We start from the raw sequence: 56,191 nt of genomic DNA on the forward strand, positions 1-56,191 counted from the left end.
TTCCTCGCAGGCACGGACCGTGGCGGCCAGGCGATCGGCGAAGCGGTCGCCCGCTGCATCGGCGTACACCCGGTTCAGCTTGTCCACGTATGCGTAGGGGACGCCCTCGGTGCCCGCGCCGCGTGCCGGGGCGATCCACAGCTCGCCCCGGTTGCTTGGGTTGTACCCGGACCGGGTCACGATCTCAAGGCCGTCCGCGTTGCCGAGCGTCGACTCCACCAGATGGTCCACCACGCCGTGCTTGCCCAGAGTGCCGCCCGCGAGCAGCAGCGGGCCCACACCGGGCGACTCCAAGTCGAGGTCGACGACCAGCACGACCAGACCCTGGTCGGCCAGCTTCCGCGCGAGCACCGCGGTCGCCGTCGTACGGCCCACGCCGCCCTTGAACCCGTACAGAGCCGTACGGCGGGGGCGCTGCGCACCGTCCTCGTCCGTGGCGGGCGGAGTGGAGACGTGGGACCACTCCCCGCCGACGACCGTGTTGTCGAGGAAGCGGACTGTGCCCACCTCGTCGGCGGCCGCCTTGACCACCCGGGTCCGGGGCGAGGCCGTCAGCGAGGCCGGCAGCCGCAGGATCGAGGCCAGGACAAGCGGACGCTCTCCGCAGTAGTGGCCCAGCCGGCCCGTGAAGGCATCCTTCCAGCGGTCGGCCTGTTCGCCGCTCGCCGCGCGGCCTTCCCCTCCGTCCTCCACCACCAGGGAAAACCTGCCGAGCACGTCCCTGATGAGGAGGACGTCGAAGCCTTCGGCGGCGATCTCGTCGGCGAGGGTGAAAGCGGCCGGACCCGCCGTGTCGAAGCGGATCGGTTCGTCGTAGAAGGTCATGACAGCTTTCCGGTGAATTGGACGTGCAGGTGCAGCTCGTGGGCGAGGGCCGCCGCCTCCTGGCGGCGGGACAGGAGTGGCTGGGCTAGGTGGGTTCCGTCGGCGTAACGGTCATCGACGCGCCACTCCTCGAAGTCGTCGGAGACCCTGGTCAGCGCTTCTTGGAGATCGGGGCCTGGGCGTCCGCTGAGCAGCAGAGGGAGCGCATCGCGGATTTCGTTGATGTGCCCCAGGGGCTGGCGCTTCTTGTTCGGGTTCGGGGCGTTGGGGTCGTCCCACCAGAGCCGGTCACTGTCGGAGCCCCCTCTGCCCCGCATGGATACCCCATCGGATCCACCGAACCGCAGCAGTAGAGCCTTCATCAGGCACTCCACCGCAAGCCCGAACAAGTGGTCCGCGTTCAGCAGCCGGCCGTCGCCGTGCAGGAAAGAAGCGTCCTCGTAATGCCGGTCCCCCGCACAGGCGTAATCCGTCTGGGCCTTCTGCTGTTCCGTGTCGTTCCCCACGACGCAGATCCTATGACCTCGCGCCGCCACGGCGGCAGGCTTCAGCCCGTTGGCAGCAGGCCCTGCAACTCCTTCATGAACAGCCCCTCCAGCACCACCCATTCGCTCACCCGGTCCACCACGTCGACCGTGCGGCCGTCCAACGCCGGGGTGGACTGCGGGTCGTCCATAGGGACCAGCAGCCAGAGGCCGTTCGGCACCGCGGCCGGGCGGCGGGCCGCCTCTTGGAGGGACACCAGCAGTTCACGGCCCCCCACGTCCCAGTACCGGGACACCAGGGAGGCCCGGTGCGCGAGGAGCACCGTCCGCGGGCCCGACTGTTCGGCGAGCGCCATGCAGCGGGCGGCGACCCGCTCCGCCGCGAGCCGGGTGTACGACGCCAGCGCCGGTCCGATCCTGCCGGTCTCGGCGAACTTGGCGTCCGCCTTCAGCAGCGCCCCCCACCGCACCTGCTGCTCGTCGGCCAGGGCCCGCAGGGCAGCCAGGAAGAGCCCGTCCACGTCGACCGGCACCACGTCGAAGCGGGAGGCGAGGCGCTCGGCCGTACCGGGCAGCTGCGCGGCCCGGACGGTCATGGCGAGGAAGCCGCCTCGGCGTACGGCCTCCTGCAGCCTCAGCTCCATCACCCGCCGCGGGTCGCGCCCCTCCGCCAACTGGCCCTGAGCGGCTGCGTACAGCGTGCCCGTGCTGGTCAGCACCGAGCCGGAGAAGGCCGGACGGTTCTGCTCCGCACCCCGGGTGGGCGGGAAGAAGCGCTTGCGGTCGCGGTCGTATTCCAGCGGGAAGTGCGCCTTGGCCAGGGCCTCCTCCCACTCCACGTACGTGACGCCGATGAGCGCGGTCAGCCCGGGGAAGCGGGAGCGCATACGGCTCAGCAGCTCGTCGGCGCCGATCCCGATGCCGGGGCGCGCGCCGGCCGCGGCCTGCGAGATCCGCAGCGCCCGGTCCAGGCTCAGGTTCAGCGGGAACAGCTCGAAGCGCGGGGTGACGCCGACACTGCCCGCCATAGCGGCGGACAGCGTCAGCAGCCGGGTGTCAGCGAGTGGGGCCATCCCCTCCGGGGCGGGCACTGTGCGCAGCTCCCGCAGCACGGAGCCGCCGCCGGGCAGCGGATCACGAGCCGCCACGTCCTCGGCGGTTCGGCCAAGGAGCGTCGCGTACTCGGCCAGCTCCACCGGCGTCGGGTCGTCGCTGCCGGGCTGGTCCACCAGGGCCAGCAGCACGGTGCTCCCGCGCCGCAGGACAGCGAGCCGGGAGGCGCCCTCCTCGTCGTTCCCGTCGTCGGCGGCGCCGTCGCGCCGGATCTCCACCTCGACGGCTGCACGTACGACGGCCAGCGCGTGGGTCTGCAGGTCGGCCCGGTCCTCCGCGCCGTCCTTGTCCTGCGGTGTGTGCCGCACCCGCAGCTCGGTGGCGAGTTCCGCGGCCGTCATCATCCTGCCCTGCTCGGACAGTATGGTGACCAGCTCGTCGCGGATGGTCCCCAGCCAGTCGAGCGCCGCCCACCGCTCGGTCGCGGCAGTGAGGTTTCCGGACACGGTCGGCTGGCTGACACCGAGCGCGACGGCGATCGCCGACTGGGCGGGCCACGCGGGCAGCTCGCCGGTCTGTCCGGCGCCCGGCAGCCTCAGCGCCGCGAGGACGATGTCGCGGCGGGGACGTGTGCGGGGGCCGCCCTCGGCCGGGACCAGCCGGGCCGCGAGCGTCTCCACGGACTCCAGGGGCTCGACGGGGGCGTCGGGCAGCACCCGCACGGGCTTCCTCGCCGTGGCGCGCTTACGGAGGGACTGCGTCCACTGGCGGTGGCGCCGGTTGAGCTCCTTGCGGATCACGTTGCCCGCGCCGCGCGCGCGGGAGATCGTGTGCGGTGGGACGTCCAGCAGCCGGCCCACCGTCTCGGCACCCAGGCCGGCCGCCACCGACACCGCGCGCGGCGACAGCCCTGCGGCATGCAGGGGTGTCATGAGCTCGGCGGCGGCGGCGGCCTGCTCGCGGGCGTCCTCCACGTCCGCCGCCTGCGTGTCGACCGTCGCGGGCGTCGTGGGCGGGCGTGCCGAATCCGCGCGGCGGAACAGCTCGCGCCAGGCCTCCTGCATGTCGTGGAGGCTGTCGAAGCGCTGCTCCACGTCACGGTGCAGGGCCTTGCCGAAGAACGCGGTGAGTCCGTCCGCCAGCGCGGGCTCGAACAGCTCGCGGGCCACGTACAGCTCCGCCTCGAGGACGGTTCGCGGATCGCTCTGGCTGTCGCCCCACACCGGCCGCTCGCCGGAGGCCATCTCGTGGAGTGTGACCGCCGCCGCATACCACTCGGCGTAGTCGTCGTAGCGGGCGCGGCGGCTGTCACCCAGGAAGGGGTCGAGGTAGCCGCGGGTGCCGGCCTGGAGGTCCTGGTCGAGGGCGTCCGCCAGGGAGAAGTCGAACAGCATCAGCTGCCAGGAGCCGTCACTGCGCTTGAACAGGCCCAGATTGTCCGGCTTGATGTCGCGGTGGCGCACTCCCCGGGCGGCCAGGCTGTCCATGGCCTCGAAGAGGTCGTTGCCGAACCGCTCCAGCTGGGCGTACCCCAGCCGCCCCTCGCCGCGCAGCCGGGAGCCGAGGCTCACCGCCTCGCGGTCGTCCGCCGACCGGAACCCGCCCGCGTACTCGATCTCCAGAACGGTGTGCCCGCCCAGCTCACGCGGGGCGGCCAGCAGCTTCACGATGCGGTTGCCGCCCACCTCGCGCAGGGCCTTCGCCTCCGCGTAGAGCCGGCTGTCCTTCTCCCGGTCGAGCGCCACCTTGAAGACACGCAGCGACGCCGGGTCCGGCACCCCGTCCTCCGCACGGCGCACCAGCAGGGCGCGGGCGGTCGCGCCCGTCCCCAGGACCCGCACGACCTCCCACTCGGCGTCAAGACGGCTGCCGGCCTTGGCCGTGAGCGGGTCCGTCACCTCGACACTGCCGCGCCGGGCCGCGGCGTCCTCGGCCTCTGCCGCGTCGAGCAGCCGCAGGAACTCGTCGGCGGACGACAGCCTGTTCTGCACGTCGGAGGCGGTGGCCCGGAAGACCAGGTCGTCCAGGGCCACCGAGACGCTGTCGGACACCGCGTACGGGTGCAGTCCGCCGTCCGCAGCGAGCCGGTCCACCAGGGGCCCCCGGGCATCCGCGGGGGGCTTGCCGGTCAGCAACAGGTAGGAGAGCGCGCCGATGCCGAAGACATCGAGGTCCACCGGGTCGGCGAATTCCCTCGCGGTCTCCGGGGCCAGGTACACCTGGGCGATGTCGGCGACCAGCCCCGAGTCCAGCGGCGTCTGCCCGAGGGTGAGATGGGAGGTCGTGTCGAAGTCCCGGGCGGCGGTCTGCCAGTCGGCGATCCGCAGCACCGGCTCCGTGCCGTCCTCCTGCGTGGACACGTACACCGAGCGCGCCGACAGGGCCCGGTGGTACAGCGACCGGTTGTGGGCGTACCGGACGGCCTCGGCGAGCTGGCGCACCAGGTCCAGGCGGACGACAGGCGCGAGTCGCCGTACGCGTTCAGGAACGCGTCGAGGCGCAGATCTGACTCGTGATGCCGGAAGAGGATCGCCGGGCCGCCCTGGTGTTCACGGATCTGCACGGCCTGGACGATGCCGCGATGGTTGATGCCCTGGAGTACCTGGTACTCGCGTAGGGCGGCCCGGTCGACCCGGCCGCGCTGTTCGGCCGCCGCGGCCTGACCCGAGAGATAGATCCGGACCCGGCCGCTCTCCTTGACCAGGCCGTCGTCGCGCCGGGTCAGCCGGTCCTCCCAGCCGGGGCCGGCGTCCATTGCGCGCGGCTCGAGCTGCCAGTCGTCCCCGAATCGGAGGTGGCTGGTGGAGTGGCTGATCCCGATGCGCTTCATCAGCATTTCGAGCCGCTGGCTGTCCTGTGGGGTGACGCGCCAGCTCTCCCGCTCCGGCGGCAGCCCGAGCAGCCCGTCCCAGATGCCCGGCAGATCGCTGGTGCCGCCGTTGCGGCCGTACACCGACGCGCGCTGAAACTGGTCCAGCTCGCTCACCAGGTCGGGGTCGTGCAGGAATACCGCCGGCTTGATGAAGGGCATCTTCGCCTCGGGAATCCCCGCCGCGTGTGCGGCCCGCTCCAGCTGCGCCTTCAGCTCTTTGGCCTTGAGGTCAGTGAGATAGAGCGGGTTGCGCAGTGTGCGGACCCGGTCACCATGGAACTGCCAGGTGTCCCCATGGTTCACCACCCGGCCCGGGTGCCCCTTGAGCTCCAGCAGATAGACACCGCCGGGTACGGCGATCAGCAGATCGCACTCGTTGACCCGGCCCGTGACACCGGTGAACCGGAACGTGGCCCACGCCCGGTACGGCTCGGCGTTCGGCATCAGCTGCCGGACGTGCTCAAGGCCCTCCTGCTCCCACCGGAAGCCGGACCGGCGCGGTTGGAACCAGTGCTCGCGACGCGCCGGGAGGCCGGGCTTGGCGGCGGTCGGCGTCACGGGAGTCCTCCGGATCATGGGCAGCGTCGTGGCAGGGCAAGCCTAGCGATGTCGAGCGAGGAGTCAGAGGCCCCTTCCGGTGGCTGCGCCCGGCCTGCGATAGCAGGTCACGGCCTCGGCCGGAATGGCGGACCAGCTGGCGCAGTGCGCTGCACAGCCGTTGGGCCGTGATGCTTCGGTCTGCCTCTCTCGTGGACGCCGCCGCCATGCGATCGGCGGTAGCACGTGGGGTCCCGGATGTCTGCGAGAAGACGCGCAAGTCAACGGCCATCCGACGCGTAATCCATACGGAGTGGATCTCCAGCTGGGTGGTGCTGGGAAGAAACTCCCGTGCTGGGATTGTGCTGGGATGCCCTCTGCAGAACCCGCGTTTCCGCAGGTGGGAGCCCTGCACTGCATATTCCGCTTCAACGTCTGAGCGGATGAAGCAGCGCCGCTGTACTGACCGAGAAACATGCAGGTCAGTAGGGGTCCGACTCTCCGGGGTCGGACCCCTGCTTTTTCCCGTACGGCAAGTCGCGGGGACGTGCTGACCGCTTGGCCGCTGTGAGTGGTTGTGGTGGAGTCCCGTAAGGCTCCCCTGCCGCGGGGTGCGGCGAGGGGAGCCTCGGAGAGCCGACCGTCTACCGGATCAGACTCGGTCCTCGTCCCGGGTGCGAGGTTCGGCGGGCTGGTGCGGGCTGTGCGAGGGGTCCCAGAGGTGGTGGGACGTCGTGGCTTCCCCGTCCGTCTGCCACGGGCCTCCGGACCTTTCGGTTGAGCCGCCCTCCGCCGTCCAGGGTGTGAACGTCTCCCCGCCTTCGTCGGCGTCCGTATCGGTGAATGACGGGCCCTCAGGGGCGGGGGAGCGGGGCGGCCAGGGCCCCGTGCTGTTCCCCTCGTTCGGAGGCTCGTCTTCCGGTGCCTCGTCGGGGGCGAGGCCGAAGGACCGCCTGATCTCGTCGGCGGCCTCGTCCAGCCCCTCTGCCTTCAGAAACCGCATCACCCGGTGTACGAGCACCGTGTGCCCGTCCATGTCCGGCTTGAGGCCCGCAGCCGTCAGCAACAGGCGCAGCCGATCCGCGACCCCCACTTCCTCCTCGCGGTCGAACATCTCGTCTCCCGCGCCCCCCTCGTCCCACAGCTGCCCGCCCACGGGCGGAACGAGCAGGTGGCGGAAGAGTTCAGGCACCTCCTCGTCGTTGGCCGCCGCCGCGATCTGGGCGAGCGGGCCGATCATGTGGACCGCCTTCTCGATCTCGTTCTCATGACGGGCCAGCCACCACACCACCGCGCTGCCCGCACTCTTGAGTACGTCTTCCCCGAGGTAGCGCCGCTTGTTGCGTTCGTGTTCGCGCTCGTACTCCCAGATCTCCTCGTCCTTGCGGAGATCGTTCAGCTTCCGCAGACGGTCGCGGTCCGCGGGGGCGAGGGTCAGCTTCACATCGGCCGCCAGGGCTCGCACTCGTTCGTTCCGATCCGGGAGCAGGACGCCCAACTCCCCGTCCAGGAGGTATTGCGCGAAGTTCGCCCGGCCGGGTTCCTCGTGGCGTACGACCTCGCGGGCCCGGCTGACGACCGAGGAGACGGCGAGGGCCGAGGAGGCGTCGTCGGACCGGCCGGCGTGATCCGGAACCGGCTTCCACCACACGGTGGCCGAGAAGAGGAAGTCGTAGCCGTCCAGCGCGCTCGGCAGCGCCGCGTCGATCACCTGTGTCTCCTGGTACGGCTGCTCCACCGGTGGCGCGGGCGGCTCGGGTTCCCCGGGCTCGTACGGGCCGGCCGACGGGCGGCCACCGCTGAGTACCGTCATCACGAGCAGCAGGGAGCCCGAGGTCGTGACCATGGACATGAAGCCCCACAGCCACGCCGACCAGTGCAGGACGTTGCCGAGCACAGCCGGCGTGAGGCCGCAGAGAGCGACGAACAACAAGCTGGAAAAGCGGTGTCTCATCGTGCCTCTTCCGTGGTCCTTGGTCCGGTTGCCGTACGCTCCGTACGGCCGTACTGCACATGGTCGATGTGCTGCCAGAAGAGGGCGGCGACCGCCGCCCGGGACGGGTGGTGCGTGGACCCTGCCCAGTCGCAGGCGATGGCGTAGAGGCGGTGGAGGGCGGCCGCACGGCCGCGCGTCGCCCCGACCATCACCTCCAGCGCCATCTCCTGGGCGCTGTCGTCCGCCACGGTGTCCAGCCAACTGCTCACCAGCGGGTTCCAGAGCGTCGTCGGCGGTTGGGAGAACACCGCCTCCCAGCCCAGGAACAGGTCCGGCCACGGCGGCGGGTCCGGTGCGCGATCGTTTCTCAACAGCTCTGTGAGCAACTGAAGATGAGGATCCGCCTCACGCGGCTCCCGACGCGCCCGGTCCCGTAGGCGGTCGATCAGGAGCCGGTAGAGCCGCCGGTCTCGACCGACGAGGCCGAGAAGCGCCTCCCGGGCCTCGCGCCCCGCCTCCCCCTGCCGTACGGCGAGGTAGTGGAGCCGTACCACCGCCTGATCCGGGTGCGTCGTGCTGAGGCTCTGCACGCATGCCGTGGTCAGGACGCGGGCGAGGCCGTCCGGCAAGGAGCCGGATCTCGCGACGCACTCGTACATCCGCTTGCGGAACCATCCCCCGGATCTCTCGTGGCCGAGACCGAGTTCGAGGGCCGCCACGGCTCGCGGATCGCAGGGCGCTCCTGTCGTGCGGTCCGCCCAGCGCGCCACGAGGTCGAAGAGGTGGTCGGGCCGCCCGACGGCCAGGGCCCGCTCGCCGAAGCGGACGACGACGTTCACCCGGTCGTCCGTGGTCAGACCGCGCAGCCCGGCGGCGTGGCCGATCCAGTCCCGGAGGTCATCGCGTACCCCGGGGAAGTTCGCCCAGAAGTACGTGCGTACCGCGTCGGCGTAGGCAAGCCGGTCGAAGCGGAGCCGTCCATCCGGATCCCGTTCGATCCCGAGTCCTGCCAACCGCTCTCCGAAGTCCTTCCGCGCGAGCTCGGTCGTCACTTCCTCCTCGTGCCTCACCGTCTTCATCAGACCGTGCCACGCCTCGTAGACGGTGTCGGCGGGGGCTTCCTCGAACATCGCCGTCGCGAGCAGCAGAGCCCGCTCGGGCGCGGTGCGGACGGCGGCCACCTGGCGGCCCACCTCGCCGGCACGGTCGGTCACCGCGTGCATCGCCTGGTCGAGCCATCCGGCGAAGTCGGTGCCGAACCGGCCGCTGTCGCGAGCGGCCCTCACCAGTCCCGCGAGTCGCGCCAGTTCCCACATGGGGGACCGGTCGCACAGGTGCTGGAGGTCGGCGCTCCCCAGATCCGCGGGGCGGAAGGGCATCCCGTCCATGCGGAGGTACCGGGTGACGACGGCGACGCCCCTGGGGCGTCCCAGTCTCACCGTGTGCGGGTCGAGGTCCGGCGGGTGGGCGTGCTCCATGCCCGACGGCAGGACGACGACCATGTGGGCCCCCGCCTCCTGGACCTGTGACCGGCGCACGGCCAGGCGGCGCTGGGCGTGGTCGTACGTCTCCTCGTCGACGATTCCGGAGAGGTCGAGGAGGAAACGGTCTCCCGTCCCGGGAACGAGAGGGCTCTCGTCCGTGCCCGTGGCAGGAAGCTCCTCGAACCGGATCCCCTCGTCGTCGATACCCTCGTCCTCGCCGAACCCGTGCAGCAGCATGATCGCCGCGGCGCGGCGGCCACAGCCGGGCGGCCCTTCCAGCAGCACCACGGATCCGGGCTTCTCCAACCGGTCGGCGGCCACGCGGTAGCCCATCGGCGGAGCGAACCGGTCGGCCAGCCGCACCCTGTCCTCGCGGGTGATCCGGAGAGACGCGACGCCTTTGCGGATCATCCAGTCCGTGCCGGCCCCGTAGAAGACGTACTGGTGCCCGTCACCGTTGTTCACCGGGCCGCGCGGATCGTTGACGGTGACGCGGTCCTGCTCGGTCATCGTCCGTCGTCCGAGGGGCGGTGCTCGCGCTCGAAGCGCTGGTGGACCGTACCGCTGTTGTCGCCCGCCGTGAACTGGACCCCGGTGTTGTCGCCCTCGAAGTGAGGTGCGTTGTACTGATGGCCTCCGCCGGTGTTCACCGGCCCCTGCGGCTCGTTGACGAAGGTGCCGGACAGGTCTCCGTTGAGGTTGCCGATGCCGCCGCGCACGCGCTGCTCGACATCGCGCGTCCGCATCCTGGCGGGTCCGGTGTCCCGGGCCGGCTTCTTACGGGATTTCGCCTCCGCCCGCTCCCGCACCGCGCGGGCGTCCCGGTCCACCGCGCCCAGCTCGGGCAGGAGCCGGGCGAGGGTGTCGCCGAGTGCCGTCAGGTCCGACCCGGCGTTGCGGTGGTCGAACCGCCTGTACTGGCAGTCCGCCAGCTCCAGCAGATCGTCCGGAAGGACGGCGCGGTCGATCCTTGTGGCCTTTCCGACGAGCACGGGGATCACCAGAACCCCGCGGTCGAGCGCGGTCTGGATCTCGCGGCGGGTCCAGTCCTGCTCGGCTTCGAGGGCGGGGCGGCCGTCGGCCCCCCGCACCTCCGCCCAGCGCGGGCCGATCACGGCGAGGAGAGCCTCGCACTCCTCCACCGCCCTGACCAGTTCCACCGGGAAACGGTGTCCGGGCTCGATCGAGTTGCTGGCGAAGAAGATCCGCTCGTCGCCGAACCGACGGGCGAGTTCCCGAGCGATCATGGTCGCTGCGGACTCCTCGTCGCCTGTGCGGTAGTTGACGAAGACGTCGGGCATGAAGGTTCCCTTCGTGAATGATGACGGGTGAATGGGCGCGGGGCTGTGGGCCGGGGTTCCGGTCCGCCCGAGCCATGGGGTTCTGACCGTGTGGATGGCATGGCGCATCCACGCGAGGGCGTGCGGAGGGAGAGCTGCCGCCGATACCTCACCGGTCGGGGGCAGCCCGAAGAAGCAGGGCGCCCGGTGCGACGCGTCGAGCGGTGGTCAGAGGGGTGTGCCGAGGACCGTGGGATCCGGAGGGACCGGGGGTCCGGCGGGCCGGGCGGCTCGGATCCGCGTCGGCCGTGGAGCGCCTGTCAGTCGTGCGCGGGGGCGAGTACGCGTGCCAGCGCGGGCTGCAGGTCACGTACGGCGCGGCTGCTCCGGAACCGGGAGAGTTCCCGTGCCAGACGCCGGACGTCGCTGTTCACCGTCGCCGAGGGCACGGCCGGCATCACGCCCAGGAGATCCCCGGCGATCTCGCACGCGTGCTCGACCTCCCCGGAAGCGGCATGGGCCAGGGACCGGCGGAAGCCGTACCGGGCGCGGGTGCGCAGCGCATGCGGCGGGAGGCGGCGGTACTCCCGGTCGAGCACCTCGGCGGCGGCCTTGGGGCGGCCGAGGTCGTGCAGGCACCAGCCGGTCGACATCGCAGCCGGGTCGCTCACATGGGAGGTACCGATCACCGGCTCGGCACCGTTGCGCGCGTCGTCGCCGGCGAGCAGTTCCCGCGCCCTGTCGAGACTGCGGAGGCAGCTGACTTCGTTGCCCACCAGAGCGTGCCCCTGGGCCTCCCGCTGGGCCGCGAGCCCCCGGATGCGCGGCGGGAGTTCGCTGCTCTGAGCGCGGCGGGCCAGGGCGACGGTGCCGGCCGCGTCCCCGCCGTACATCGTGACCAGGGCGCGTCGCACCAGTGCGTAGGAACCGAGGTACGGGTCGCCCCCGGCGCGCGCCAGTTCGGCGGCCTCGCCCGTCCAGCCCAGTGCCGCGTCGCCGTCCCCGGCCTCCTGGGCCATCCAGCCGGTGAACTCCGCGAACCGCGAGGCGAGCAGCAGCGCGGGGGCGCGGGATACGTGCCGGGCGTCGGCGGCCAGCCCGGTGATCATGCGGGTCTGCGTCTCCAGCAGAGGCAGCAGGGCCTTGGGCGCGGTGGACTGGCCGAGTATCCGCAGCTGGTCGAACTGCATGCGGAAGGAGAGCAGGAGGGGAGTGTCGGTGGAGGACACCTCCCGGCTGCCGAGATTCAGGCCGAGATCGATCAGCGCTCCCGTACCCGCCGAGAGGACCGCCCGGCGCCCGACGCGCCAGCGGCTCGGACCTGCGGGAGGTTCGGTGGTGCCCGAGTCCGGGTCCGCCTCGGAACGCGGGACCAGGCGCTGCAGCTCGCCGTCCGCGCCGAGGAAGGCATCGCACCGCCGGGCCAGTTCGGGGGACGCGGAACGCTCCCCGCGCTCGACCTTGCTGAGGTGCCCCTTGTCGTAGGTGAGCGCAACGGAGAACTCGGTCAGAGTCAGCCCTGCCTCTACTCGTAATCGGCGAAGTTCCGGGCCGAAACGTAAGTTCGTGCTCATCATCAACCTCCTCTTGAACGGTGACCGCGAGAGTCGTCCGCCCTCACGGGAGCCGTCGTCCGACGATCACCGGTCGGCACGAAGCCCGACGGTGAACACTGGGTGTGACGGCGTGGTTCCGATCTGCATCCGAAAGTGAGTCTGGCACGACGCGGGCCTGGAGAATCAGGGTTCGACGGTGTTGCCCGTTGCCTCTTTCGCTCCCCGTTGTTCCGCGTCCGCGTCCGCGGATCCGGCCCCGCTGGCGGCAGTTGGGGTGCAGGCGGATCCGGTCGCCGGAGAGGTGCGGGAATGTGCGCGGACGGTGCGTGGGCCGGTCGACGCCTCGCTAGCCCGCCAGTGCCTTCGCCGTCGCGCGGGCGAACGCCTCCGGGTTGTCCAGCATGATGTTGTGCCCGCAGTCCGGGATCGGCACCACCGTCACGCCTGCCGCCTCCAGCAGCTCCGCTCCGTGGAGCGGGCCGTCGTTCTCGGGCAGCACATATGTGCGCGGGATCTTCAGTTCCGTGAGCTGTGTTCGCAGGGGCGGAGCGGTGTCGCGTACGAGGTGTACCGCGCTGCGGTGCAGTGCCTCCAGGCCGGCCAGGCGCATCGTGGACCACCAGTGGGCGCCGGCGGCGTCGCGTACCTTCTGCCAGCCGCCCGCCAGGAACTCCTCCTCCGTGAAGGCGGCGATGCCCGCGCTTCCCGGGCCGGGGGTGGGGACCAGCGGGTCGAGGTTGGCGTCCACCAGGACGAGTCGGGAGACCAGGTGCGGGTGCCGGGTCGCCAGGACGATGGCCACCGAGCCGCCCATGCTGTGCGCGATCAGCTCGGCTCCCGCCACGCCGGCCGCCTCCATCGCCGTGGCGAGCGCGTCGGCGTGCGCCTCCAGTGTGTAGGTGAAGTCGACCGGGCGGTCGCTGATGCCGAAGCCGAGCATGTCGATCAGCAGGGAGCGGCGCCCCGCCAGCAGAGGGCGGACCGCGCTCTCCGCGAAGTAGGCGGGCGATGTGGCGCCGAGCCCGTGCACATAGACGCGGGAAGGGTCCGCGCCCGGCAGTTCGACCCACCGAATCCGGTCACCACCGGGTGTCACACTCGCGCTGCGCACAGCCTTGACCTCCGTACTCGAAGCTCGTCGGAAAGCCGAGGCTACTCGCCGCGTGGTCGGCTACCGTTCGATCCGTACCGGTGGACCTTCCAACACATTCCGTTCTCCTAGGAGTTGCCTGCCATGCCGCAGATCACCGTCGACTACTCCGGCGCGCTCGACGCGGCCTTCGACCGGCAGGCCTTCGCGCTCGCCCTGCACCCGCTCGTCGTCTCCACCGTCGACGCCCGGCTGGAGGCCTGCAAGACCCGCTTCCGCCGGGTGGATGACTTCGTCGTCGGCGCTGTGACCGAGGGCCGCGCCGTGCTGCACATCGAGATAGGCCTGCTCCACGGGCGTACCGACGCGAACAAGATCCGCCTCGCGGACGCCGTACTCGCCCTGATCGCCGCCCACGTCAAGCCGGTCGACGGCGTCACCCTGCACTCCTCCGTCGAGATTCCCAACCTGGATGTGGCCTACCGGTCGCGCTGACCCCACGGGCCGTCCCCACGCGCTCCCTCAGGTCACCGGGCATCCGTGCCGAGCCGCCGAAGCGGTGGTGAACGCTGTCAGCAGCCTTCGGCCGTCCTCGCTGCGGACCGTGCGCCGAACGTCCTTCCCGGCATCCTGCAGCGGCAGCTCCTCGAACTTGAAGTACGCCGTGCCCAGCGCCCCCTTGCACGGGTGCGACCGCATGACCGCGCCCTTCACGCTGCCGGGGTAGCGCTTGTCCAGGTAGATCTCCTGCTGGGCGGACGGGCCGTAGTACGCGGTCAGGCGGATGCTGTGGTTCTTGGCCGGCAGTTCCAGGGAACACTCCTCGGTGAGCGCGCGGCCGGCCGGCATCTCCGAAGCCGTCGTGAGCCGGAGCCCGGCCGTGTCCCGCTCACTGACGACTCCGCGGCAGGTGCCCTCCGCCTCCGCGACGGGGCGCTCCTGCTGTTCGGTGCGGTCCACGGTCGAGGGGCGCTTTCCCAGGGCGCCTTCGCAACCGAAGCGCTCTGCCGCGCCGCGCGCCGACTCCGTGGTGAAGCGGGCCAGGGCGAGGGCCTGTTCGGCGGAGAGGTTCCTGCTGTCCCTACCGGATACGTCGGCCAGGACGAGGAGTCCGTCGCCGGGAACAGGCGAGCAGTCGACGAGCACCGCGGCCTGCGAAAGGTAGCCCGGCTGGATGGAGCCGTTCCAGCCGTGTCCGATCGGTGCCGCCGAGGTCTCCTCCGCCGCATGGCTGGAGCGGTGGGCCGCCGAGGGGCGGAGGCTCAGTTCGAGTCGTACGCCGAATTCCTGGCCACGGACCTGTGCCGTGCAGCGTTCGGTCTCGTAGTCCATCCATTGCCCGGTGGTGCCGCGGAACTCCAGTTCCGCTCCGCCGAAGAACGTCCCGGCCTCCTCGGCCGCCAGCGCTCCCCGGCAGGTATCGGCCGGGTCCTGCCCCGCGCCGTTGCCCCAGGGGCCGAAACCCCAGATCAGCCCGCCCGCCGTGAGTGCGGCGACCACACCGCCCGCCACCGCACAGGGAAGCCCTGCGCGCTGCCCCCGTATCCAACGCATTGCGTTCCGTTTCCCCCGACGTTCCGACGTTCTGACAATTCGGTGTTCCGGTGTTCCGGTGTTTCACCGTGCTTCGGGCATGCACCGGAGTGATCCACGCGCCCCGATCGTAGATCGGGCGGGACAAACGGTTCCGTGCGGGGTCTGAAGGGGTAGGTAGGTGAATAAGTCCCCTTGGGGAGGCTGATGAGATGCCGTGGTTTGCATGGTTGCTCGCCGCCGCGGCGCTCGGCACCGCGGAGTTCTTCACTCTGACGCTGGTTTTCGGGTTGCTGGCCGGAGCGGCGCTGGTCACTGCCGTTGTGGCCGGTGTGGGTGTCGGGCTGCTCGGACAGCTCGTGGCGCTCGGTCTGGCGTCGGCAGCGGGCCTCGCTCTCGTACGCCCTGTCGCCCTGCGGTACCTGGACCGGACGCCCCTGACGCGTGAGGGCAGCGACGCGCTCATAGGCAAGCGTGCCGAGGTCATGCAGGAGGTCACCGCGACCCATGGGCTGATCAAGCTCTCCGGTGAGGAATGGACCGCTCGCGCCCTCGACGAAAGCCATGTGATCCCGGTCGGAACGCTGGTGGACGTCATGGAGATCGAAGGCGCCACAGCGGTCGTGTATCCCCGCGAGCTCCTTCCGTGAACGGCGGGACACGTCTTCCGTGAGCGGCTGAGCACCTCTCCGTGAACGACCGAACACGTAGCGGGCAGCGAAGGAGGAAGCATGGATCCGGTGGTCATCCCGATTCTCGTGGCGGCGCTCGTCGTGGTGTTTCTCGTGGCCGCGACCGTGCGGATCGTTCCGCAGGCGCGCCGTTACAACATCGAGCGGTTCGGCCGGTATCGCCGGACGCTGCAGCCGGGCCTGAATTTCGTCCTGCCGGTGGCGGACCGGGTCAACACCAAGCTCGATGTGCGTGAGCAGGTGTATTCGTCCGACCCCAAGCCGGTGATCACCGAGGACAACCTCGTGGTCAACATCGACACCGTGCTCTATTACCAGATCACCGACCCGAGGGCGGCGGCCTACGAGGTCGCCGACTATCTGCAGGCCATCGACCAGCTCACCGTGACCACCCTGCGTAACGTCATCGGCTCCATGGACCTGGAGGGGACGCTCACCTCGCGTGAGGAGATCAACGCCCGGCTCCGTGCCGTACTCGACGACGCCACCGGGAAGTGGGGCATCCGGGTCAACCGGGTCGAGATCAAGGCGATCGATCCGCCGAACACCATCAAAGAGGCGATGGAGAAGCAGATGCGGGCCGAGCGTGACAAGCGCGCGGCCATCCTGCACGCCGAGGGTGAGCGGCAGGCCAAGATCCTCACCGCGGAGGGCACGAAGCAGAAGGACATCCTGGAGGCACAGGGCACGCAGCAGGCCATGATCCTGCGGGCCGACGGTGAGTCCAAGGCGGTGGAGCTCGTCTTCCAGGCCGTCCATCGCAACAACGCCGACGCGAAGGTGCTGGCCTACAAGTATCTGGAGACGCTGCCGCATCTGGCGCAGAGCGACAACAACACGTTCTGGGTCATTCCGGGTGAGCTGACCGAGGCGATCCGTACGGTCACCACCGCGTTCGGCGACCAGTCGTCGGCCGCGGGGCCGCCGGTGGCCGGGCAGCAGGACTCCGCCGCCGACGTCGCGGACAGCGACAAGGACAACGTCGGCGTTCCGGAGATCGAGCCGAACTCGACGCTCGCGCTGGATGCCGTCGCCGCAGCCGACGAGGCCGCGAAGCAGGCCGCCGCCGCGGTGAGCGACGCGAAGGCCGAGGCCGAGGCGGCGGGAGAGACGCGGCTGCCGGGGCGGTAGAACCTCCGGCCCGGATGAGGCCCGGACGAGCGGACCGTCGGTGGACGGCGGGTGAGTGGACAATGCGCGCATGGATGTTGTCCGGATACTCGAAGCCGCGTCGCTGCTGGTGCCGGAGAGCGTCGCCACCGACAACGACGTGACCGCCTCCGATGTCTGGGACCACCTCGCGCACGACGAGTGGGAGGTGGCGCTCGACCTGATCCAGGAGCTGGGCGACGCGTGGACCGCGCCCGTGGGCTTCTGGGATGAACTGGAGCGCGCGGCCGAGGCGTTGGGGTTCGAGCGGAGCCGGGAGTGGTGCCGGTGGCGGGCGACGGAGACGCGGTCCGGTGTCATCCGGGCCGACCTCGCCCTCCTGCCCGCCGGCGAAGGGCCCCGGAGCACCCCGATCCCCGGTGGCGGGGTGCTGCGCCCGATGTGGGACACCGGCGAGCGGAAGGGCGGCGGTGTGCCCGCGCTGGACATCGCCCGGGTGTGGGTCGAGTTCGCGCGGGAGCTGGCGCCCGGCGCCCGGGCCCCGGTGCGGCTGCTGCCCCTGGACCCGGCGCGGTGGACGCACCTCGTGCCGGGTGACCGGATCACGCTGTACGAGACCGCTCTCCCCGGCGGCACGGCGACGATCCTGGAGGTGCCGCCACCACGCGCCTGATCGCACCGCCGGGCGGGTCCGGCCACCGCCGGTAAAGCCCTTGGTGACGCGGGGACGGTAGGTCAGACTTGAAGCCACAGTTTCCTTGCGCGTACGGGCAATTCGGGGGAGTACGACGGTGAATCGTCGCCTGCCCATGGCGCTTGCCGCCTACGGGGTGTGGAACCAGGCGCTCCTTCTGTTCCTGATCGAACCGTTGAAGAAGCAGGTCTCCGAAGCCCTCCAGCCCGAACTGACCGTGGGCGACCTCCGGTTACTGGGACTCTCGCTCGACGGCTTCGCGGTGCGCGATCCGCACCATGTCGGGGGATGGCTGCCGCAGATCGTCTTTCTGACGGTGAGCGGTCTGCTCACCTACGGGGTACTCCGCGGGAGCACCGGAATCAGGCCGAGGCTCAGGACCGTTCTCGCCCTGGCCGGAGCCATGCTGCTTGCCGCGGGGGTGGCGATCCTGATCGGTCCGGCCCTGGACCCGGACGCCCCCACCGCCATGCCCACCTACGGTGAATGGGTGGTGCGGGCTCAGATCGGTGAAGTGCCCGCCGCGGCCGCCCAGTTCGTCCTGCTCACGCTGTGGCTGCCGCTCGTGCCCTGGCTCCTGGTGTGGCGGTACCGGGAATGGCCGCCCCTGCGGACCCACCTCGGGACCGCGGAGGACGCCGAAAGCGGCAAGGAACCCGGTCCGGCTCCGATCACCGCCCGGGAGCGACGCCATCTGGTGTGTGCGGGGCTGATTCCGGCCGTACTACTGGCCGTGGCGGGAGGACCGGTCCTCCGCCACATCCGGGTGCGGCATCTGTCGCAGGGAGCTCCGGGGGCTCCGGGAACCTCGATCACCTTCGACCCGGAGCTGTGGGACTCCTACACGCCGCCGCCGCTGATCGACGAGTGGAGCGGCGTCCTCTACCCGGCACTGCGCCTGCGCCCGCTCAGGACCGAGCTGGTCGGCGGCTGGATCGTCACGCTCGTGGTCTGCGTCGTCTTTCTCGGGGCCCTGGCGCTGGCGCTCCGCTCGGTGGCCGCGCGGTGGGCGGGGCTGTCGCGGCGCGGTCCGACGGCCTTCATCGGCCTCGTCATGAAGGGGTGGTACGCGACGTTGCTGGCGGCCGTCGCCGCGGCGTTCGTGGACGGCCTGCTGTTGCGGTGGTTCGCCCCGCGCAGGGAGAGCGGTGCGGCAGCGGCCGATCATCCGGGGGTGGCCCTCGGCGACGCTGTCCGGTTCGGTGCGGCATGGGGGTGGGCCACGGGGCTCGTGTGCCTGGGAGCGGTTCTGCTGATGGCGCGACGCGCGGCCCCCGCGGTCCCGCCCGCTGACGAGTACGAGGACCAGCCGGTCCCTGAGCGCGAGGAGCGGTCGGCCCATGGCGACTAACCGACGGGGGACCCGCAGGACGGGCGCGCTCACGCGGGCGAGCGTGCGCCGGGGGAGCGGAGCGCGCCCGCCGCGCCGCGAGGAGGAAGAGGGGACGACCGGTCGGCTGCGGTTCCTGAAGAGCCCGACCACCTGGCTGCTGGGCATCCTGCTGGCCGTGGTGACCATGACATTTCAGGACGTCCTGGCCGCATCGGTGAAAGCGATCCTTCCGCTGGACCGGGTGCCGGACCGGCTCTCGCCGCAGAACGCCATCGACGTGGTCGAGGTCAGGGACGTCAAGGACTTCGGGTACTACGTGGTGCGCGACGCCGGGGACGGGGACGGGGACGGGGACGGGAAGATCCTTGAGCAGATCTCGTCGGGCGGCCCCTGGCGGGAGGGCCGCGTGGTCGTCGATGCCGGGAACGCGGACTGGATGATCACCGTGCAGGGCAGGGCCGCCCAGCAGGTCCGCATCACCGACATCGTGCCCGTACTGGAGGGAGGCAGGTGCGAGAATCCGCTCGGCGGCAGCCTGGCGCACTTCCCCTCCCAGGGAGTCATGGACGTCATCCCCCTGGAGCTGGAGGTGGACGCCCCGCTCCCGCGCCTGAAGTTCCTCGGCAAGGACGCCGAGGACGGCAAGGACGCCAAGCCGTTCTTCACCGGCCCCGAGGCCAAGCACATCACGTTGAACCAGAACGAGACCGAGGCGTTCATCGTCCACGCCACGGCCTCGACGGGCTACTGCCGCTGGCGGTACCGGGTGCGTTACGAAGTCGGGGGCAGTGCGGCGGAGACGACCATCAGCAGCCCGGGGGGCAAGCCGTTCGAGCTGACCGCGCGGCTGCCCGACGCGTCCGGCTACCGGAAGGTCTACTTCCCCGCTTTCGACTGCGTGTACCCGGGCTCCCGTATGCCGGACATCTGGTACGAGCAGAGCGGCGCGGAGTACGGCCGCGACCGGCGCGGCAACAAGGTGCCGCCCTGCCCCGAAGGCTGAGCTGCGCCCCTACCGCCCTGCCGTCTCCACCCGCAGCTCAGCCACCCCCGCCGGCTTCTCCGGGTCCTCCGAGCGGACCGTCACCCGGACCTTGCGGGCCGTGTCGCCCGCCAGGTACGGGCGCCAGAAGCGGCCGTCGACGGAGGTTTCCAACGTGTGGGAGGCGGGCGGTACGTCGCTCCAGACCGGGGTCACCGAGGTGAGCCGGAGGGGCCGGGCGCCCAGGTCCACCGTCAGGGATCCCGTCGCGCCGTCCGGGGACCAGGACGTCGCCCGAGCCCCGTCCACCGCCGCCTCCGCGTACAGGCCCGGGGCCTCGGAGGTCGCCGTCACCGGGCGGCAGCGCGCCGCGTCGGCCGTCGGGGTCAGGTCGGGGCGGCGGGTGGGAAGCGTGAGGGACGAGGACAGCCGGCGCGGCCCCTCCGTCGTGTGGACCGTGAACGGGGCGCCCGAGATCAGGCGGACCGTCGTCGTCCGGGGGCCGATCCCGACCTCGTACACCGCGTCCCGGTACCGCAGGCCCTTCAGCGTGACGCCCTCGTGCAGGTGCGGCGGCAGCGTCGGGGCCAGGCGGACGCCGTCCGCACGGAGGCGCAGGCCCGTCAGGCCGTGCGTGAACACCTGGAGGAAGCCGCCCTTCCCGGTCAGGAAGTCCTCGGCCGGGAAGCCGGACAGCGGGTCCTCGGCGCCCGACTTCTCGCCGCGCGCCTCGGAGAACAGGTCGTACGGGCCCCGCACGAAGGGCCGCACCGCACGCTGGAGATACGTGTACGTCGAGCAGCCCGGCTCACCGGTCTCCGCCGCGTCGATCGCATGCACCGAGTCCGTCATCGCCGGGCCGTCCGGGTCGGTGCGCGCCGCGTAGTAGTCCAGGGTGGCCGCCGCCGCGCCCGGCTCCATCGGCCACTCCAGCGGGTACGTCAGCAGCACCGTGTCCGCCTGCTTGATCGTGGAGCCGTTGTAGCCCGCGTACTGGAGGAAGACCTTCCTCTCCGCGTCGTACGGGATACGGAGACGGTCCGCGACCCGGTTCCAGCCGGCGGGCGGGCGCCGGCCGAGGATGCGGGCCGCGCGGGTCGCGTTGCGCAGGGCCGTGGCGGCGCCCGCGTTGGTGAAGACGCCGTCGTCGACGCCGTTGCTGTACTCGTCGGGCCCGGCCACGTTCTTGATGGAGTAGCTGCCGTCCTCGTTCGCCGTGGCGCGCGACTGCCAGAAGTCGGCGATGCCGCTCAGGAGCGGCCAGCCGCGTGCCGCCAGCCAGTCGCGGTCGCCGGTGGCGAGGTAGTACTGCCAGACGGCCAGCGACACATCGCCCTGGAGGTGGTTCTGGGTCAGACAGTGCGGCGGGTCCACGCTGTGGCACTCGGAGTCCAGCCGGCCCCGGCTCGCGCTCGTCCAGGGGTAGAACAGGCCGTGGTGGCCCAGCTTCTCGGCGTTCGCGCGGGCCGCGTCCCGGGTGCGGTAGCGGTACTCGACGACCGAGCGCGCCAGCTCCGGACGGGTGGCGAGCAGCCCCGGGAACATCCACGTCTCGGCGTCCCAGAACACCAGGCCCGCGTAGTTGTCGCTGGTCAGACCGGCCGGGGCGATGCTGTCGGCGGAGCCGCGCCGGGTGCTCGCCAGCAGTCCGTACTGGGCGGAGCGCAGCCGGCGCTGGAGGTCGGGGCTGCCGGGGACCAGGACGTCGGCGGACCAGGCCTCGCGCCAGGCGGCCTCGTTCGCCGCGAAGACCCGGTCCCAGCCGCGCCGCGCCGCCCGGTGCGCCGCCTCGCGGGCGTCCTCGGCCGGGGCACGGGAGGTCAGGGCGGTGTCGACGCCGACGTACTTCTCGAAGGTGTACGTCCGGCCCGCGCGGACCGGGGTCTGCCGCGGGGACGTACGGGCGTCCGGCCGCAGCGTCTCGACCACGCCCGAGCCGCGCCGCATCGCCTGCGCCACGGCCCCCTCGACGCCGGTGCCGAGCGTGCGGAACGTGCCGTCCTCGCGCAGCGTGATCCGGCGCGCGCCCCGGCCGTCGAGCCGGCCGGTGACGGTCGCGGTGCCGCTCCAGCGCGGGGTCATCCGCAGGCGTACGGCTCCGGTGTGGACGTCGGAGCGGTCGGCCAGGACATCGTAGGAGAGGTCGGTCGCCCGGCCGTCCGCGGTCGTCCAGCGCAGCGAGGTGCGGACGAGGCCGCAGGAGAGGAAGACCGTCTGGCGGTAGTGCGAGATCCGGCCGGCCGGGGTGTCCGTGCCGAGGGTCTCCTTGCCGACCGCCACGTCGATGCCGGTCCAGCCCGGCAGCGCGGCGATCACCTCGCGGCCCTCGGTGACGGCCTTGTCCCGTGCGTAGAGCCCGGAGACGAACGCGCCGTCGTAGCGCGGTGTGTAGAGCGGCCAGCCGGTCTTCTCGCCGGTGGCCGCGTATCCGGCGCCGGTGGCGGGGACGCGGTGGCCGAGATAGCCGTTGCCGACGTACGGGTCGTAGCCGTCGGCCTCGCCGAAGCGGGTGGACGTCGGGGACCAGGAGGTCCCGGGCGCGCCCTGACCGTCCGTCCGGCCGCAGGCGGGCACGGCCGGGGCCGGGGAAGCGGGCGGAGACGGGTGCGGGGACGCGGTCGGGCCCGGTGCGGGGGAGACGGACGGGTGGGCCGGGCCCGGCAGCGGTACGGGGCCGGGGGACCCGTCCGCGCGGGCGGCGGGCGACGGCGGTGCGATCAGGGCGGCCGCGACCAGGGGTGCGAGGACGGAGATACGCGAGAGGCTCACGGTACGAAGGTAGGGACGCGGCGGCCCGGCCGGCGGTCACGCCGCGCACACCCCCGCGTACCCACCCCGCACCGGGCGTCCGCCGGACGGCCGGATGGAGCAGGAGGGGCGGGAGGGGCGGGCTCGGCGTCCGCCGGGGGCGGTGGGTCGGTCACCTTCTGCCCGTCCGCCGAAGGCAGGGCGCACCCCTCGGCCGGTGCCCGGCGTCCGTCGGAGGCAAGGTGGGCCGAGGCCGAGGGCACCCCACCTCTCGGCCACAGGCTCGGCACCCGCCGGGGGCGGAGGGCCATCCGCTCTCGGGCGCCCCGCCTGTCCGCCGGGGCGGAGGACCAGCCACCCTCGGCCCCGCCTGTCCGCCGGGGCGCAGGACCAGCCACCCTCGGCCCGCCCGCCCCCTCACCCCGCCGCCATCCCCGTCTTCAACCCCGCCCCGCACAACGGCACCACCACGCTGCCCCCGTCACCGCCCCCGTCCCGTACCGCCGCCCAGCACGCCACCCCCGTCGTCTCGACGTAGAAGCCGCGGGACGCCAGGTCCCGCTGGGCCTCGCGGATGTGGTCCTCCGGCACCGTCAGGAACGTGCCGCCCGAGGCCCGTACCGCTGCCAGGATCTGCCGGGCGCGCGGTGGGCGAGGGATCGCGATGCCTTCGGCGAGCGTGGGGGAGGGCGGCGCGGCCGGGTCCGCCGGGGGCAGGTCGTCCAGGCCCGCGTGGAAGGCGGCGGCCAGCGGGGAGACCGCCTCGGCCTGGACGGCGATCAGGCGAGGGCGGGTCTCGATCAGGCCCAGCGCGTGCAGTTCGGCGGTGGCCAGGGCCGCGCCCAGCAGCAGGGTGCCGTTGCCGACCGGGACGGCCAGCGCGTCCGGCAGCCGGCCGCCGAGGTCCTCCCAGAGTTCGTACACGTACGTCTTCGTGCCGTGCAGGAAGTACGGGTTGAAGACGTGCGAGGCGTAGAAGACCCCCGGTTCGTCCGCCGCCGCGCGGGCGGCCAGCGCGGTCGCCTCCCGGCCGCCGGGGACGGTCACCAGGTGTGCGCCGTGGGCCCGGATCTGCTCGGTCTTCTTGGCCGATGTGCCCTCGGGGACGTACACCGTGCACGCGAGCCCGGCCCGTGCGCAGTACGCGGCGACGGACGTGCCCGCGTTGCCCGTGCTGTCCGCCACCACCCGGTCCGGGCCCAGCCGCCGGGCCAGCTCCACCAGCAGCACCGCGCCGCGGTCCTTGAAGGACAGCGTCGGCATCAGGTAGTCGAGCTTGGCCGAGACGGTGTCCGTGAGCGCGACGAGCGGGGTGCGGCCCTCGCCCAGGGAGATCGTCGGGGCGGCGAGCGGCAGGAATTCCTCGTAACGCCACAATGAATTGGCCCGCACGGAAAGCGCGTTCGGCGCGACGCCCCGTACGGGGGTGAAGTCGAGGTCCCAGGGGCCCCGGCAGACCGGGCAGCACCAGGTCAGGGCGGTGGTCTCGGACCGGGTCCCGTCCACCGGGCAGTGATAGGTCGTCATGTCCGCCAGCATGTCAGGCATATGGCAGGTGAATGGCGTGCGTATGGCATGCCCCAACGCACCCTTGTGAGTTCGCCATGGATCGGTCAATCTTTCGCTGGCAGCAGGGCATGCCGGTCACCGGAGGACGCAGAAACCGGGGCGTTCCACTGGCTGATTTGTCATGCCCCTGTCGGGAGTCGTCGTGCGGCTCCGGCACCACCCCCCACCAGAGCACCGCCTATGAGGAGGACCCCTCACATGTCAGTGATGCGTCACACCCCCCATGCACGGCGAAGACTCGCCACGGCGACCGTCATAGCCACCGCAGCCGCCGTCGCACTCGCCACCGCCTCCGCCCTTCCGGCGACCGCGGCCGAGCGGGCACCCGAAGGCGTGATCGAGAACGCGGGCGCTCCGGGCGTCATCAGCAACAGCTACATCGTGACCCTGAAGGACTCGGCGAAGTCCGACTCCGCCCAGGGCAAGGCCCTCGCGAAGAAGTACGGCGCGAGCATCGAGCGCACCTACCGCTCGGCCCTCAACGGTTACGCGGTCGAGGCCTCCGCCGCCGAGGCGAAGAAGTTCGCCGCCGACCCGGCCGTCGCCTCCGTCTCGCAGAACCGCACCTTCACGGTCGACGCCACCCAGACCAACCCGCCCTCCTGGGGTCTGGACCGCATCGACCAGAAGAACCTCCCGCTGGACCAGCGCTACACCTACCCGGACAAGGCGGGCGAGGGCGTCACCGCCTACGTCATCGACACCGGTGTACGGATCAGCCACAGCGACTTCGGCGGCCGGGCCTTCAACGGCTACGACGCCATCGACAACGACAACGTCGCGCAGGACGGCCACGGCCACGGCACGCACGTCGCCGGCACCGTCGCGGGCACGGCCCACGGCGTCGCCAAGAAGGCGAAGATCGTCGGCGTCCGCGTGCTGAACAACAGCGGCTCCGGCACCACCGCGCAGGTCGTCGCCGGCATCGACTGGGTGACGGCCAACGCCGTCAAGCCCGCCGTCGCCAACATGAGCCTCGGCGGTGGCGCGGACTCCGTGCTCGACGCCGCCGTGCAGCGGTCCATCGCCTCCGGCGTCACCTACGCCGTCGCGGCGGGCAACGAGTCGACCGACGCCTCCACGAAGTCCCCGGCGCGCGTCCCCGAGGCCATCACCGTGGGCTCGACGACCAACACCGACGCCCGCTCCAGCTTCTCCAACTACGGCTCCATCGTGGACATCTTCGCGCCCGGTTCCTCGATCACCTCGACGTGGAACACCAGCGACAGCGCCACGAACACCATCTCCGGCACGTCGATGGCCAGCCCGCACGTGGCCGGCGGCGCCGCCCTCTACCTCGCCGAGAACCCGTCCTCGACGCCCGCGCAGGTCTCCGCCGGTCTCGTCGCGGCGGCCACCACCGGAGTCGTCGGCAACCCGGGCAGCGGTTCGCCCAACCGTCTCCTGAACGTGAACACGGGCACCACCAACCCGCCGGACCCGGACCCCAAGAAGTTCGAGAACACCACCGGGTACCCGATCAACGACAACGCGACCGTCGAGTCGCCCGTCACGGTCACCGGGGTCGCCGGCAACGCGCCTGCCGCGCTGAAGGTGCCGGTCAACATCTCGCACACCTACATCGGTGACCTGAAGATCGACCTGGTCGCACCGAACGGCACCGTCTTCAACCTGAAGGCGTACGGCTCCGGCGGCAGCGCCGACGACGTGGTCACCACGTACACCGTCAACGCCTCCTCCGTCGCCGCCAACGGCACCTGGAAGCTCCGGGTCAGCGACAACTGGACGTACGACACCGGCCGGATCAACAGCTGGGGCCTGCACTTCTGAGCCCGCGCCGCTGAACCTCCGAACGGCTGAGTCATAGGCACCAGGCACAGGCACAGGCACCAGGCACCACGCACAGGCCGGGGCGGTCGCGTCATGCGACCGCCCCGGCCCTGTCCGTCGGGCTGCCGGGCCTGCCGGCTGTCAGATCAGCGGCGGTTGAGCCCGCGGTCGACCGCGGTGATCAGCTCGCCGTCCTCCGTGTCCCCGTCCAGCGACCAGAACATCGCCCCGCCGAGACCCTTGTCCCGGACGTACGCGGCCTTGGTGCGCAGGACCCGCGGGTCGTCGTACGTCCACAGCGTGGTGCCGTCGAACAGCCACGCGTGGCCGTTCTTCACATCACGGTGCACCTGGTACGTCCCCGAAGCGGCCAGCTGCTTGAGGACCTTGTAGTCCTCGTAGCCCGCCGCCCAGGTGGCCGGAGCCGGGGCCGTGGCCGGCCGGCCCATGCCCGTGCCGCCGCCGCTCACTCCGGTCCAGCCCTGGCCGTAGGTCGGCATGCCCACCACGAGCTTGTGCTTGGGCGCGCCGCGGCGGACCCAGTCGCGCACGGTCCGGTCGACGCTGAAGTCGTTCTTCGCGTACAGGGCCGACTGCTGGGCCGTCTTCTTCTCGCCGGAGACGTGGTAGTCGTAGCCCTGGAGATTGACGAAGTCGAAGTCCTTCATGAGGCGCTTCACATCGAAGCCCGCGTCGATCGCGGCCGGGTTGGCCGGTACGTACGCCGACAGGTCGTAGTGCTTCGGCTTCGGCTTCGGCTTGCCGTGCCCGTGCCCCTTGCCCTTGGCCGCCTTCTCCTCGGCCTTCGCCTCGCTCTTCGCGTGGGCGTCGAGCTGGGTGCGGAACTCGTGGATCAGGGCGGTGAAGTTCTTCTTGTCCTCCGGGCGGAAGACGGTGCCCTCGTTCGCCGCCGAGCCGGGCCACTCCCAGTCGACGTCGATGCCGTCGAAGAGGCCGGCCGCCGCGCCGTCGCCGCCGCGCGCCCCGTCCACCGGGAGGTTGCCCTTGATGTACAGGTCGACGCAGGAGGCGACGAGCGCCTTGCGGGAGGCCGCCGTGCGGACCGCGTCGGAGAAGTGGGTGGACCAGCTCCAGCCGCCGAGCGAGATCATGACCTTGAGGCCGGGGTGCTTGGCCTTCAGCTCGCGCAGCTGGTTGAAGCTGCCCGCGAGCGGCTGGGTGTCGGTGTCGGCGACGCCGTCCACCGATCCCGCCGCGTCGAACGGACGGGCGTAGTCGGCCCAGGCGTCGGCCTGGCCGGGGATGTTGCCGGTGAAGCACTTGCCCTCGGCGCTGACATTGCCGAAGGCGTAGTTGATGTGGGTCAGCTTGGCCGCGGCCCCGCTGGTGTCCAGGTCCTTGACCTGGAAGTCGCGTCCGTAGACGCCCCATTGGGTGAAGTAGCCGATGCTCTTGTACGCGGGCCGGTGGTGGCCCTTGTCGCGGTCGCCGTCCTTGCTCCGGTCGTGGCCGGCGCTGGCCGTGGCCGCGGGCGCGACGCCCGCCAGCAGGGCCAGCGAGACGGCGGCGATGGTCATTCGGGACAGGCTTCTTCGGCGCATGAGGCTCGTTCCTGTGCGTGATCCGGTGCGTGGTCCGGTACGGAGAGAAAGCGGACGGAAAAGCGGGAGCCGTGCTGTGCACAGGAAGGTATTGGTCTGGACCAAAAATGGTCAAGAGTAAGGGAGTTGCCGGAGAACGTCCGGGAAGAATCTGGTATCCGGGCCCGAGGTATGCCTGGACCGCCACAAGATCATCACATTGGGTGAAACTCTGGCCCATGCTTGCGGTGCACAACCCACGGTTGTCAGGCTGTCGCAGACTGTCAACCTGTTGGGAGTGGCCTGTGACTTTCGGTGAGCAGCCCGCCTATCTGCGCGTGGCGAGCGATCTCAGGGAGAAGATCGTCAACGGCGCGCTGCCGCCCCATACCCGCCTGCCGTCGCAGGCCCGCATCCGGGAGGAGTACGGGGTCTCGGACACCGTCGCCCTGGAGGCGCGAAAGGTCCTGATGGCGGAGGGGCTGGTCGAGGGGCGTTCCGGCTCCGGCACCTATGTGCGCGAGCGTCCCGTCCCCCGCATGATCGCCCGCTCCGGCTACCGGCCGGACAAGGGGGCCAGTCCGTTCCGGCAGGAGCAGACGGCCGAGGGGGCGCGCGGGACCTGGGAGTCCCGCAGTGAGCAGGAGGGGGCGAGCCCCGAGATCGCCGGGCGGCTGGGCATCGAGCCGGGCGACCGGGTGATGCGCACGCATTACGTCTTCCGGGAGGCGGGCGAGCCGATCATGCTCTCCACCTCCTGGGAGCCGCTCGCCGTCACCGGCCGTACGCCCGTGATGCTGCCGGAGGAGGGCCCGTTGGGCGGCTGCGGGGTGGTCGACCGGATGGCCGCGATCGATGTCGTCGTGGACAACGTCGCCGAGGAGGTCGGCGCGCGCCCGGGGTTGGCGGAGGAGCTCCTGGCGCTCGGCGGTGTGCCCGGCCATGTGGTCATCGTCATCGGGCGTACGTACTACGCCTCGGGCCGGGCCGTGGAGACGGCCGACGTGGTGGTGCCGGCCGACCGGTACCGGGTCGCCTACCACCTGCCGGTGCGATGAGGTGAGGTGACGGCCCGTCGGGCCCCGGTGAAGGGTGTCTGCCGGGGCTGATGGGCGTGCTGATGGGTCATGAGGGGGCGCATTCATTCGATGCGCCCCTTTCGTGATGGCCGGATGTGTATCTCTTTGTGTAAAGCCGCCTGCACTGAGTGAAGGTCAGGCGTACGCTCGGGCATATGCGTACTGCGGTTTCCTGGGGATCCTTAGAGACGTGCACGCCGGTGGGAAGAGGGGCGATATGCGGGGGAGCGACACGATGAGCGACAGCGGCGCCGTGCTCCCTTGGCAGGTGATACGGCAGGACGACGGCGGCAACCGCTATCGCGTGGGCAGGTACGCCACGCAGGCCGAGGCGCAGAAGGTCGCCGACGGCCTCGACCACCGCCATCGTCACCAGGTCTATCGGGTGGAGCGCGTGGGCCAGGGCAACCGGCCCTGACGCGCAGGACGGCCCCGTGGGGCCCCGGGAGGCGGGAACGTGCCTCCCGGGGCCCCACGGGCCTTCTGGAGTGCTTGTGCGCCCGCGTGCGCCTGTGCCGCGCTTGTGCACGTCCGCCGCCTCGGACGGTAGGGTCCCGCCCGACCGGGGGTGCGGAAGCCGCCGGAGGTGCGGCGAGCGGGGCGGAGTGATGGCGGTGCTGATCGACACGGTGGCCTGGGTGCGGATCGAGGGCGGCAGGATTCTCTGCGCGCGGCCCCGGGGCAAGGGCGTCTTCTACATCCCGGGCGGCAAGCGCGAGGGCGCGGAGACCGATCTGCAGACCCTCCTGAGGGAGATCCAGGAGGAGCTGACGGTCGGCCTGATCCAGGAGACCGTCGTCCACGCCGGTACGTACGAGGCCCCCGTGGACGGCCGGCCCGACGCCGCCGTCGTACGGATGAGCTGCTACTACGGCGACTACCGCGGCACGCTCACCGCGAGCAGCGAGATCGAGGAGATGGCCTGGTTCTCCTTCGCCGACCGGGCCCTGGTGCCGCCCGTGGACCAGCTGCTCTTCGACGACCTCAAGGCGGCGGGCGCGCTGACCTGATCACCCGTGCCCGTCTGCACTCTTATGCACCAAACGGCACGTTGTGCGGTAGTAAGCAATAAATGGTGGGTATGGGGTTTTTAGTCCCCATTTACTCATGTGGGTGCGCCCGTGGTCGTCCCTGGGAAGTGATCGGCGTGATCGAGACCGAAGGCGACTGCGCCGAGTGGACCTTCCCGGCCGAACCGGGCTCCGTGCGCAGCGCCCGGCACGCCGTCCGGGGCGCTCTGGGCTCGTGGGGTCTCGACGCGGCGGTCGGTGATCTCACGGTGCTGCTCGTCAGCGAACTCGTGACCAATTCCCTGCGGTACGCCTCCGGGCCCATCGGCGTACGGTTGGTCCGCTCGAACCCCGACGGGGACCTCCTGCTCGCCGACCGCCCTCCCGCCGCCCCCGGACTGCGGGTGGAAGTCTCCGATCCGCTTCCGGATCCACCCACCGAACGCAGTGCGGGACCCGACGACGAAGGCGGCCGGGGACTCCAGCTGGTGGCCTGTTCCGCACGTCGCTGGGGGACGCGTCGGGGAAAGAGTGGCAAGACCGTGTGGTTCGAGCTGGCTCTCCCTGGTTAGGAGAGTGGAGGGACGCACAGCGATCACCAGAGGTCGGGCAGAACCTGGCTGAAAGGGACTGAGACCTTGCTGTGATCGTGAACGCCGTGTCGGTCGGGGCCGTAGTGCTGAATACTGCGGGCAGGACCGGTCCGGTGTGTGAGCTGGAGGGGACGGTCGCGTGAGCGAAATACCTGGGACGACGGGTGATGTCGTCGGGACGGCCGGCGATGTCGTGTGGCAGAGCAGTCCGCCCGGCTCGATCTATGACCACATCAGGGTCGCCTCCTTCTCGATCGGCCCCGACGGCCTGATCGAGCAGTGGAGCAGCCGGGCCGCCGGTCTGTTCGGCATGACCTCGACCGAGGCGATCGGCCGTGACCCGGTGGAAGCCTTCATGCCCTTCGAGCTGCGCTCGGACGGTCGTCGGCGGGTCGGCGAGATCCTCGACGGCAAGGAGTGGACGGGTCTCGTCCCGTTCCGGATGCCGGGCGAGGGCGGGGCGCACGGCGTCGCCGAGGTCTATGTGATGCCGAGTCTGACGGGCCGTGGCGAGCGGGCCGCGCTCTGCATCGTCGTGGACGTCCGGGCGCTGCGGAGCATCGAGACCGACCTCGCCGCATCACAGGCCATATTCGGCCAATCTCCTTTCGGCTTCGTGCTGTTCGGCACGGACTTCGCCGTCGTCCGGGCCAACCAGCGCTTCGCCACGGTCTTCGGCGGCGCGGCCGAGGACCACCGGGGCCGCACGGTGGAGGACTATCTGCCGCGCGCCGAGGCCGACCGGCTGTCCGCCACCCTGAAACGGGTCCTGGAGACCGGGGAGTCCGTCACCGACCTCCAGCTCGTCGGCACCGCCCCCGGCACCACCGACCGCCGCCACTGGTCCATGAACCTCTACCGGGTGCACAGCGGAGCCGGCCGCCCCGTCGGCATCGCCGGACTCGCCACCGACGTCACCCGCCGGCACATCGCCGCCCGCGAGGCCGCCAGCGCCCGCCGCAACCTCGCCCTCCTCAACGAGGCCAGCGCCCGCATCGGCAATTCCCTGGACCTGGAGACCACCGCCCGCGAACTCCTCGACGTGGCCGTCCCCGGCTTCTGCGACCTCGCCACCGTCGACCTCTACCAGGGGCTGCTCACCGGCGAGGAGGCCGCGCCCGGCAGTTGGGCGCCCGCGCACCGCGAGTCCGCCGGAGGCTCGGCGGAGCTGCGCCGGGTCGCCCACGCCAGCGCGGTCGCCGACGCCCTGCCCACCGCCGTGGCGGGCAGCGGGCCCCCCGGCCCGGACGACCTGCCGCCCGCGCTCGGCTCCGTCCACCGCTTCCCGTTCGGCTCGCCCTGCGCCATGGCGCTCCGCTCCGGCCGGGTCGAGGACGTCCCCGGCGACGAGATGGGCTTCGTGCAGTCGACGCTCGCCGTGCCGATGGTCGCGCACGACACCGTCGTCGGCCTCGTCCAGTTCTCCCGTACGAAGGGCAGCGAGCCCTTCGGTGAGCGCGACCGGGCCCTCGCCACCGAACTGGCCGCCCGCGCCGCCGTCTGTATCGACAACGCCCGCCTCTACCGCCGCGAGCACGAACGCGCCCTGATCCTCCAGCGCAGCCTGCTGCCCCCCGGCGACCCCGAGGCCGCCGGGCTCGACATCGCCTGCCGCTATCTGCCCGGCAACACCGCCACCGAGGTCGGCGGCGACTGGTTCGACGTGATCGAGCTGCCCGGTCACCGCACCGCCCTCGTCGTCGGCGACGTCATGGGCCGCGGCCTGCGCGCCGCCGTCGCCATGGGCGAACTGCGCACCGCCGTAAGGACCCTGGCCCTCCTCGACCTGGAACCGGCCGAGGTGCTCTCCGCTCTCGACGAGGTCGCCCGCGGCCTCGGCTCCCCGGGCGGCGGCGAGCGCAGCGAGGGGCTCGGCGGCCGCGGCGGAGCGCAGTGGCCCTCGCGCGCCGCGCAGAAGTCCCGCGAGGCCGACCTCTCCGAGGTGTATCTCGCGACCTGTGTGTACGCGGTCTACGACCCGGTCACCCGGCGCTGTACGTTCGCCAACGCCGGGCACATGCCCCCGGCCGTCGTCGAGCCCGGCCGGCCCGCCCGGCTCATCGACGTCCCCCCGGGCATGCCGCTGGGCGTCGGCGGTGAGCCGTTCGAGGAGGTCGAGGTCGAGCTGGCCGAGAACGCCCTGCTCACCCTCTACACCGACGGCCTGGTCGAGTCCCGGGACCAGCCGCTGGACGAGGGCCTGGAGGCGCTGCGGGAGGTGCTCACCGGTCCGCAGATGGAGCTGGAGGACGCCTGCGACCACGTCCTGAGCACCCTGGACACCCGGCACGGCGAGGACGACATCGCCCTGCTGATGGCCCGGATCCAAGGGCTGCCCGCGGAGGCGGTGGGCGACTGGACGCTGCCGCGCGAACCCCGTTCGGTGGGCCGCGCCCGTGAGCTGGCCCGCACCCAGCTGCTCGCCTGGGACCTCGACGACCTGGTCGACACCACCGAACTCCTCGTCAGCGAACTGGTCACCAACGCCCTGCGCTACGGCGAGGGCGAGATCCGGCTCCGGCTGCTGCGCGACCGCACCCTGGTCTGCGAGGTGTGGGACGCCGGACTCGTCCAGCCGCGCCGCCGCCGCGCCCGCGACACCGACGAGGGCGGCCGCGGCCTCCAGCTGGTCGGCCTGCTCAGCGCCGCCTGGGGCTCGCGCCGCACCCCGCGCGGCAAGACCGTCTGGTTCGAACTGGCCCTGCCGGACGGGGCCCCGGCCGCCGAACTCTCCGTGGAGCAGCTCCTGAGCATGTACTGAACCCGGGGGAGGAGCCGTTACGCGCCCGTCTTGAGGGCCGCCAGCCGGGCCTCGACCTCCGCGCTGGCGCCCAGGCTGTCCAGCTGCTCGAACTGGGCGTCCAGGGAGGAGGCGGCCAGCTCCTGCTTGCCCAGCGCCTTCGCCTCCTCGCGCCGCACCTTGTCCTCGAAGCGGCTCAGCTCGCTCGTCGGGTCGAGGACGTCGATGTTCTTCACCGCGTCCATCATCTGGTTCTGCGCCTGGGCGGACTTGGCGCGCGCCACCAACTCGTCGCGCTTGGCCTTCAGCTCGGAGAGCTTGCCCTTCATCTGGTCGAGGCCCGTCTTCAGCTTGTCCACCACCTCGGACTGCGAGGCGATCGTCGGCTCGGCCGTCCTCGCCTCCTGCTCCGACTGGAGCTGACGGCCCAGCGCCACCTTGGCCAGGTTGTCGAACTTGTCGGCCTCCGCCACCGACCCGGCCCCGCGCAGCTCGTCCGCCTTCCGGCTGGCCGCCAGCGCCTTCCCGCCCCACTCGGCCGCCGCCTCGACGTCCTCCTTGTGGTCCTGCTCCATCAGCCGGAGGTTGCCGATGGTCGACGCGACGGCCTGCTCGGCCTCCGCGATGTTGTTCGTGTAGTCCCGGATCAGCTGGTCCAGCATCTTCTGCGGGTCCTCGGCCTGGTCGAGGAGGGCGTTGATGTTGGCCTTCGCGAGCTGGGTGACGCGGCCGAGGATGGTCTGCTTGGTCATGGGATCACTCCTGGGAAGTCGGGATCGCTGGTACGGGTGAGGAGATGAGGTCCGGTCGTTCAGAAGCGGCCGCCACCGCCCCGGCGCCCCCGCGTTCCGCCCCCGCCGAAACTGCCGGGACTGCCGCCGAAGCCGCCGGACCGGCCGCCGCCGCCGAACCCGCCGCCCATGCCCCCGCCCCGGCCGCCGCCCCCGAACAGCCCGCCGAGGATGATGCCGCCGAGCACCGCCCCGCCCATGCCGCCGCCCCCGCCCCGCATACCGCCGGGGCCCTGCATGCCGCCGAAGCCCCGGACGTCCTGCTCCGCCAGGCTCATCGCCTGCCGGGCCAGCGCGTCCGCCTGCTGCGCCTCGGCCAGCGCGCCCTGCGCGTCCGTGCCCGACAGCTCCCGGGCCCGCTCCCACCGCCGCTGCGCCTCCGCGAGCCGGGTACGGGCCTGGCTGCCGACCGCACCCCGGTTGGTCGTGATGTAGTCGGCCGCCGCCCCGATCGCGGACCGGGCGGTGAGCATCGCCTGATCGAGGAGGGTGCGGGCCTTGGCGTCACCGCGCTCCTGCTCCCGCGCGCCGGCCAGCGCCTCGTCCAGGGCCGCGTCCGCCTCCTCCACCCGGCGCAGCGCGTCGATCGGGTCGTACGGTCCCGCCGCCGTCGCGCCCCGGACATCGGCGAGCACCGCCTCGGCGCGGGCGATCCGGCCGCGCAGATCGGCGGTCGACGCACCCTCGGCGGTCCCTTCGAGCAGCCCGCCCGCGTCCGCGAGGTCGGCCTCCGTCTCGGTCAGCGCGGCGGGCAGTCTCCGTGCGGCCTCGGCCAGCTCCGCAGCCCGCCGGTCCACCGAGTCCAGCAGCGTGCCCGCCTGGCCCACCGCGCCCTCGGCGGCCCGGATGTACACCGCGGCCCGGGAGTTCTCGCCGCCGTCGACCGCCGTACGGGCCTGCTCCACGGCCGAGGCCGCGAAGACGAGCCGGTCCCGCGCCTGCTCGACGTCGCCCGCCACGGGCGTGGCCGCGCCCTCCCCGTACCGCTCGCGCAGCCCGGCGACGCCCGACTCGGCCGCGGCGACCCGTCCGGCGAGCTCGCGGTGCGTGGCGTCCACGGTGGCCAGGGCCTCGGGCGCGGTACGTTCCAGCGCGCGCAGCCGGTCGAAGTCCTCGGAGACGGTGTCCAGACCCTCGTCGGCGGTGGCGCACCGCCGCAGGATCTCCTCCAGCATCCGGCGGCGGGTCGCGTCGTCCTCGGGGAAGGCGTCGTCGAGCTGCTGGCGCAGCCGGAACGACCGCGTCAGCTCGTCCTTCGCCCGCGCCACCGCCTCGGTGAAGGGCTTCGCCGCCTCCTCGCCGAACTGGGCGGTCGCGAAGCCGAGTTCCTCCTCGCTGGTGCGTACCGCGTCATCGGTGTCCACCAGCACCTGCTTCGCCCGCGCGTCCAGCTCCGGCAGCGGCGTCGGCGGCTCCGGCGCACCGCCCGCCCCCGCGCCCCGGCCCCAGCCGGTGGCCGCCGGGGTGGTGCGGGTCGTGCCGCGCCGCTTGCGCCGGGCGTACGCGTAGGCGGCGACCGCGCCCACGCCGCCGACGACGGCCACCGGCAGGATGAAGTCGCGGGCGCCGGTGGCGCCGGAGTCACCCGTTCCGGGGTCGGCCGGTCCCGGGGTGATCGCGGGCGCGGTCACGGGGCGTCCGGCCCGTACGGAGGCGTAGCCGTCCGCCGCGCCGATCGCGGCCCCCGCCCAGTCGTTCTCCCGCAGCGCGGGTTCGATCGCGGTACCGGCCACGTCCCGCAGCTGGGCGTCGGTGAGCGGGGAGCCCGCGTCGACGGTGTAGGCGTACTGCCGGTCGTGGGTGGCGACGGAGAGCAGCACGTCGTCCTGGCCCAGACCGTTGCGGTCGGCGGTCTCGTCGCTCCAGGTCTGCCCGGACCGGCCGGAGAAATCGCGTACGTACACCACGAAGAGCTGGATGCGCTCGTCCTCGTACAGCCGGTCGAGGGCGTCCTCCACCTGCTCCGTCCGGTCGCCCAGCGCACCCACCCGGTCGGTGATCTGCCCGTCCCGCGACAGCTCGACGGGGTCGTCGGCGCGGGCGGGCGCGGCGGCGGGCAGCACCAGCCAGCACACGGCGGACAGCGCGGCGAGCAGGCCGGTGAGCAGACCGGCCGGCGGACCGGTGAACCGGGCTCGGCCGGGCCCGGCGCTCCGGTTCCGCGGCAATCGTGGAGGCGTCACCTTTGCGAGGCTATGTGCGCTTTTCGACCCCCGCGACCCGACGTTCTGCCGGTCGGCGTCGGCTGTTCGCATGAAAGGGCGCGCGAAAGAAGCCGCCCCGCGCGTGTGCGGAGAGGCGGTGGCCGCCGCCCGTCGTCAGATGGGGCGACGTGGCGCGTTCCGGGCCCGGCGCCGGAGGCCGGCGGCGCCGCGCCGGTCAGGCCCGGTCCCACGGGAGGTCCCGTCCCACGAGAGGCCCGGTCTCCTCGGAAGCGTCCATGAGAGGCCCGAAGTCCGGAGGTGGCGTGTGACTGGCCTTCAGCTGTCGGTCGTCGTGCCGTGCTTCGACGAGGCCGAGGTGATCGAGGCCTTCCACGCCGCGCTGGTCGGCGTCCTGGAACCCCTCGGCGACAGCTTCGAGATCTGTTACGTGGACGACGGCAGCCGGGACCGCACCCGGGCGCTGCTGAACGCCCTCGCCGCCCGCGACCCGCGCGTCCACTACACCGCCTTCAGCCGCAACTTCGGCAAGGAGGCCGCCATGCTCGCCGGACTCCGGATGTCGTGCGGGGCGGCCGTGGTGATCATGGACGCCGACCTCCAGCACCCGCCCGAGCTGATCCCCCGCATGCTGGAACTGCACCGGCACGGCTACGACCAGGTCATCCCGCGCCGCGACCGCACGGGCGAGGGCCTGCTCCGCAGCACCCTCAGCCACACCTATTACGCGCTGGTCCGCCGCTGCATGGACGTGGAGCTCATCGACGGTTCGGGAGACTTCCGGCTGCTGTCGCGGCGGGCGGTGGAGAGCGTCCTGTCCCTCCCCGAGAGCAACCGCTTCTCCAAGGGCATCTTCTCCTGGATCGGCTTCGACACGGTCACCTTCCGCTACCGCAACAGCGAGCGGGTGGCGGGCCGCTCGAAATGGGGCAGCAGACGGCTGCTCAACTACGGCATCGACGGACTGCTCTCCTTCAACAACCGGCCGCTCCGGCTCGCGATCTACACCGGCTTCTGGGTCTTCGTCTCGGCCCTGGTCTACGCCCTGTGGACGATCGCGCGGGTGGTCCTGCACGGCGTGGACACCCCCGGTTACGCCACCCTCCTCACCGCCGTCGTCGCGCTCAGCGGCATCCAGCTGGTGACGCTCGGCGTCATCGGCGAGTACGTCGGCCGCATCTACCACGAGGCGAAGCACCGCCCGCCGTACGTGGTGCGGGAGACCGACGCGACCTGCCGGGCGCTGCCGGGCGGCCCGCCGTCGCGCCCGCGGCTCACCGGCGGCCCGGCCGAACGCACGGCCACCGGCGCCGCCACCGCCCTGGCCCCCGCAACCGCCGTGAGCGCGCCCAGCCGGTCCCGTACCGTCCGCCAGTTCGGCAGTTTCGTCCTCATCGGCTGTGTGAACACCGCCGTCTACCTCGGTGTCTACGCCTCGCTGAACCGCTGGATCCCCTACCTGACCGCCCATGTCATCGGCTACGCGGTCAGCATCGTGTGCTCCTTCCTGCTCAACTCCTACGTCACCTGCCGGACCCGGCCGACCTGGCACGCGTTCGTCCGCTATCCGCTCTCCAGCCTGGTCAACCTGGTGGCGTCCGGTGCGCTGCTCTACGGCGCGGTCAGCGGGCTCGGGATGGACAAGAACCTCGCCGCGCTGGCGGCCGGTGTCCTCGTCACGCCCGTCTCCTTCCTGCTGGCCCGGTGGGCGATCACCTCGGGCCAGCAGGCCAGGCCGGCTTCCGTGCCGGAGGCCGTGGAGGTCCCCGCCGAACCGCCGCCCGTCCGCCCGGAGCCCGCACCGCTGCCCACCCGCTCGCGCCAGGACCGGTGAGGCCCGCGATGTCCGACGACGCTCCCGTAACCGCTGATGCCGCCCCGGAGAACCTGCGGGGCGCGGACGCGACGGCGGCGGTACGTGCCGGGCGGCAGCGCTCGGACCGCCCCTGGACCGCCCTCTGGGTGAGCGCCCTCGCGCTCCCGCCCCTCGCCCTGCTCGCCGCGGCCTCCTGGTTCGGCCGGTGGGTGAGGCCCGGCGCGGACGACTGGTGCTTCCTGCCCGTCGTACGGGACGACGGCGTCACCGGCCTCGTCGGGAGGTTCTACTTCGACGACAACGGGCGGGTCGCCAACGCGCTCCTGGTCGGCGCGTACGCGAAGTTCCAGATCGCGGGCCACCAGTGGTTTCCCCTGGTCAGCGGGGTGCTGGTGCTCGCGGTCCTGTGGACGGTGGCGGTCCTGGCACTGCGCAGGGCGGGTCTGCGCACCCCGCGCGGCCTGCCGCTGCTCCTCGCGGCGATGACCACGGCGCTCTTCCTGTTCGCCACGCCGAACACGTACAAGACGTTCTACTGGCCCGCCGCCTCCGTCTCGCACACCCTGCCGCCCGTCCTGGCCTGCGCCGCCCTGATCCCGCTCCTGCTCGCCCGCTCCCGCCGGGGCCGGATCCTCGCGCTCGTCGTCGCGGTGCTCGCGGGGGCCTTCCTCGCCACGCTCTCCGAGGAGACGGCGATCGTCGTGGTGACGGTCCTGCTGGCCGCCCTCGTCCTGTCCGGTCGGGTCGTGCCCGCGCCCGACCGGGGGTTCGTCCGCCGGTGGTGCGCGGCGGGCATCGCCGGGACGGCCGCCGGGGCCGCCGTCCTCATCACCTCACCCGGCTCCATGCGCCGCAGGGAGCGGTTCGGCGCGGAGACCACGTCCCTGCTCGCCTCCGACTCCCTGGCCGCCTCGCTGCGCGCCTTCGCCGAGATCACCGTCACCGTGGTCACCACCTGGCAGTACATCGGCGCGGTCGCGGCGGGCGTACTGCTGGGGCTGCTGTGCCGCCGGGCGGACGGGACCACGCCCCGCCCGCCCGCGCACCGGTCGCTGCTGACCACCGCCGGGATTCTGGTGCTGCTCGTCTCCGGCTACCTCTGCACGGTCATCGCCTACCCCGTGTTCGGCGACCGGCTGAGCGACGCGAGCGCCAACCGGCTGTGGAACGACTACCTCCTGCTGTACGTGATCCTCCTCGTCGGCCTGGGCGCGCTGCTGGGCCTGGCCGTCCGCCGGTACGCCCACCGCACCGCCCCGGCGAAGGCGGTGTGCGCCGCGCTCTGCGTCCTGGTCTGCGTCGGCCCGGCCATCGCCCTGACCGACCTGGACACCGCGATGCGGGCCCGCGCCGAGAAGTGGGACGCCCAGGACCGCCGGCTGCGCGAGGGCGCGGCCGACGGCGAACGGGTCCTGCCGTACGAGCGCCTGGTGATCAGTCAGATGCTGGAGCCGTTCAGCCAGGGCGGCCGCCGGTACTGGCCGGGCGGCTGCGTCGCCGACCTCTACGGCCTGGACCGGGTCACGGACGGGGTCAGGAACCGCTGAGCGCCGGGACGGGGACCCGGTTGACCTTCAGGAGATGAAGTCCGTCAGCGTGCATCCGTCCACGAGCGACTTCTCCTGCTTGTAGCCGCTCGGAATCGGCTCGTCCGGGTCGCAGGCGAGCATGAGGAGACCGGACGTCCGCAGATCGCTCCTGGTCTCGCTCGTGCCGTTGGCGACGGCGAAGTCCTTGCCGACGAGGAACTCGCTGCCGCTCTTCTTCGCCTGGGTCTGGAACTTCTTCATGTCGTCGATCGCCATGAGCCGGACCGAACTGCGCGTGTCGTTGAAGCAGATGGCCCGCTCCCTGATGCCCCAGGTCGCACCGACCTCTTCCGGATAGCCGAAGTCGGAGTCCTCGTAGTCCTTCTCCTGCATGACCAGACCCGTGCAGGTGGTGTACTGCGTCACGAACATCTCGATGGCGGCCATCGTGGGGGCGCTCGGCGGACCGTCCCGGTCGGGGTCGATGAGCCGCCCGCCGCTGCCGGCGGACTGCCCGTAACCGTCGTCGGTCGCACCGGCTCCGCCGTCACCGCTACTGCCACCACTGTTGCCACCGGCACGGCCGCTGCCGTCGGCGCCGTCGTCACCGCCGCAGCCGGTGACCGCCGTCAGCGCCAGGACTGCCGCGCCGACGACGACCATGTACCGCAACCGCATGGTGTTCTCCTGGTTCCTGGACGCCGCGGAGATCAGGCCGCGAGGACGTGCCCCAGGATGCAGTGTCGGCAGCGGGCGAACAATCGTCGGCTTCACATGGTCTGATAACCCAGGAGTTATCGCTGAAGGCCGGGGGGCGGGCGGGTGGAACTGCGCGACATCGAGATCTTTCTGACGCTGGCCGAGGAACTGCACTTCGGCCGGACCGCGGAACGGCTGCATGTGTCGCAGGCGCGAGTGAGCCAGTCGATCGCCAAGCAGGAACGGCGGATCGGGGCACGGCTGTTCGCCCGCAGCAGCCGCCGGGTCGAGCTGACGCCCATCGGGGCACAGCTGCGCGAGGACCTCGGCGCGGGCTACCGACGGATACTCGACGGCACCCGCGCGGCCACCGCCGCCGCCCGGGGCGCGGCGAGCACGTTGACCCTGGGGCTGCACGGGCCTCAGCCGCAGGACCAGTCGCGCGTCCTCGACCTCTTCCGCTCCCGCCACCCCGAGATCCAACTCCGCATCCAGGAGCTGAACTTCACGGACCCGTTCGGTCCGCTCCGCAAGGGATCGGTCGATGTGGCGACCGCCTGGCTGCCCGTCCGCGAGCCGGACCTCACCGTCGGCCCGCTGGTCATCGCCGAACCGCTGCTCCTCATGGTCGCCACCGGCCACCCGCTCGCCTCCCGCGACGCGGTCGGCATGGAGGACCTGGGCGACTGGACCCTGCCGCAGTCCGCGCAGCCCATCCCCGAGTACTGGCAGCAGACGCTCGTCCCCGCCCGCACCCCGTCCGGCCGGCCCATCCGGAGAGGGCCGAAGGTCTCCACGTTCCAGGAGATCGCCGCCATGGTCGTGGCGGGCGAGGTGATCTGCCTCGTCCACGGCGTCGCCGCCCGCTACTACCCGTGGCCCGGCCTCCGGTATCTCCGCCTGTACGACGCGCCGTTGGTGAGCTGGGCCCTGATCTGGCCGACGGCGGGCGAGACGGGCCCCGTACGCGACCTCGCCCGCGCCGTACGCGACGCGGGGCCGCCGCAGTCGGCCTGACGAGCCGTCAACATCCCTCGTGGCGGCCCGGATGTCCCGCGCCCGCCGCCTACCAGGGCAGTACGCCGTCCTCGTCCCGGAGCGTTCCCGTCGGGCCGTCCGCGCCGAGCGTCGCCAGTCCTACGACCACCCGGGCGCTCTCCTCGGGCGAGCGCCCGATCCCGAACGCGGCGGTCATGTCGGTGGCGGTGGGGCCGGGCTCGACCGCGTTGAACTTGATGCCGGGATGGGCCTTGGCGTACTGGACCGTCAGCATGGTGGCCGCCGCCTTCGAGGCGGAGTAGAGCGTCAGCGGCAGGGTGGACTCCACCCGCTCGGGGTTGTTCACCGCCCAGAACGACCCGGCGCTGCTGGAGACGGTGACCACGGTGGGGTTCGAGGACGCGCGCAGCAGAGGGAGCGCCGCCTCCGTGACGCGGACGATCCCGACCGCGTTGGTGTCGAAGACCCGCAGGGCCTTGGGGCCGTCGAGGTCGCCGTCCCCCAGGACGCCCGCGTTGTGCACCAGGACGTCGAGCCGGCCCTCGGCCGCGCCGATCGTCGCCAGCGCGCCGTTCACCGAGGCGTCGTCGGTCACATCGAGCTGGACGAACCGCGCCCCGAGCGTCGCCGCCGCCTTCTCGCCCCGCTCGGCGTCGCGCGCGCCGATGTAGACGGTGTGGCCCGACGCGAGGAGCTGCTTGGCGGTCTCGTAGCCGATGCCCTTGTTGGCTCCGGTGATCAGTGTGACGGGCATGGTCGTCCCCAGGTTCTGTAGCGATCGATGCGGAACTTCACGGTAGCACTTCCGCATCGATCGCTACAGAAGAGATAGGATGGGTGCGTGGAGACGACACGGAAGGGCCCGAGCGGGCGGCCGAGAGGGTTCGACGCCGACGAAGCTCTCGAACGCGCGATGCTGGTGTTCTGGGAGCACGGTTACGAAGGCGCCAGCCTGTCCTGCCTGACGCGGGCGATGGGCATCTCCACCACCAGCATGTACGCGGCCTTCGGCAACAAGCAGGAGCTGTTCCGCAAGGCCCTGGAGCGTTACGCCGCCGGCCCCAGCGACTATCTGGTCCGGGCCCTGGAACAGCCGACCGCCCGCGGCGTGGCGACCGAGCTCCTCGCCGGCACCATCCGGACCACCACCCGCCCGGCCGGTCCTCAGGGGTGCCTGGGCGTCCAGGGCGCGCTGGCCGCGAGCGACTCCGGCCAGGAGGTCCGTGACCTCCTGGCCGCCTGGCGCAACGAGAGTCACCGCTTCGTCCTGGAGCGCTTCCGGCGGGCCGTCGACGAGGGCGACCTGCCCCCGGAGGCCGATCCGGCGCTCCTGGCCCGTTACGTCACCACCCTGGCCTTCGGCGTCGCCGTACAGGCCGCGGGCGGCGTCTGCCGCGACGAACTCCAGACGATGGCCGACGCGGCCCTCCGCGACTGGCCCCCTTTCTGACAAAGGGGCGCCTTCACCGGCGGAGGGCCCGCCGCCCTCAGTACCCGTAGATCATCTTGTACGCGACCTCCGGCAGGAACTGCCCGGCCACCGAGCCGGCCCCGACCCCGCAGTCGCCGTCCGACTCGCCCGGGGTCTTCAGCCACAGCAGCATCTCCGCTCCGCCGCCGGTCTGGCTGACCGCTCCCGTCCTGCGTCCGCCCGGGTTGCACCACGCGCCGTCGGAGCCGTTGCCGTTGCGGCTGGTGTCGATGACGTACGGCTTCGTGTAGCCGTAGGACGCCGACAGGGCGCCGTTGATCGCGTTGCCGTACGCGGAGTTCTCGCCGGTGCCGTAGTAGTTCGAGATGTTCAGCGAGAAGCCGTGCGCCTGCCGGGCTCCCGCGCCGTCGAGGTGCTGCGCCATGGTGGCCGCGTCGGTCCAGGCCGGGTTTCCGGCGTCCAGGTAGGTCCAGGTGTTGGGGGCCTGTGCGCTGAACTGGGCGAGCGCGTCCTTGAGCATCGTGTTGCGCTCGTCGATCTGGGCCTGGGTCAGGCAGCTGAAGTCGCCCAGCGAATCGGGCTCGATGACCACCAGTGCGGGCCGTGCGCCGATGGCCGAGGCGAAGGCGGAGATCCAGGCGTGGTAGGCGCTCGGGGTGCCCGCGCCGCCGCCGGAGTGGCCGCCGCAGGCGTCGCGGCCGGGGATGTTGTACGCGATCAGGACGGGCAGCTTGTCGGCGGCGTCGGCGGCGCCCACGTACGAGCCGACCGCCGTCCCGATGTCGCCGCTCCAGGAACCGAACCACCGGGCCATGGGGTGCGCGGCGATGTTGTCGCGGATGGCGGCGGCGCGCCCGTCGCCCGGGTTCGCGGCGGCCCAGACGGCGGGCGTCGAGCCGGGGTCGGTGTAGAAACCGCTGGTCATGCCGATGGGGTCGGCCTGTGCGGTGGTGGGGGTGGCGGTGACGTCGGCCGCGGTGGCCTGCTGCCCTGCGCCGAGGGGGAGGAGCAGGCAGGCGAAGGTCGAGGCGACGAGCGTGCGCAGAAGTCTCTTCACGAGTGCGGCCCTTCTGTGGGAGCGCTCCCAATCGGCGGCGGCGGCTCGGAGGTGGGGGAGGGGAGCGCGGGGGTGGGGGGAGGTGCGTACGGCGGACCGGTGGGGACCCGGTCCGAAACTGCCGCCGTCAGACGAGACGGTGACAGCGGGACACCCCGCTGTCAATGAGTCCGGCAACGGCTCACCCGCGCAGCGGGCTTCACCCGGCGGGGCGGTGGACGCGCGGGATCCCCAGGTCCGGCAGATCGAGGTGGAAGCCGTGCCCGCGACCGCTCATGGTGCCGTCGTAGGAGAGGTCGGCCAGGCCGACGCCCAGCTGCCGCAGCTCCTCGACGAGCATGCGGGCGGCCGTCGCGGCGTGCTCGCGATCGGCCATGGCGTCGGGGAAGCGGCGTTGCCAGATCGAGCGCGAGAACTCCCAGCCGCTCCCGGTGAGTCGGGCGGGGTCGGCCGGGCCGGGGTGGTGCAGATATCCGGTGGCTTCGACGACGAGGGTCAGATCCTGGCTCCAGCACTGGACGAAGCGCTGGGCGTCGTCGGCGGCTCCGAGGTGCAGGATGAACCTGCCGGGGAAGAACGGGGTGTCGTAGGTGAGCGACCGAAAGGTTTCGGACAGGCGCTTCTCCACTTCCTCCCAGGTGGTGGAGGGCGCGCCCGCGGAGGCGGGCGGCAGACCGGCGGGCTCGGCGGCGCGCCAGCGGCCGCGGGAGTAGCCGCGCCCGGCGGAATCGGCGCCCGCTTCGGGCGGCAGGAGTTCGAGGCTCACCTCGCCCTCGTCGTGCGAGTGCACGAGGAGCCCGGCGCCGGGCCGTCGCCACAGCATCCACGGGCCGGAGTCGCCTCCCCACATCGTCGGCGGGCCCAGCTCCTCCTCCATGACCCACCAGGCGGCGCGGACGAGACCCGCGGCGGTGAACGCGTCCTCGGCGGGCAGGTCGACGACGCGTACGTTCAGCTTGCGCACCTGCTCGGGCGCCGAGGCGTCGGAGATCACGGTGCCGTATCCGCCCCAGGGCCCCTTCCGGGGAGCGAAGCGACGCCAGACCTGACCCGCGATCTCCTTGGGCTCCCGAAGCTCCCAGCCCAGCGGAGAGGTAGCGTGCTCGAAATCCGGCAGGCTCCATGAGCCCAGGCGGAGCGGGTCGAGCTCTTTCACCAGCGCGCGGAAGTCGTCGGATTCGAGCCAACTGCCCTGGGGGATCGTGTTCTCCATCCGGCACACAGTAGGTGTCACCGGTGACACCAGTAGTACCGATGACACTGATGGCACCGATGACGCCGATGACTTCGGAGAGATGAGGTGGAGTATGGAGGCGGAGAAGGCCTCACAACTCGCGTTCGGACAGAAGGTGTTGGACGCCCAGCCCTTCAGCGTCCTGCTGGGGGCCCGGCTCACCGCCTTCGGCGACGGAGCGGCCGTCCTGGAGCTGGACGTACGCGACGAGCTGCGCCAGCAGAACGGGTTCGTGCACGGCGGCGTCCTCAGCTACGCGGCCGACAACGCCCTCACCTTCGCGGCGGGCGCGGCCGTCGGCCCGTCCGTCCTGACCGCCGGTTTCACCATCGACTATCTGCGCCCGGCACGGGGCGACGTCCTGCGCGCGCGGGCCCAGGTGGTCCGCCCGGGCCGGACCCGGGTCGTCTGCCGCTGCGATCTGCTGATGGTGGACGCGGAGGGGGCGGAAACCCTCTGCGCGGTGGCTCAGGGAACGATCGCCGTCGCGGTGGACCGGGAGCAGGCGGACCGGGAGCAGGCGGACCGGAAGCCGGTGGACCGGGAGTCGCCGGACCGGGGCTGATGCGGTCAGCTCTCGGTCGCCGGGCCTTCGGCCGCCGGGCCGCCCTCCGCCGCCTCCTGGAAGCTCGCGATGGCCTCGCCGTGCGACCTGGCCCAGTCCGTCAGGACGGCGATCGGCTCGACGAGCGTCGTGCCGAGTTCGGTGAGGCTGTACTCGACCCGTGGTGGCGCCTCGGCGTACACGCGGCGCTCGACGAGTCCGTAGCTCTGCAGCCTGCGGAGCGTCTGCGTCAGCACCTTGCGCGAGATTCCGCCGACGAGGCCGACGAGTTCGCCGTGCCGGCACGGCCGGCGGCTGAGCGCGAACAGGACGACGACCGACCACTTGTTCGTGATGATCTCGATGGCCAGCCGCGCCGGACAGTCCGCGAGGAAGACGTTTCCCGCCGAGTCGCGCATGCGCCGAAGGGTACCAAGAGGTACCTATCGGATCAGTAGCGTCCGGGACATGAGTACTTCACACGAGAAGACATACGTCCTCGTCCACGGCGCCTGGCACAGCGGCCGCGCCTGGGACCGCGTGACGCCGCTGCTGAGCCGCGCCGGTCACCGGGTCTTCGCTCCGTCGCTGACCGGCCACGGCGAGAAGGAGCATCTGCTCGGCCCGGAGGTCGGTCTCGACACGCATATCGCCGACATCGTCGGTCTCCTCGTCGAGGAGGACCTGACCGGGGTGACGCTGGTCGGGCACAGCTACGCCGGCATGGTGGTCTCCGCCGTCGCCGACCGGGTGCCGGACCGGATCGCCGGTCTGGTCCACCTCGACGCGATGGTGCCGGCCGACGGTGAGAGCGCACTCGACGTCATGCCGCACACCAGGTACCTGCTCGACCTCGCCGCCTCCTCCGACGCTCCGTGGCGCATCCCTCCGCTGCCGGAAGGGCCGCCGCCGACCGGCCTGTTCGGAGTCACCGATCCGGCGGACCAGGCCTGGCTGCGCACGATGCTCTCGGACGAGTCGGCGCGCTGCTTCCTGGAGCCGGTCCGGCTGGGCAATCCGGCCGCGGACGCCATTCCCCGTACGCACATCCACTGCGTCGGCAGCGAGCCGCCGGGCGTCACGCGCCGTCCTGTTCCCGCCACGCAGCCGAACGGCGCTCCGTCGCAGGTGCGCGAGGTGCGGAGCGGTCATGACTGCATGATCACCGTGCCGGACGAGCTGGCCGAGCTGCTGCTGAAGGCCGACACCAGGTGACCGACACCAGGTGACCGGCACCAGGTGACCGGGCGTCACCGGACACCGTCTCGGGGGTGTCCTCCGGGACGCCCTCCGGGATGTGCGACCTGAGGCGTACCCGTATATGTCTGTAAGTCTCATGTTTCCCTTCGATAGCCACATGAAAATGGAGGAAAGGAATTTTCCCCGGCTCTGAACAGGAGAGAAAATGCGTGGCGTTCTGATCGGTGTGGTGGCCGCGGTGGCAGTGCTCGGCGTGGCGGGCGCGGTGGCCGTGCCCGAGGCCAAGGAGTGGTACGACGGCCGCCACGAGCAGAGCTCGTCCTATGCGACGGGCAAGGAAGCCAAGAAGGAGCGCGAGTCCGTTCCCCGCTGGCTGCCGGACGATGCCGCGTCCGTCGAGTACGCCATGCGGACCACCGGCGGTGAGCGCATCCTGAAGGCCACGCTCCGTGACGACAGTCTCCCCGCGCAGTGCGAACCACTGGGCGGCAAGAACGCCCCGGACCCCGAGATCAGCGCGTCCTGGTTCCCTTCGGGGGCCGCGAGCAGCGCGAAGGGCCGTTGCGGCTCCTACTACGTCTCGCTGAAGGATCACACGCTGTACGCCTGGCAGACGAACGACGACTGGATCGCGGAGAACCGCGGCTCAGCGCAGTAGCGGCCGTACGCACACGGATATAGCGGTTATAGACGTACCGCCTCAGCCGTACTCCTCAGACGCACCGCCTCAGACGTACCGACGAACCCGAGGTCCCCGTGATCGCTTTCGCCCCGACGGCCGTGTTCCTGCTCTGGTTCTGCTGGGGCGTACGGCAGGACCGCCGCCAGTTCCGTAACGCGGTGCTGCTCGGCCTGACCGTGCTGAGCCTGTCGTTCGCCCTGCTGACGCAGGTGGACCGGCTGCCGAACAACCTGGCCGTGCTGGTGTACGCGCTGGTCTTCCTGGTGCCCGTGCTCGCGATCGTGGTCCTCGGCGGGTTCCTCGTGGTCAACGGCCTCACCATGGTCCGCAAGGAGGGCCGCCGCCCCGCCAACCTCCTCTCGGGCCTGGCCGGGATCGGCATCTTCGCCGTTCTGGCGCTCGTGGTCAGCGCCGACTACCTCGGCGGCTCGGACGCGTACCGCTCCTTCATCCTGGCCGTCGTGCTGATCACCGGCTATGTCGCCTTCCTCTTCCTCTGCTTCCTCGTCTACGCCTTCCTGTACGGCCGCATCCAGGTGCGCGGCGACGTGGACTTCGTGGTGATGCTGGGATCGGGCCTCATCGGCGGCGAGCGCGTGCCCCCGCTGCTCGCCTCGCGCCTGCGCTCCGGACTCCGTGTCCAGGAGCAGCAGACGGCCCGGGGCGGACCGGCTCCGGTCCTGCTGGTCTCCGGTGGTCAGGGCCCGGACGAGAAGCTGCCGGAGGCCGAGGCGATGGGCCGCTGGCTGGTGGCCGAGGGTGCGGACCCGGACCTCGTCCTGGAGGAGAACCGTTCCCGTACGACGACGGAGAACCTGCGCTTCAGCCGGAGCCTGATGGAGGCGGCCGACGAGGGGTACGTCTGCGTCGTGGTGACCAACAACTTCCACGCGTTCCGCGCCGCGATGACCGCCCGCAAGGAGGGCGTGCGCGGCCAGGTGATCGGCTCGCCCACCGCCGCGTACTTCTGGCCGAGCGCGACGATCCGGGAGTTCGTCGCGGTGTTCTGGGAGCACCGGATCGTCAACGGCGCTCTGTGCGTCCTGCTGGCGGCGCTGGCCGTGGTGGTGGGGATGGGCTGGTAGGCGGCCGGAGTTCCGGTCGGCCGTTGCCCGTGCCAGCGCCGCCCGGACGCCCGCCCACCCGGTATCCGCGCCGAGCGCTACCGGAGACCGGCCTCGGCGGCCACGGTCGCCGCGGCGGCCCGGGACGTGACGCCGAGCTTGCGGTAGATCCTGCTCGTGTGGAACTTGACGGTGTTCTCGCTGATGCCCATCCGGGCCGCGATCTGGCGGTTGCGCTCACCGGCCGTGAGCAGCCGCAGCACCTCGATCTCCCGTGGCCGCAGGCCCCAGGACCCGGGAAGCTGTTCGAGGGACTGCGAGGCGTCCAGCGGCAACCGCACCTCCACCCGGGAACCCCAGTTGTCGATCGCCTCCAGGTCGAGCAGGCCGCCGAGCGACGCGGCACGGGCGACAAGCTGGCGCACCGCCGGAAGCTCGCGGTTCAGGCGGCCGGGGCCGTCGTCGCGTACCGACACGAGCAGGTTCGTCCCGTCACAGTTCCACTGGACCCTGACCCTGGTCACCTCCTCCTGCTCCCGCATCAGCAGTACGGTGCTGCGCACGATGGCCCGCGCGGCGTGTGCCACCTCGCCCGGCAGGGCGCGGCCGTCGGAGGGCGGCTCGACGAACTGGATCTGCAGTGACTGGTAGCGGCTCAGTGGGCTCAGGTCGCTCCGGAGGCGTTCGAAGGCGGTGACGACCGGTTCCTCGGCGATGGAGACCACGAGGTCGCCGCCGGTCCGGGTCCGGATGAGCGCGTCGGCGGCGAGATCGATGGCCCGTGCCCGGGCGGTCGCGTCGTCGAGCTTTCTGCCGCGGAGCACGGCCAGGAGGGATTCGAGGTCGGTGCTGTGGCGGTCCGTCAGCTCGGCGGTCACCTCCAGCCGCTCTTGGGTGGCGGCACGGGACTCACGCAGGTAGTCGGGACGCGCCTCGGCCACGAGGTGGGCGATACAGGCGGCTGCCACGTCCCACAGGGCGCGCGTGTGCGCCAGGCCGTCGGCGACCACCGGGTCACGGGGCCCGCAGAGGACGAGGAGCGCTCCGGTGTCGGCTCCGAGCAGGGCGACCGGCCTCGTCCGGCCACCGAGCACCGCCTCACCGGTCCACAGCCCCGGGGAGGCCCCGTCCCGCAGCGAGTCCAGCTCGGAGATCGTCACCCCCTCGGTGATCAGCGGGTCGCCGGCCTTCTTCCTGGGCCGGCCGGTGCACTCCTTGGTGAAGATCACCAGCGCGTCGTGCGGCCACACCTCCCGCAGGGCCGTGTGCAGGCGATCGGCCACGTCCCGGAGGCCCGCCGTCGCCACGGAGGCCATATGGGAAGCGAGGTCGGCACCGGGGAGAGCGGGCAGTGAGTCGGACATATGCCGACGGTAATCCCGGAGGGCTCCGATGAGCTACCCGAACGGGTAGGTGAAATGCCACATTGGTTGGCTGCCGATCCCCGATTCGGTAGGCAGGCTGGAGGTACGAGCGTCGCGCGGGCGGTTCCGCCCGTGCCGGTGGTCGACCTCTCACCACGGAAAGCAGGGAAACGGCATGTCGCAGCAAGTCCAGGCGGTCATCGCGCCGGGGAAGAACGAGCCGGTCAGGGTCGAGACGATCGTGATCCCGGATCCCGGTCCCGGTGAGGCCGTCGTGAAGATCCAGGCGTGCGGTGTCTGTCATACCGACCTGCATTACAAGCAGGGTGGTATCAACGACGAGTTCCCCTTCCTTCTCGGTCATGAGGCGGCGGGTGTCGTGGAGTCGGTCGGCGAGGGCGTCACGGACGTGACCCCCGGTGACTTCGTCATTCTCAACTGGCGTGCGGTGTGCGGTCAGTGTCGTGCGTGTCTGCGCGGCCGTCCCTGGTACTGCTTCGACACGCACAACGCGAAGCAGAGGATGACGCTGCTGGACGGTACGGAGCTGTCGCCCGCTCTCGGTATCGGCGCTTTCGCGGAGAAGACTCTCGTGGCTTCCGGGCAGTGCACCAAGGTCGACCCGGAGGTCGCTCCCGAGGTCGCCGGACTTCTGGGCTGCGGTGTCATGGCGGGCATCGGTGCCGCGATCAACACCGGTCAGGTCGGCCGCGGTGACTCGGTCGCGGTCATCGGCTGCGGCGGTGTCGGTGACGCGGCCGTCGCCGGTGCCCGGCTGGCCGGAGCGGCGAAGATCATCGCGGTGGACATCGACGACCGCAAGCTGGAGACGGCGAAGAAGATGGGGGCCACCCACACCGTCAACTCCCGTACCACCGACCCGGTCGAGGCGATCCGCGCGCTCACCGGCGGCAACGGCGCCGATGTCGTCATCGAGGCCGTCGGCCGCCCGGAGACCTATCAGCAGGCCTTCTACGCCCGTGACCTGGCCGGCACGGTCGTCCTCGTCGGCGTTCCCACCCCGGACATGAAGCTGGAGCTGCCGCTCCTGGACGTCTTCGGCCGCGGTGGCTCGCTCAAGTCCTCCTGGTACGGCGACTGCCTGCCCTCCCGCGACTTCCCGATGCTCGTCGACCTCCACCAGCAGGGCCGCCTCGACCTCGCCGCGTTCGTCACCGAGACGATCGGGCTCGGCGACATCGAGCAGGCCTTCGCCCGGATGCACGACGGCACCGTCCTGCGCTCGGTGGTGGTCTTCTGATGGCCGCCCGTATCGACCACCTGGTCACCTCCGGCACCTTCGCCCTCGACGGCGGCGAGTGGGACGTCGACAACAACGTCTGGCTTGTCGGCGACGACACCGAGGCGATCGTCATCGACGCCGCCCACGACCCGGCCGCCATCGAGGCCGCACTCGGCGGCCGGACACTGCGCGCCATCGTCTGCACCCACGCGCACAACGACCACATCGACGCCGCCCCCGCCCTCGCCGCGGCCACCGGCGCCCCGATCCTGCTCCACCCCGACGACCTGCCGCTCTGGCAGCAGACCCACCCCGAGCACACCCCCGACGGGCCCCTGACCGACGGCCAGGAGCTGACCGTGGCGGGCACCACGCTCACGGTCCTGCACACCCCGGGCCACGCCCCCGGCGCGGTCTGCCTCTACGCCCCGGGGCTGGGGACGGTCTTCACCGGTGACACGCTCTTCCAGGGCGGCCCCGGCGCCACCGGCCGGTCCTTCTCGTCGTTCCCCACGATCATCGACTCGATCCGCGACCGGTTGTTGACGCTCCCGGGCGACACGGCGGTCCGTACCGGCCACGGCGACCCGACCACCATCGGCGCGGAGGCCCCGCAGCTCGACGACTGGATCAAACGCGGCCACTGAGCACAACGGCGTACGGGGCCTGCGGTCAGCTGACCGCAGGCCCCGTACGTCAGTGGAGCGCCGTGACGTCAGATGCCGCAGCTGGGCGCGGACCAGAAGCGGCCGCTGCCTCCGGCGACGTGGGTGTGGTCGTTGTGGCCCGGGTAGCCCGGGCCGAGGATCTCGGTGAAGCCGTGGTTGCGCGCGGCCTGGGCGAGGGCGCAGAAGCCCTGCGGCCCGGCGCCGAGGTCGGCCGCGTGGCCGTACATGTGCCGGCTGTTGGCGGCCCCGCCGACCGCGCTGTTGCAGGACACGCTGCGGAAGCCGCCGTTGACGGTGATGGGCCGGTCGCCCATCGCGTGCCGCATGGCCTGGAGCTTCCACATGGTGACCAGGGCGTTGGCGCGCGCGGTGGCGGCGCTGACCTTGCCGCCGGACCAGTCGGAGTTGCAGCGGTTCAGCTCGGCGTAGGTGAAGTTGACCGGGGTGCAGTCGTTGTCCTGGAGCTGGTAAATCTTGTTGAACGTCTGGGCGCCCGCGATGCCGTCGGCGGCCAGACCGTACGCGGCCTGGAAGCGCGTCACGGCCGCCTTGGTGGCCGGGCCGAACACTCCGTCGATGGCGATCTGGTTTCCGGTGCCCGGATAACCGGCGACCCGGATCTGGAGCTGCCGTACCGCTTCACCGCTGGAACCCTCCCGGAGCGTGCCGCTCCAGGTGTAACAGGCGTCGGCCGTACCGACGTTGCCGGAGGGCGCGGATTCGGGGGCGGCGGTCGCGGTGGCGGTGGTGCCGCCGAGCACGAGTGCCGCGCCCGCGAGGGTGGCGAGCAGGAATCCGATGGGGCGTGATCGCATGAGGGTGCACCTCTTCGTCGTCAGGCAGTCCACTGGAACGGGGGGTTCCGAGCCTGTTGCGCTGTCCCTGTAGGTGTCAAGCGCATGACAACTATGTGCAAGGAGGCCGTCCGCCTGCGCGGTTGGGGGTCCGGGCGGGGCGTGAGTTGTCCGCAACCTGCCAGCCGCCGGGCGGATGGACGGGGCGCGGCGGTGGTTGACTCGTACGCCCGTAGCTTGCCCCCCACCAACAGACACATGTCGGGAGCCCCCGTGCGTCTTCGAACCGCCGCCCGTCACGTCCTCGCGACCGCACTGCTCGCCTCCGTCTCCCTGCTGGCCGCCCCCACGGCTCACGGGCAGGAGGCCTCCCAGTCGCAGGCTCGGCCGCTGGCCGCCGCCACCATCTCCGTGTATCCGCCGATCCAGGGCGCCTCCATCTGGGACCGCTTCGGTCAGACTCCGCCCTCCTCCCACCACCGCGTCTTCTCCAACTGGGGCTACCTCAACGACTGGGCGGTGGACATCTATCAGAACCCCGGAGCGACGGTGGTCTCCCCGTTCGGCAGCAAGACCTCGGCGGGCAGTCCCGTGACCGTACGGGTGGTCACGGTCACCCCCGGCTGCGCCACCGGGAACCTCGCCGACGGCGGCTGGCGTATCGGCCTGGAGGCCCGTGACGATTCCACGGGTACGGTCGTGGGCCGCGCCGATGTCATGCACGTCGACCAGAAGCCCGGATCGATCGCGGTGGGCGCCACCGTGGGCCCCTGGACCCGGCTGGGGCAGACCGGCAGGTTCCGCTACTCCTCCTGCTACCAGGTCAACGGCGACACGGGGGCTCACATTCACCTCGAAGTGATCAACCGGACCAAGTACTCCTGCTACATCGCGCGCTCGGCGGGCGCCGGCCTCGGGGACGAGACCGTGATCGGACGCGTCGGCACGGTCAACTCGGGTCCGCAGCAGGCCTGCTGAGCGACGGGTTCGGCCAAGGCCGGTCAGTTCGTGCTTCCGGCGATACGTGTTGTACGGGCGCGGCATCGTGTCTCGTAACGACGTGGGCGGAAAGCGGGGAATTCCGGCAGGCGGGAGTCCGGGAATTCCGCTGGGGTTGCCTCTCCTCGCTGTGCGAACGCTCACAGTATTGTCGCGGTTGAGGCGATGACCGGCTCCGGATAGGGTCGGGAGCTGCCGCGCGCGATGCTGACCACATCGCCGTCACGTGGCTCATCAGCAGGAGAAGGACACGGGGGAATGAAAGTGTGCACTGCCATGTGCCGTTTCCGGGTGACGTCCGGTAATTCGCTGCGGAACGCCGCGAGTTCTTCCGTCGTCCGTCACAGGAAAGGCGTGTTTCGAGCATGGTGAATATCCCGGGGACGACCGCTGCGAACAGTGAGGTGAAAAGCCTTCCGTTCACGGTGGTACTCGTCGTGTCGGTCGTCGTGGTCTTCGTGTGCGCGGAGTCGCTCGACTTTCCGTGGTGGCTGCGCCTGATCACGGTCATGGGCGTCATGACGGTCCTGGAAGCCGCCAACCAGGCGGTGGGCCGCGCTCGCGCCAGGAGGAAGGCCGCTGCTCCGGAGTCCTGACCGGCTCCGGACCCGCTCCGGACGTCGAGCGGTCCACGCTGCGCGACGCCGCCGCATGGGTCCAACTCCGGGCCGTCAGGGCCGGGGCGTCTCCTGCCGGATCGCTCAGGAGCTCGCGTCCGGAACCGGGCGGTCAAGCGTCCGCTGCATCAGCAAGGTGTCGACCCAGCGGTCGTGCTTGTAGCCGACGGCGGCCAGCCGGCCCGCGTCCGTGAAGCCGTGACGGCGGTGCAGCGCGGCCGAGGCGTCCGTGCCCGCGTCGGCGATGACGGCGATCATCTGACGTACGTGCGTCCCGGTGCAGGCGGCCAGCAAGGCCTTCAGCAGCGCTCCGCCGAGACCCCGGCCCGTGCGGTCGGGGGCGAGGTAGATCGAGTTCTCCACGGTGTTCCGGTAGGCGGGCTTGGGACGCCAAGGAGCCGCGTACGCGTAGCCCACGACCTCGCCGGACAGTTCGGCGACCAGGAACGGCAGGTTGCGGGCCGCGAGGTCGTCGAGGCGCTGGTGCCAGGCGGCTACCGGCGGAGGGTTCTCCTCGAAGGTGATCACGGTGTGGCGGACGTAGTACGTGTAGATCTCGGCGACGGCACTCAGGTCGGCCGGGACGGCCGGGCGGATCACCGGCTCCATGACGGTCACACCGGGAGTGTAGGCCGGGCCCCTGACAGCGGGACGCCCCACCGTGCGCGGGGGCGCGGTGGGGCGTAGCCGGAAGCGGTGGCGGCGGTGCGGGTCAGGCGGTGACGTCGAAGCCCCCGGCCTTGACGCCCGCCACGAAGGAGGCGAACGCGGCGGCGCGGACGGTGAGGGCCGGGCCGCCGGGGTTCTTGGAGTCGCGTACGGGGACGATGCCGGTGGCGGACGCGGTGCGCGGGGCCCACTCGACGCAGGTGCCGCCGTTGTCGCTGTAGGAGGACTTGACCCACTGCGGGGTCGTGGAACAGGTCGTCATCGATGGGCCGCCCCTTCGTTGCTGTTCGGTCGTGGCTGCGGTGGGTGTTACAGCTCGCCTGACGTGATACCCGCGATGAACGTCCTGAACGCGGCGGCGCGGACGGTGAGGGCCGGGCCGCCGGGGTTCTTGGAGTCGCGTACGGGGACGATGCCGGTGGTGGAGGCGGTGCGCGGGGCCCATTCGACGCACGAACCGCTGTTGCTGTAAGAGGACTTGACCCACTGCGGGGTCGTGGATTCGGTCGTCACAGGGTGCCCTTTCAATGCTGGTGGATCATGTCCACGGTATCTGTCTGCGACAGAGACACAGCCTGCAACTGATGGTAGGCCCTCACCATCGGGATGACAGAGCTGAGTTCGCGGTCCAGATGCCCCTGCGTCTCGGACTCGACGTAGGAGACCGCGGACCGGTCCTGGAGCGTCAGCAGATTCACCAGCCGATCGAAGGGGCGCTGCTCACCGACACTGAAAGGTGCGATCTGCAGCATGGTGTGGGACTGCGCGGCGAAGTCGACCAGATGCTGCAACTGGGCGTCCATCACGGCAGGACTGCCGATCGGCCGGCGGATGCAGCTTTCGTCCAGCACCGCGATCAGCATCGGCGGCACGGTCCGTAACAGTGCGCCCTGCCGCTCCATGAGCAACGAGACGCGATGATCGGCCTGTTCGGGCGTCATGACTCCTCGGTCGACCGCCCCGCGTGCCAGCGCCTCCGCGTACTCCCGGGTCTGCAACAGTCCCGGGATGACGCCCACCTCGAACAGCCGGATCTCCGCCGCCCGGCCCTCCAGCGCCACGTACTCCGGGAAGCCCTGCAACAGCACCCCGTGCTTGATCTTGCGCCACTCGCGCTCGAACGAATCAGCGGTTCCCGTAAAGCTCATCGCCACGTCAACGGCGATCGAGAACTTGCGAGTTGGGGACTTGTGGCACAATTCCACGCCGGAAACGTGCCGCCCCGTGTAACCGATGCGCGCGCCGAGATCGTCCTGCTTCCAGCCCCGTGCTTCGCGCTCCCTCCGCAGACGTGCTCCGTAGGCAGCCTCCGGGCCCCCGTCAGGGTTCACTTCTTTACGGTTGACCAACGTATCCCCCAGATCCGAAACGTTGAAGACATCTCCACGCTAGGCCACGCTGAGTCGCCCCGGTAGTCGTTCGGCTACAGAGAGGAGCGAACGGTGTACGGCGAGAACGCCAGCCCGATTACGGAGTGGCCCCCACAAGTCCCGTCCCCCGGGGCTCTCCTCGCGGACACCAGTCGCGGTGACCGCGTGGGGGAGTTCCAGGGCGTCGCCGGGCCGTACTGGTCCCTCCGGCCGGTCGGCGGCGGGCGCGAGTGGGAGGTCGAACCTCGCTACGTCCGGCCCGCGTTGCTCATGGAGCAGTTACGGGCCCGTACGGCACGGCTCAACGCCCGGAGCCGGGGAGAAGTGCTGTGAGGGCGGCCGTACCGGTCGACGGCGGGCGGGGGTGCGCCGCATGAGGAATCAGGACTACGTCGCGGCCGTCACGGTCAAGGCCGGCGGCCGGGCCCTCCGGCTCGGCGGGGTCGCGCTGCCGAACCGTCGGCTCGTCCTTCGCTGGCTCCGGCGGCAGGCCCTGCGGCTGGCGGACGGGCACGGGCGGTACCTGCTCCCGGCCGCCCCGTGGCTCGGGGCGCGGGACGTCCGGCCGGTCGCCTTCCACGGCTCCGACGCCCCCGAGGCGCTCCGGGCGTGGGCGGGCGACCACGGCAGCCAGGACCACGCCATGAACGCGCTGGAATCAGGTCGGCCCGCCCTGCTCACCGTGGTCGACCCCTTCGTAGGGCTGCGCGTCACCCTCGGCGCGT

Annotated in this window: 51 protein-coding genes and 1 pseudogene (2 of these 52 running past the window's edge); 26 read left to right on the forward strand and 26 right to left on the reverse strand. The window is 71.5% G+C overall.

All coding sequences use genetic code 11. From position 1 onward, the window contains the following. From ACSMXR_RS24550 to ACSMXR_RS24590, 9 genes and pseudogenes are all read right to left on the reverse strand, one after another. Positions 1-825, reverse strand: partial view of a KGGVGR-motif variant AAA ATPase gene (locus ACSMXR_RS24550; protein WP_473169925.1) — the 5' portion only. 582 nt of this gene lie to the left of the window's left edge; 825 of the gene's 1,407 nt are visible here — the first part of the coding sequence; its start codon is at positions 823-825; the stop codon falls past the left edge of the window. Further along, positions 822-1,331, reverse strand: a complete 510-nt coding sequence (locus tag ACSMXR_RS24555; protein ID WP_473169926.1) for a hypothetical protein — start codon at positions 1,329-1,331, stop codon at positions 822-824. Before ACSMXR_RS24555 ends, ACSMXR_RS24550 begins: the two co-directional genes overlap by 4 nt. A gap of 41 nt (positions 1,332-1,372) precedes the next feature. Beyond that, positions 1,373-4,804, reverse strand: a complete 3,432-nt coding sequence (pglW, locus tag ACSMXR_RS24560) for a BREX system serine/threonine kinase PglW (RefSeq protein ID WP_473169927.1) — start codon at positions 4,802-4,804, stop codon at positions 1,373-1,375. Positions 4,805-5,424: 620 nt separating this feature from the next. Further along, positions 5,425-5,811: pseudogene (locus ACSMXR_RS24565) on the reverse strand (NERD domain-containing protein); the annotation flags it as partial. Positions 5,812-6,424: 613 nt separating this feature from the next. Next, a complete protein-coding gene (locus ACSMXR_RS24570; RefSeq protein WP_473169928.1) occupies positions 6,425-7,726 on the reverse strand; it encodes a hypothetical protein in 1,302 nt (433 codons plus the stop codon). Next, positions 7,723-9,702 (reverse strand): hypothetical protein, encoded by a 1,980-nt coding sequence (locus ACSMXR_RS24575; RefSeq protein ID WP_473169929.1) that lies wholly within the window; start codon positions 9,700-9,702, stop codon positions 7,723-7,725. Before ACSMXR_RS24575 ends, ACSMXR_RS24570 begins: the two co-directional genes overlap by 4 nt. Then, positions 9,699-10,493, reverse strand: a complete 795-nt coding sequence (locus tag ACSMXR_RS24580; protein WP_473169930.1) for a toll/interleukin-1 receptor domain-containing protein — start codon at positions 10,491-10,493, stop codon at positions 9,699-9,701. Before ACSMXR_RS24580 ends, ACSMXR_RS24575 begins: the two co-directional genes overlap by 4 nt. Before the next feature lie 299 nt (positions 10,494-10,792). After that, positions 10,793-12,046, reverse strand: a complete 1,254-nt coding sequence (locus ACSMXR_RS24585; RefSeq protein ID WP_473172442.1) for a helix-turn-helix domain-containing protein — start codon at positions 12,044-12,046, stop codon at positions 10,793-10,795. Positions 12,047-12,374: 328 nt separating this feature from the next. Then, positions 12,375-13,139: an alpha/beta fold hydrolase gene (locus tag ACSMXR_RS24590; RefSeq protein ID WP_473169931.1), complete on the reverse strand. Its 765-nt coding sequence runs from the start codon at positions 13,137-13,139 to the stop codon at positions 12,375-12,377. A 123-nt stretch (positions 13,140-13,262) separates the two neighbouring features. Here ACSMXR_RS24590 and ACSMXR_RS24595 point away from each other — a divergent pair, with 123 nt between their 5' ends. Then, positions 13,263-13,613 (forward strand): 5-carboxymethyl-2-hydroxymuconate Delta-isomerase, encoded by a 351-nt coding sequence (locus tag ACSMXR_RS24595; protein WP_381789955.1) that lies wholly within the window; start codon positions 13,263-13,265, stop codon positions 13,611-13,613. 27 nt (positions 13,614-13,640) lie between these two features. Here ACSMXR_RS24595 and ACSMXR_RS24600 read toward each other — a convergent pair whose 3' ends face one another. Further along, a complete protein-coding gene (locus ACSMXR_RS24600) occupies positions 13,641-14,618 on the reverse strand; it encodes a hypothetical protein (protein WP_473169932.1) in 978 nt (325 codons plus the stop codon). A gap of 245 nt (positions 14,619-14,863) precedes the next feature. Between ACSMXR_RS24600 and ACSMXR_RS24605 the strand changes: the two genes are divergently transcribed. The 5 genes from ACSMXR_RS24605 (at position 14,864) to ACSMXR_RS24625 (ending at position 19,483) form a co-directional block, all read left to right on the forward strand. Next, positions 14,864-15,301 (forward strand): NfeD family protein, encoded by a 438-nt coding sequence (locus ACSMXR_RS24605; protein WP_137231921.1) that lies wholly within the window; start codon positions 14,864-14,866, stop codon positions 15,299-15,301. An 81-nt stretch (positions 15,302-15,382) separates the two neighbouring features. Then, positions 15,383-16,474 carry an SPFH domain-containing protein gene (locus tag ACSMXR_RS24610; protein WP_137231920.1) on the forward strand — a complete coding sequence of 364 codons (1,092 nt, stop codon included), beginning with the start codon at positions 15,383-15,385 and terminating at the stop codon, positions 16,472-16,474. 70 nt (positions 16,475-16,544) lie between these two features. Beyond that, entirely contained in the window at positions 16,545-17,126 is a 582-nt protein-coding gene (locus tag ACSMXR_RS24615) for a hypothetical protein (RefSeq protein ID WP_473169933.1), read from the forward strand. Positions 17,127-17,244: 118 nt separating this feature from the next. Next, on the forward strand, positions 17,245-18,498 hold the full coding sequence (locus tag ACSMXR_RS24620; RefSeq protein WP_473169934.1) for a hypothetical protein: 1,254 nt from the start codon (positions 17,245-17,247) through the stop codon (positions 18,496-18,498). Then, positions 18,488-19,483 carry a hypothetical protein gene (locus ACSMXR_RS24625; RefSeq protein ID WP_473169935.1) on the forward strand — a complete coding sequence of 332 codons (996 nt, stop codon included), beginning with the start codon at positions 18,488-18,490 and terminating at the stop codon, positions 19,481-19,483. Before ACSMXR_RS24620 ends, ACSMXR_RS24625 begins: the two co-directional genes overlap by 11 nt. A 9-nt stretch (positions 19,484-19,492) precedes the next feature. Here ACSMXR_RS24625 and ACSMXR_RS24630 read toward each other — a convergent pair whose 3' ends face one another. Both ACSMXR_RS24630 and ACSMXR_RS24635 read right to left on the reverse strand, forming a co-directional pair. Next, complete coding sequence (locus ACSMXR_RS24630; RefSeq protein WP_473169936.1) at positions 19,493-22,231, reverse strand: glycosyl hydrolase family 65 domain-containing protein; 2,739 nt, start codon at positions 22,229-22,231, stop codon at positions 19,493-19,495. Between the two features lie 396 nt (positions 22,232-22,627). Beyond that, positions 22,628-23,737 carry a threonine synthase gene (locus tag ACSMXR_RS24635; protein WP_473169937.1) on the reverse strand — a complete coding sequence of 370 codons (1,110 nt, stop codon included), beginning with the start codon at positions 23,735-23,737 and terminating at the stop codon, positions 22,628-22,630. 240 nt (positions 23,738-23,977) lie between these two features. On the opposite strand from ACSMXR_RS24635, the gene ACSMXR_RS24640 reads away from it, so the two are divergent. Further along, positions 23,978-25,570: a S8 family peptidase gene (locus ACSMXR_RS24640; RefSeq protein WP_137231915.1), complete on the forward strand. Its 1,593-nt coding sequence runs from the start codon at positions 23,978-23,980 to the stop codon at positions 25,568-25,570. Positions 25,571-25,716: 146 nt separating this feature from the next. Here ACSMXR_RS24640 and ACSMXR_RS24645 read toward each other — a convergent pair whose 3' ends face one another. After that, the gene (locus ACSMXR_RS24645; RefSeq protein WP_473169938.1) at positions 25,717-27,132 is read right to left on the reverse strand and encodes a glycoside hydrolase family 18 protein; all 1,416 of its coding nucleotides are present in this window, start codon (positions 27,130-27,132) and stop codon (positions 25,717-25,719) included. Positions 27,133-27,416: 284 nt separating this feature from the next. Between ACSMXR_RS24645 and ACSMXR_RS24650 the strand changes: the two genes are divergently transcribed. The 5 genes from ACSMXR_RS24650 to ACSMXR_RS24670 all read left to right on the forward strand — a co-directional run bounded on the left by ACSMXR_RS24650 (position 27,417) and on the right by ACSMXR_RS24670 (position 32,554). Beyond that, complete coding sequence (locus ACSMXR_RS24650) at positions 27,417-28,169, forward strand: GntR family transcriptional regulator (protein WP_030630823.1); 753 nt, start codon at positions 27,417-27,419, stop codon at positions 28,167-28,169. Positions 28,170-28,407: 238 nt separating this feature from the next. After that, entirely contained in the window at positions 28,408-28,608 is a 201-nt protein-coding gene (locus tag ACSMXR_RS24655) for an SPOR domain-containing protein (protein ID WP_137231913.1), read from the forward strand. A 187-nt stretch (positions 28,609-28,795) separates the two neighbouring features. Beyond that, the gene (locus tag ACSMXR_RS24660) at positions 28,796-29,200 is read left to right on the forward strand and encodes an NUDIX hydrolase (RefSeq protein WP_473169939.1); all 405 of its coding nucleotides are present in this window, start codon (positions 28,796-28,798) and stop codon (positions 29,198-29,200) included. A 128-nt stretch (positions 29,201-29,328) separates the two neighbouring features. Continuing rightward, the gene (locus ACSMXR_RS24665; RefSeq protein ID WP_030082744.1) at positions 29,329-29,772 is read left to right on the forward strand and encodes an ATP-binding protein; all 444 of its coding nucleotides are present in this window, start codon (positions 29,329-29,331) and stop codon (positions 29,770-29,772) included. A 214-nt stretch (positions 29,773-29,986) separates the two neighbouring features. After that, the gene (locus ACSMXR_RS24670; RefSeq protein WP_381907649.1) at positions 29,987-32,554 is read left to right on the forward strand and encodes a SpoIIE family protein phosphatase; all 2,568 of its coding nucleotides are present in this window, start codon (positions 29,987-29,989) and stop codon (positions 32,552-32,554) included. Positions 32,555-32,571: 17 nt separating this feature from the next. On the opposite strand, the gene ACSMXR_RS24675 is transcribed toward ACSMXR_RS24670, so the two are convergent. Together ACSMXR_RS24675 and ACSMXR_RS24680 are read right to left on the reverse strand one after the other, a co-directional pair. After that, positions 32,572-33,285 carry a PspA/IM30 family protein gene (locus ACSMXR_RS24675; protein WP_137231911.1) on the reverse strand — a complete coding sequence of 238 codons (714 nt, stop codon included), beginning with the start codon at positions 33,283-33,285 and terminating at the stop codon, positions 32,572-32,574. A 59-nt stretch (positions 33,286-33,344) separates the two neighbouring features. Next, complete coding sequence (locus ACSMXR_RS24680) at positions 33,345-35,492, reverse strand: TPM domain-containing protein (RefSeq protein WP_473172443.1); 2,148 nt, start codon at positions 35,490-35,492, stop codon at positions 33,345-33,347. A 301-nt stretch (positions 35,493-35,793) separates the two neighbouring features. Between ACSMXR_RS24680 and ACSMXR_RS24685 the strand changes: the two genes are divergently transcribed. Next, positions 35,794-37,320 carry a glycosyltransferase gene (locus ACSMXR_RS24685; protein WP_473169940.1) on the forward strand — a complete coding sequence of 509 codons (1,527 nt, stop codon included), beginning with the start codon at positions 35,794-35,796 and terminating at the stop codon, positions 37,318-37,320. 8 nt (positions 37,321-37,328) lie between these two features. Then, entirely contained in the window at positions 37,329-38,849 is a 1,521-nt protein-coding gene (locus tag ACSMXR_RS24690; protein WP_473169941.1) for a DUF6056 family protein, read from the forward strand. Positions 38,850-38,876: 27 nt separating this feature from the next. Here ACSMXR_RS24690 and ACSMXR_RS24695 read toward each other — a convergent pair whose 3' ends face one another. Then, positions 38,877-39,509, reverse strand: coding sequence for a hypothetical protein (locus ACSMXR_RS24695; RefSeq protein ID WP_381789927.1), 633 nt, complete (start codon positions 39,507-39,509; stop codon positions 38,877-38,879). A gap of 144 nt (positions 39,510-39,653) precedes the next feature. On the opposite strand from ACSMXR_RS24695, the gene ACSMXR_RS24700 reads away from it, so the two are divergent. Next, complete coding sequence (locus ACSMXR_RS24700; RefSeq protein ID WP_473169942.1) at positions 39,654-40,547, forward strand: LysR family transcriptional regulator; 894 nt, start codon at positions 39,654-39,656, stop codon at positions 40,545-40,547. A 49-nt stretch (positions 40,548-40,596) separates the two neighbouring features. Here the strand turns inward: ACSMXR_RS24700 and ACSMXR_RS24705 are convergent, their stop codons facing one another. Then, complete coding sequence (locus ACSMXR_RS24705; RefSeq protein WP_381789921.1) at positions 40,597-41,283, reverse strand: SDR family NAD(P)-dependent oxidoreductase; 687 nt, start codon at positions 41,281-41,283, stop codon at positions 40,597-40,599. Between the two features lie 87 nt (positions 41,284-41,370). Between ACSMXR_RS24705 and ACSMXR_RS24710 the strand changes: the two genes are divergently transcribed. Further along, complete coding sequence (locus ACSMXR_RS24710; protein WP_473169943.1) at positions 41,371-41,979, forward strand: TetR/AcrR family transcriptional regulator; 609 nt, start codon at positions 41,371-41,373, stop codon at positions 41,977-41,979. 37 nt (positions 41,980-42,016) lie between these two features. On the opposite strand, the gene ACSMXR_RS24715 is transcribed toward ACSMXR_RS24710, so the two are convergent. After that, positions 42,017-43,018, reverse strand: coding sequence for a glycoside hydrolase family 6 protein (locus tag ACSMXR_RS24715; RefSeq protein ID WP_473169944.1), 1,002 nt, complete (start codon positions 43,016-43,018; stop codon positions 42,017-42,019). Between the two features lie 199 nt (positions 43,019-43,217). Beyond that, on the reverse strand, positions 43,218-44,231 hold the full coding sequence (locus ACSMXR_RS24720) for a hypothetical protein (RefSeq protein ID WP_473169945.1): 1,014 nt from the start codon (positions 44,229-44,231) through the stop codon (positions 43,218-43,220). A gap of 94 nt (positions 44,232-44,325) precedes the next feature. On the opposite strand from ACSMXR_RS24720, the gene ACSMXR_RS24725 reads away from it, so the two are divergent. Further along, on the forward strand, positions 44,326-44,817 hold the full coding sequence (locus ACSMXR_RS24725) for a PaaI family thioesterase (protein WP_473169946.1): 492 nt from the start codon (positions 44,326-44,328) through the stop codon (positions 44,815-44,817). 5 nt (positions 44,818-44,822) lie between these two features. On the opposite strand, the gene ACSMXR_RS24730 is transcribed toward ACSMXR_RS24725, so the two are convergent. Further along, on the reverse strand, positions 44,823-45,215 hold the full coding sequence (locus ACSMXR_RS24730) for a winged helix-turn-helix transcriptional regulator (protein WP_381906418.1): 393 nt from the start codon (positions 45,213-45,215) through the stop codon (positions 44,823-44,825). A 49-nt stretch (positions 45,216-45,264) separates the two neighbouring features. Here ACSMXR_RS24730 and ACSMXR_RS24735 point away from each other — a divergent pair, with 49 nt between their 5' ends. The 3 genes from ACSMXR_RS24735 (at position 45,265) to ACSMXR_RS24745 (ending at position 47,763) form a co-directional block, all read left to right on the forward strand. After that, positions 45,265-46,011: an alpha/beta hydrolase gene (locus tag ACSMXR_RS24735; protein WP_381853630.1), complete on the forward strand. Its 747-nt coding sequence runs from the start codon at positions 45,265-45,267 to the stop codon at positions 46,009-46,011. A gap of 190 nt (positions 46,012-46,201) precedes the next feature. Then, positions 46,202-46,654, forward strand: coding sequence for a hypothetical protein (locus ACSMXR_RS24740; protein ID WP_137231901.1), 453 nt, complete (start codon positions 46,202-46,204; stop codon positions 46,652-46,654). 98 nt (positions 46,655-46,752) lie between these two features. Next, positions 46,753-47,763, forward strand: coding sequence for a YdcF family protein (locus tag ACSMXR_RS24745; RefSeq protein ID WP_364886591.1), 1,011 nt, complete (start codon positions 46,753-46,755; stop codon positions 47,761-47,763). A 77-nt stretch (positions 47,764-47,840) separates the two neighbouring features. Here ACSMXR_RS24745 and ACSMXR_RS24750 read toward each other — a convergent pair whose 3' ends face one another. Further along, entirely contained in the window at positions 47,841-49,106 is a 1,266-nt protein-coding gene (locus ACSMXR_RS24750; protein WP_473169947.1) for a LuxR C-terminal-related transcriptional regulator, read from the reverse strand. Between the two features lie 175 nt (positions 49,107-49,281). Between ACSMXR_RS24750 and ACSMXR_RS24755 the strand changes: the two genes are divergently transcribed. Continuing rightward, positions 49,282-50,367 (forward strand): S-(hydroxymethyl)mycothiol dehydrogenase, encoded by a 1,086-nt coding sequence (locus ACSMXR_RS24755; RefSeq protein WP_473169948.1) that lies wholly within the window; start codon positions 49,282-49,284, stop codon positions 50,365-50,367. Beyond that, positions 50,367-50,996, forward strand: a complete 630-nt coding sequence (locus ACSMXR_RS24760) for an MBL fold metallo-hydrolase (protein ID WP_381853638.1) — start codon at positions 50,367-50,369, stop codon at positions 50,994-50,996. The genes ACSMXR_RS24755 and ACSMXR_RS24760 overlap by 1 nt, the downstream gene beginning before the upstream one ends. Positions 50,997-51,064: 68 nt before the next feature. On the opposite strand, the gene ACSMXR_RS24765 is transcribed toward ACSMXR_RS24760, so the two are convergent. Next, positions 51,065-51,832, reverse strand: a complete 768-nt coding sequence (locus ACSMXR_RS24765) for a D-Ala-D-Ala carboxypeptidase family metallohydrolase (protein ID WP_137231896.1) — start codon at positions 51,830-51,832, stop codon at positions 51,065-51,067. Between the two features lie 252 nt (positions 51,833-52,084). On the opposite strand from ACSMXR_RS24765, the gene ACSMXR_RS24770 reads away from it, so the two are divergent. Further along, the gene (locus ACSMXR_RS24770) at positions 52,085-52,789 is read left to right on the forward strand and encodes a hypothetical protein (protein WP_240805890.1); all 705 of its coding nucleotides are present in this window, start codon (positions 52,085-52,087) and stop codon (positions 52,787-52,789) included. Between the two features lie 425 nt (positions 52,790-53,214). After that, the gene (locus ACSMXR_RS24775; protein WP_364891541.1) at positions 53,215-53,406 is read left to right on the forward strand and encodes a hypothetical protein; all 192 of its coding nucleotides are present in this window, start codon (positions 53,215-53,217) and stop codon (positions 53,404-53,406) included. A 105-nt stretch (positions 53,407-53,511) separates the two neighbouring features. Here the strand turns inward: ACSMXR_RS24775 and ACSMXR_RS24780 are convergent, their stop codons facing one another. The 4 genes from ACSMXR_RS24780 to ACSMXR_RS24795 form a co-directional block, all read right to left on the reverse strand. After that, positions 53,512-54,045 (reverse strand): GNAT family N-acetyltransferase, encoded by a 534-nt coding sequence (locus tag ACSMXR_RS24780; RefSeq protein ID WP_473169949.1) that lies wholly within the window; start codon positions 54,043-54,045, stop codon positions 53,512-53,514. 94 nt (positions 54,046-54,139) lie between these two features. Continuing rightward, positions 54,140-54,358, reverse strand: coding sequence for a DUF397 domain-containing protein (locus ACSMXR_RS24785; RefSeq protein WP_473169950.1), 219 nt, complete (start codon positions 54,356-54,358; stop codon positions 54,140-54,142). Between the two features lie 47 nt (positions 54,359-54,405). Continuing rightward, the gene (locus tag ACSMXR_RS24790) at positions 54,406-54,609 is read right to left on the reverse strand and encodes a DUF397 domain-containing protein (protein WP_473169951.1); all 204 of its coding nucleotides are present in this window, start codon (positions 54,607-54,609) and stop codon (positions 54,406-54,408) included. A gap of 11 nt (positions 54,610-54,620) precedes the next feature. Further along, positions 54,621-55,445 (reverse strand): DUF5753 domain-containing protein, encoded by an 825-nt coding sequence (locus ACSMXR_RS24795; RefSeq protein ID WP_473169952.1) that lies wholly within the window; start codon positions 55,443-55,445, stop codon positions 54,621-54,623. A gap of 93 nt (positions 55,446-55,538) precedes the next feature. On the opposite strand from ACSMXR_RS24795, the gene ACSMXR_RS24800 reads away from it, so the two are divergent. Beyond that, the gene (locus tag ACSMXR_RS24800) at positions 55,539-55,799 is read left to right on the forward strand and encodes a hypothetical protein (protein ID WP_364891548.1); all 261 of its coding nucleotides are present in this window, start codon (positions 55,539-55,541) and stop codon (positions 55,797-55,799) included. A 40-nt stretch (positions 55,800-55,839) separates the two neighbouring features. Continuing rightward, positions 55,840-56,191, forward strand: partial view of a hypothetical protein gene (locus ACSMXR_RS24805; protein WP_473169953.1) — the 5' portion only. It continues 77 nt past the right edge of the window; the window shows 352 of its 429 coding nt (coding positions 1-352); the start codon lies at positions 55,840-55,842; its stop codon lies off the right edge, out of view.

Source organism: Streptomyces sp. DSM 106670 (assembly GCF_055792845.1).

What these genes read in the sequence shown, in the direction of transcription:
- ACSMXR_RS24595 (WP_381789955.1), top strand. Translation starts at nt 13,263, where the DNA reads ATGCCGCAGATCACCGTCGACTACTCCGGCGCGCTCGACGCGGCCTTC.
- ACSMXR_RS24730 (WP_381906418.1), bottom strand. Translation starts at nt 45,215, where the DNA reads ATGCGCGACTCGGCGGGAAACGTCTTCCTCGCGGACTGTCCGGCGCGG.
- ACSMXR_RS24580 (WP_473169930.1), bottom strand. Translation starts at nt 10,493, where the DNA reads ATGCCCGACGTCTTCGTCAACTACCGCACAGGCGACGAGGAGTCCGCA.
- ACSMXR_RS24755 (WP_473169948.1), top strand. Translation starts at nt 49,282, where the DNA reads ATGTCGCAGCAAGTCCAGGCGGTCATCGCGCCGGGGAAGAACGAGCCG.
- ACSMXR_RS24640 (WP_137231915.1), top strand. Translation starts at nt 23,978, where the DNA reads ATGTCAGTGATGCGTCACACCCCCCATGCACGGCGAAGACTCGCCACG.
- ACSMXR_RS24735 (WP_381853630.1), top strand. Translation starts at nt 45,265, where the DNA reads ATGAGTACTTCACACGAGAAGACATACGTCCTCGTCCACGGCGCCTGG.
- ACSMXR_RS24675 (WP_137231911.1), bottom strand. Translation starts at nt 33,285, where the DNA reads ATGACCAAGCAGACCATCCTCGGCCGCGTCACCCAGCTCGCGAAGGCC.
- ACSMXR_RS24655 (WP_137231913.1), top strand. Translation starts at nt 28,408, where the DNA reads ATGCGGGGGAGCGACACGATGAGCGACAGCGGCGCCGTGCTCCCTTGG.
- ACSMXR_RS24705 (WP_381789921.1), bottom strand. Translation starts at nt 41,283, where the DNA reads ATGCCCGTCACACTGATCACCGGAGCCAACAAGGGCATCGGCTACGAG.
- ACSMXR_RS24765 (WP_137231896.1), bottom strand. Translation starts at nt 51,832, where the DNA reads ATGCGATCACGCCCCATCGGATTCCTGCTCGCCACCCTCGCGGGCGCG.
- ACSMXR_RS24720 (WP_473169945.1), bottom strand. Translation starts at nt 44,231, where the DNA reads ATGGAGAACACGATCCCCCAGGGCAGTTGGCTCGAATCCGACGACTTC.
- ACSMXR_RS24610 (WP_137231920.1), top strand. Translation starts at nt 15,383, where the DNA reads ATGGATCCGGTGGTCATCCCGATTCTCGTGGCGGCGCTCGTCGTGGTG.
- ACSMXR_RS24785 (WP_473169950.1), bottom strand. Translation starts at nt 54,358, where the DNA reads ATGACGACCTGTTCCACGACCCCGCAGTGGGTCAAGTCCTCCTACAGC.
- ACSMXR_RS24635 (WP_473169937.1), bottom strand. Translation starts at nt 23,737, where the DNA reads ATGACGACCTATCACTGCCCGGTGGACGGGACCCGGTCCGAGACCACC.
- ACSMXR_RS24605 (WP_137231921.1), top strand. Translation starts at nt 14,864, where the DNA reads ATGCCGTGGTTTGCATGGTTGCTCGCCGCCGCGGCGCTCGGCACCGCG.
- ACSMXR_RS24625 (WP_473169935.1), top strand. Translation starts at nt 18,488, where the DNA reads ATGGCGACTAACCGACGGGGGACCCGCAGGACGGGCGCGCTCACGCGG.
- ACSMXR_RS24575 (WP_473169929.1), bottom strand. Translation starts at nt 9,702, where the DNA reads ATGACCGAGCAGGACCGCGTCACCGTCAACGATCCGCGCGGCCCGGTG.
- ACSMXR_RS24750 (WP_473169947.1), bottom strand. Translation starts at nt 49,106, where the DNA reads ATGTCCGACTCACTGCCCGCTCTCCCCGGTGCCGACCTCGCTTCCCAT.
- ACSMXR_RS24585 (WP_473172442.1), bottom strand. Translation starts at nt 12,046, where the DNA reads ATGAGCACGAACTTACGTTTCGGCCCGGAACTTCGCCGATTACGAGTA.
- ACSMXR_RS24645 (WP_473169938.1), bottom strand. Translation starts at nt 27,132, where the DNA reads ATGCGCCGAAGAAGCCTGTCCCGAATGACCATCGCCGCCGTCTCGCTG.
- ACSMXR_RS24695 (WP_381789927.1), bottom strand. Translation starts at nt 39,509, where the DNA reads ATGCGGTTGCGGTACATGGTCGTCGTCGGCGCGGCAGTCCTGGCGCTG.
- ACSMXR_RS24570 (WP_473169928.1), bottom strand. Translation starts at nt 7,726, where the DNA reads ATGAGACACCGCTTTTCCAGCTTGTTGTTCGTCGCTCTCTGCGGCCTC.
- ACSMXR_RS24690 (WP_473169941.1), top strand. Translation starts at nt 37,329, where the DNA reads ATGTCCGACGACGCTCCCGTAACCGCTGATGCCGCCCCGGAGAACCTG.
- ACSMXR_RS24725 (WP_473169946.1), top strand. Translation starts at nt 44,326, where the DNA reads ATGGAGGCGGAGAAGGCCTCACAACTCGCGTTCGGACAGAAGGTGTTG.
- ACSMXR_RS24615 (WP_473169933.1), top strand. Translation starts at nt 16,545, where the DNA reads ATGGATGTTGTCCGGATACTCGAAGCCGCGTCGCTGCTGGTGCCGGAG.
- ACSMXR_RS24740 (WP_137231901.1), top strand. Translation starts at nt 46,202, where the DNA reads ATGCGTGGCGTTCTGATCGGTGTGGTGGCCGCGGTGGCAGTGCTCGGC.
- ACSMXR_RS24760 (WP_381853638.1), top strand. Translation starts at nt 50,367, where the DNA reads ATGGCCGCCCGTATCGACCACCTGGTCACCTCCGGCACCTTCGCCCTC.